Genomic DNA, 57,671 nt, shown 5'->3' on the forward strand with positions numbered 1-57,671 from the left:
TTCCGGGTTAAACCCCGAACCCACAACCCGTAACCCTAAACCGGATTACTGTGCTTTCTATATTTTTCTACTTTTTGAATTTTATCTCAATATGTCAATGAACTTGTGGCGTGTCGACACAGACAATTACTTATCTGCGACCGACTTTTAGCCGTTGTGGAGAATATCGGAGTCGAACCGATGACCTCCTGCGTGCAAGGCAGGCGCTCTAGCCAGCTGAGCTAATCCCCCATTCTTTTTGAATTACGAATGACGAATTATGAATTATGATAATCCATTACCCATAACTTCCAGAATTTCCTTTTTTTTCAAGTCGAAGCGCTTTCAATCCGTAATTCGTAATTTACAAATTCGTAATTGTTTGTAGTCCCGGGCAGACTCGAACTGCCGACCCCTACATTATCAGTGTAGTACTCTAACCAGCTGAGCTACGAGACTATTTTATTTCAGATTGTTGATTTCAGATTTCAGATTTCCATGCTGCATGGCAACTTGAAACCTTAAACCTGAAACTTTAAACCTTTTCAGCTCTCTTCTTCTTGTATTTTTTGAACTAACAGCGAGAGTAAGTATCTCTTTACTTACTATTGAAGACCTGAGACCGTGTCTCTAGAAAGGAGGTGTTCCAGCCGCACCTTCCGGTACGGCTACCTTGTTACGACTTAGCCCCAGTTACCAGTTTTACCCTAGGCAGCTCCTTGCGGTCACCGACTTCAGGTACCCCCAGCTTCCATGGCTTGACGGGCGGTGTGTACAAGGCCCGGGAACGTATTCACCGGATCATGGCTGATATCCGATTACTAGCGATTCCAGCTTCACGGAGTCGGGTTGCAGACTCCGATCCGAACTGTGACCGGCTTTATAGATTCGCTCCCCCTCGCGGGGTGGCTGCTCTCTGTACCGGCCATTGTAGCACGTGTGTAGCCCAGGACGTAAGGGCCGTGATGATTTGACGTCATCCCCACCTTCCTCACGGTTTGCACCGGCAGTCTTGTTAGAGTTCCCGACATTACTCGCTGGCAACTAACAACAGGGGTTGCGCTCGTTATAGGACTTAACCTGACACCTCACGGCACGAGCTGACGACAACCATGCAGCACCTTGTAATGAGTCCGAAGAAGGGCCTGTTTCCAAGCCTGTCCCACTACATTTAAGCCCTGGTAAGGTTCCTCGCGTATCATCGAATTAAACCACATGCTCCACCGCTTGTGCGGGCCCCCGTCAATTCCTTTGAGTTTCAGGCTTGCGCCCGTACTCCCCAGGTGGGATACTTATCACTTTCGCTTAGCCACTCAGTCTTACAACCAAACAGCTAGTATCCATCGTTTACGGCGTGGACTACCAGGGTATCTAATCCTGTTCGCTCCCCACGCTTTCGTCCATCAGCGTCAATATAATGTTAGTAACCTGCCTTCGCAATTGGTATTCCATGTAATATCTAAGCATTTCACCGCTACACTACATATTCTAGTTACTTCACAGTAATTCAAGTTCTACAGTATCAATGGCAGTTCGACAGTTGAGCTGCCGGATTTCACCACTGACTTATAAAACCGCCTACGGACCCTTTAAACCCAATGATTCCGGATAACGCTTGGATCCTCCGTATTACCGCGGCTGCTGGCACGGAGTTAGCCGATCCTTATTCTTACGGTACCGTCAAGCCTCTTCACGAAGAGGTGTTTCTTCCCGTACAAAAGCAGTTTACACACCATAGATGCTTCATCCTGCACGCGGCATGGCTGGTTCAGGCTTGCGCCCATTGACCAATATTCCTCACTGCTGCCTCCCGTAGGAGTCTGGTCCGTGTCTCAGTACCAGTGTGGGGGATCTCCCTCTCAGGACCCCTACCCATCATTGCCTTGGTATGCCGTTACCATACCAACTAGCTAATGGGACGCATGCTCATCTTACACCAATAAATCTTTAATAATAATGTGATGCCACATCAATATACTATAAGGTATTAATCCAAATTTCTCTGGGCTATCCCTTAGTGTAAGGCAGATTGCATACGCGTTACGCACCCGTGCGCCGGTCTCAAAGCCCGAAAGCTTCTACCCCTCGACTTGCATGTGTTAGGCCTGCCGCTAGCGTTCATCCTGAGCCAGGATCAAACTCTTCATCGTATGTTTTTATATTTTTACGATCTTAATTCAGGTCTTTTTCAATAATTCGCTAAGAGCTTCTTACTCTCTCTTATGCTGTCAATCCAATATGTCTATGAACGTATCATTCTTCTTATTTCTCGCTAACTTCGTTCGCCGTAGCGGCTCTCTGTGTTAGCGGGTGCAAAAGTACAACTTCTTTTTAAACCCGCAAGCGTTTTGAAAACTTTTTTTAATTTATTTTCTAAAGCTTATTTTTCAGTATTTTTTTGAAGTGAACTTGCTTCCTTTTCCTTTCGGTTAGGGAGGGCAAAGATAATTTCTTTTCCCTTTACAATCCAAATCTTTTTTTACTTTTTTTTAAGCTTCCCTTTTTTGACTGCCACCCTACTTAGTATAGTAAAGCGCCCGTCTTTAAAGGGCCGTTTGCGTTTCAGTCTGTCTAAGAACATTGCCTTGAATGCGGGTGCAAAAGTAGGCACTTATTCCGCTTTTCCAAACTTTTCAACGCCTTTTTTTTATCTTTTTTCTTCGCTTTTCCTTAACTCTTTGTTAACGTGGTTTTTGACACAGAAAGTTTTTTGAAGTTTTTTTGAGAGAAGGGTTATTTCGCGAAGGACACAAAGAAGACGCAAAGTTTCGCGAAGCTTTCTCAATAAAGCGAAAGATGAGGCAAGCTCGCAGAGGCTTCCTGCACCTGCGGTGCAAGAAAAGAATCCTCACCCCCGGCTTCACGATCAATCAGGACGTACTATCTCAAGGAGAGGGAAGCCAGGACGGTATTCATCATATATATAGGGACGCTAACCTGAATAGTCCTCCCCCCCGGGCTCCCGATCAATCGGGACAAGCTATCTCCCAAGGAGAGGGGAGCCGGAACGTGCTTACTCGTATTTGAGTGAAGCTGACACCATAACATAACAAATATACGGATAGATGGCTCTTAGCCCTGATAGCAGCGGCATCCCCCCGCCTTTTTCGGCGGGGATAAAGCGGATAGCAGGAAAATGGATGGCTGGAAATGAAACGACGTTTCGCTCCTTATATACTATATAGTGTTTAAGGCAAAAATTTGGTGGCGGAATACAGCCTGTAATTAAAATCCTTACTTTAGTAACCTAAAACAACTATTATGAATGATGCTCATTTTCACCTTACGGTAAACCATTTGCCTATTATTATTCCCGGGATCGCATTGTTAGTCATACTTGGCGGCTTCATATTTAAGTCGGAGATCGTGAAGCGTACCGCTTATTTCCTGTTTATCATTGGTGCCCTGAGCACGTTTGTGGCTTTTTCGAGTGGCGAGGGCGCCGAAGAAGTTGTGGAACATATGGGCGCTGACCATCACCTGATCCACGAACATGAAGAAATGGCGGAAACCTTCGCACTTTTTTCGCATGCGCTGGGACTTCTTTCCCTAGTTGGGCTATGGGCCAACTGGAAACGCAAAAAATTCTCGAACATTATTGCTATCATTGTTATATTCGTATCAGCCGCGGCGCTTTACTGCGGAAGGGCAACCGGGACTACAGGCGGCGAGATAATGCATACTGAGATCAGGAATGATAATGGTGGTGCCCCATCTTCTGCTACAGAAGAAAAACATGAGGAGCACGATGACCATTAATTATATCTGTTATTAATTCGAATTAGTCCAATTATTTTGGTATCTCGACTGCGCTCGATATGACAAAATAATTGGACTAATTTGTATTTACAAGTTGCATTACCTTAAAAATTTCCCGCTAAGCCATTTCCGTACCGGCTCATCATACAGCTTAAGACAGACATAGGCCAGCACAATAGCTGACACAAAAAGCAGCAGACTTACCGGCCAGGCTTCGCTGATGGGCTTCCTGGTATCGGATATCCATCCTGTATATATGTAGATAAGCGGATAGTGGGTTATATATATGGGATAAGAAATATCGCCAAGAAATTTATTTACGCGCGATTCGTTTTTACCCTTTAGGCCTCCACTTGCTCCTATATATACTATAAGTGGAAAAATGAAGATGATACTCAGCGAGTCATACAGGCCATTTGCCCATAAATGTTCGCTCCCCCCTACCCTTGGCATGGCCAGCACGGCAATTACCAACAAGCTGCTCCACAAAAAAGCATTATTGATGCGTCCGGGCTTTACTACACGCTGCAACAGCAATCCTGCAAAGAAGGGGTACATTAGCCGCGCAAAGCCAACATGAAGCTGGGCCGCATTTAAAGACCATCCGCCCACTACATCGCCGTTAGTACCGGTAACCGCCATGTGCACCAACCCGAAGGCCGACAGGAACACCAATACAGAAAGTGCCATTTTGGAAAAATTCTTTACAATAAGTGCGTACAATATATTGGCAATATATTCATAGAACAGTGACCATGCAGGGCCATTAAGCGGATGCATCTCGCCCCAGCCGCGCAAATCCATTGACGGTGGAACCGGAAGCATAGTGCAACCTATGAGCATAATGAGTAACATTTGCCATAGGGGGATTTCGCTTATCCCGGGAAAAATGGCTGAGTCCTGAAAGTAAAAGCCGATTGCTCCTATGACCATACCCATTATCACCATGGGTTGCAGCCGTATAAGCCGCCGTTTGAAAAAGCCGCCAAGCGTCATCTTCCCCCAGCGGTCGTCATAGGCATATCCTACGACAAAACCCGAAAGCAGGAAGAAGAAATCGACCGCCAGATAACCGTGGTTGATCACCTGATCGAGATGGCTTGTAGCATGCGTTTCAAATATATGAAAGGCCACTACGATGAGCGCCGCGACGCCACGGAGGCCATCGAGTATCGCATAATGGGGTTTTGATTGCAAAGGAGCTGCCTGCATTACGAATTTGGTTTGGTATAGAAATTGTTGGGAACCAAATTAAAAAAATATTCAAGACGACTACCCTTATAAGTTTACTTTTACAATCATAAATAAGAAATATCAGCACCTATATATAAAAATGAAAAAACTATTACCCCTACTATTGCTATTAACCTTCGGGTCAACACAGGCTCAGACCCTTATACAGGGCTTTAGCCAGTGCACTTACCTGGAAAGCCCACTGTATATCATTAATGATAACAGCATTATTTACCAGGATTGCAAGGTACGGAAGATCGTGTATGCCGACAGGGCAACGTTCCGACAGCCGAAATACAATGAGATTGGCGTAGCGATGGACAAAAACGGCATTTACTTTCAGGGAACATTCATGGCTATCGACACGACCGGGTTTCAGGTTGTGGGCCGCAATAATAACTACGGCGGCTATACCTGGCTTTGGAAAACTAGGAACAAGGCGTATTGCAACCTGGACGAAATAACCGGTGTGGATGTGGCTACTTTTTCGGCTATAGAATGCCAGAACGGGCAGTATTTTAAAGACAAGAACTCGATCTACTATTTTGAAACTAAATTTGTAAAAATCGAGGGGTCGGATGGTGCTAGTGTGAACAAGACCTGTTCCGGATGGGTATACGATAAAAACTATGTATATGCCGAAGGCAAGCCACTGCTATATAACGGCAAAAAGCTGAAACCTGTAAATGAGTCGCTGGCAAAAACTGCATCGGCAGTAGTTAACAGGCAACTGCAACCCATTGCCGGTATGGATGCTGCCACAATAAAGGGTTTGTCCCGCTCCTATTCGATGGACAAAAATTTTGTATACTGGCATAATGAAAAAACACCTATTAAACCGGCCAGCTTTAAAAACGTAAAAGTGTGGGACCAGGTGAACCGTGCTTATGTGTCTGATGGCATCCATGTATATGCAGGTGCCAAAATGCTCGAAAAAGATTTTGATGCGAAAACATTCGGGATGCTTCCCCATTCCGATTTTTGCTATGATAAAAATGGTGTGTATGAACGCCAGTGGATCGAAGCCAAAGAAATAGTGATCAATGCAAAATTCCCATTCAATTATACCACCCCTGTAAGCAAGGCCAATATGTTCATTACCGACAACAGCCGCTATATTGTTTACAACGACCAGGCTTATGACCCGTGGGATAAGAAACTGTATAAAAACCTTACTCTGGAACAGGTTTCTTTACTAAATCAGGGGAAGCTGGAACTGAACGATGTGCACAGCAATACCTCGCCTGTAACATGGATCAACCAGGTATTTTATATACAGGATAATATCATCACGTGGCGCAATGCGGGGAAGGTGCAGCAATTTAAGGAGATCGATGCAGCATCTTTTTCTATATTGAATTATAATATAGTAAAGGATAAAAGCCATGTGTATAACCTTTACCCGAAACTCACGGTGCTCCCTATAGATGCTGCTACTGCAACAGTACTACAGGGAGGCTTCATAAAAGACAGGGACAGCGTTTATTTCAATGATAAAAAACTCCTCAGCAGCAAAGACGTTGAATTACTGGCCATATTCCCGGGCTACCGTATGGGATGCAGCCAGGATACAAGATATCCAAGCGACTATTATTTTTTCAGGAATACCGAAGGATATTATTTGATCGAGACTACACACCCTGAATTTACTGTGAAATTTTTGGGGAAGGAATTTAAAGAGTCTTGGGATCCAAAACTGGTGGGGTTTGTTTTGGAGTAGATTGGTTGATAGTTGATAGTTGTCGGTTGTCGGTTGTCGGATTATATGGGGAACAGGAAAACTAGGCACTCATATGGCGATGCAATTTTGCTGGTTTTGGTTTTAATCAAATTGATTACTTTAGTGGTTGAAATTGAACCTATTCAACCATGAAAAAAATCACCCTAATCCTGCTATCGCTTGTTTTTTTTGCATTTACTGATTTTGATTCTGTAACGGAAAGATCTCCGGAAACCTATACCGCAAAGTTTGAAACGACCAAAGGGGATTTTATTATAGAAGTCAATAGGAAATGGTCGCCCAATGCTGCCGACCGGTTGTATGAACTGATAAAGGACGGGTATTATGACAACACCCTTTTCTACAGGGTGGTGCCGGATTTTGTGGTGCAGTTTGGCAGTACGGATACACTGAAAATGAAAAAATGGAGCACCGGGGTTCCTGATGAAGAAGTGCTGCTCGGTAATAAAAAAGGAACGATAAGTTTTGCTCGCCTGGGTAAAGATTCCCGCAGCGCCGACCTGTTCATCAACCTGAAGGACAATACCCGCCTTGACACCATAACTTTTGAAGGCGTAAAAGGCTTTCCGGCTTTTGGCAATGTTACAAAAGGCATGGATGTCGTGGAGCAATTGTACTCAGGATATGGCGATAACACGCTTGAAGACGAAAACCTTTATGGCGACCGCGAGCTTTTTAAAAAAGCTTTCCCGAAACTGGATGGGATTAAAAGAGCTTATTTGGTGAAGTAGATTTTGGATTGTTAGCAGTAGGCACCATAACATCTTACCTTTTTTTAAATGTCGGATTACCATCATGTTCAAAGTGTATACCGTCTATAGTGTAATCACCCATTACACAGCCGTAACCTTCTGAAAACATAGTGAATTGCGACCACATAACCATCTTCATATTAGCAAGGATAAAAGGCTTTTGCCCGGGTATTAAAAAGTGGTACTGATAATTTACATTGAAGAACCTATCAGTTGACCCGGATCTCATTTTATTTTCAACATCTAATGGATTTTCCGCCGGACGTACATGCATTTTAAAAGAATCAAGCAGAACAGCATTATTATATTCCTGTACAACTATTGAATCAAATTCAGAATTATCAAAACCTTTAAACAAAAATAACTCATCATTAAAAGTTTTGGTTTCACTACACTTCCGCCTGTAGGTTTCCCGCTCCTTATCAGACCATCGTGTAGAACAACCGGATAATACACCTAATAAAACTAAAAGGTGGAGAGGAAATCTTTTAAAGCTCAAATTATATAGATTTTAGTAAATGGTAAACTTACTAAAAAATACCGATAAGTTAAATTAAGATACGAAGTCCTTGTTGAAGACAAGCTGCGATCAATATGACATTTTGTTATTTTTCAAGCAATTTATTTATACCACAAATTACTGCTATTATAAAATTTTATAAATTAACTTTCATTTAATATAATGAAAACTCTAATTTAAGCATATTTGCATGAATTGCTAATTAAAGAAATGACTATGCCGAAGAATATCACCAAATACAGGAAAAAAACGTTAGTATACGCACAAATTCACAATGACCCTGAGTACCGCTATGGTATTAATGGCTATGGCCGCATTGTTTTGGGAACAATTATTGCCTTATCGATCGTTGTAATCTGCATCTCTGCCGCTTCTGCAGGCGGTACGCAGCCCTGGTAAGAGCGCATATCAACACTCAAAGCTCCCTAACTCCTAAAGAGGTACATCTTTACTCCTACCGGCTACTGTAGCGCCAGATATAAAACTAACTTTCCTCTTAGCCCTGACCGCCGCGGTATCCTGCCGCACCTGGAGGCAGATAAAGCGAAGGGCGGGAATAAGGTTACAAGAACGCCGGGACCATTCGCTCCGACGTTCAATGGTTATCATTCAAGCGGCAATGGTGCGTTGCTGTAGGGTCCTTCATCCCTTCAGGCCTGGTTCGATGACATAAATATACCTTATAACAATCGTTTAAAATCAAAAGGATCAGCCCTTGCTTGTATAGTGTTAATCTGCTATCTTTGCACACTATAATTTTTAAACGATGATAAATATTACATTGCCGGATGGTTCGGTGAAAAATTTCGACGCAGGTGTTACACCTATGGACGTTGCCATGAGCATTAGTGAAGGATTAGCAAGGAACGTGATATCTGCATCCTTTAATGGTACAACCGTTGAAACGAAAACCCCACTGACAACGGACGGCTCTCTAATATTATACACCTGGAACGATGCCGAAGGTAAAAAGGCTTTCTGGCACTCGTCGTCGCACGTACTGGCCCAGGCGCTCCAGGAAATGTACCCGGGCATCAAGCTTACCATTGGCCCTGCCATTGATAACGGGTTTTATTACGATGTTGACTTCGGTGACCATGTAGTGACCGATAAAGATTTTAAAGCCATTGAGGACCGCTTCCTGGCCATTGCCCGCGAAAAGCACGAGTTCAGTATGCGCGAATCCTCAAAGGCTGATGCATTGGAATTTTATAAGAAAGAAAACAACCAATATAAGCTCGAACTTATCGAGAACCTCGAGGACGGCACGATCACTTTCTGCGACCATGCTACCTTTACCGACCTTTGCCGCGGCGGGCACATCCCGAACACCGGCATTATCAAGGCGATGAAGATCATGAGCGTGGCGGGTGCCTACTGGCGTGGCGACGAAAAGAACAAACAGCTGACAAGGGTGTACGGCATATCGTTCCCGAAACAGAAAGACCTTACCGAATACCTTGAGCTACTGGAAGAGGCAAAGCGCCGCGACCACAGGAAACTGGGGAAAGAGCTTGACCTGTTTGCATTTAGCAGCAAGGTTGGACAGGGCTTGCCATTGTGGCTGCCAAAAGGTGCCGCATTACGCGACCGCCTGGAGCAGTTCCTGAAAAAAGCACAGAAAAAAGCAGGCTATGAGCAGGTGGTGACACCACACATCGGGCAGAAAGAATTGTATGTAACGTCGGGCCATTATGCCAAATATGGCGCTGACAGCTTCCAGCCGATACACACGCCGAACGAAGGCGAGGAATTCCTGCTGAAGCCAATGAACTGCCCGCACCACTGCGAAATATACAACACCAAGCCATGGTCTTACAAAGACCTGCCGAAGCGTTATGCTGAATTTGGTACCGTATACCGTTATGAGCAGAGTGGCGAGCTTCATGGCCTGACACGCGTTCGCGGGTTTACCCAGGACGATGCGCACATCTTCTGTACTCCGGACCAGCTGGACGTTGAGTTTAAGAACGTAATCGACCTGGTACTTTATGTATTCAGCTCGCTTGGTTTTGAGAACTTCAGCGCGCAGATATCGCTTCGCGACAAAGAAAACCGTGAGAAATATATTGGCTCTGAAGAAAATTGGGAGAAAGCAGAAAACGCAATTATCAACGCGGCCCGCGATAAAGGCCTTAATACAGTTGTGGAGTATGGAGAAGCTGCCTTTTATGGCCCTAAGCTCGACTTCATGGTGAAGGATGCTCTTGGCCGCCAGTGGCAGCTGGGAACCATCCAGGTAGACTACAACCTTCCTGAGCGTTTCGACCTGACCTACAAAGGCTCTGATAATGAGCTACACAGGCCGGTAATGATACACCGTGCGCCGTTTGGTTCGATGGAGCGCTTTATTGCGATTTTGCTTGAAAATACAGCCGGAAACTTCCCGCTTTGGCTGATGCCGGAGCAGGCTATCATATTGTCCCTTAGTGAGAAATATGAAAATTATGCCAAAAAAGTTTTGCAATTGCTGGAAAATCACGAAATTCGCGCCCTAATCGACAACCGCAACGAGACTATCGGGCGTAAAATCCGTGAGGCAGAAGTACAAAAAGTACCGTTCATGCTGATCGTGGGCGAGGAAGAAGAGAAAAACGGAACGATATCTGTACGCCGCCACGGCGATGCAGGCAAGTCGAACCAAAGCATGACCATTGAAGAATTTGCCGCAGCAGTGCAGGCAGAAATAGATAAAACACTAAAAGCATTCTAAGTTTAACTTAAATATTTAAAGCCATAGCAATCAGAAATAACAGGGGCCCGGCCCGCGTAGAAAAAAAAGATGCACACAGGATAAATAACCTTATCCGTGTCCCCGAAGTACGGCTTGTAGGGGAAAATGTGGAGCCAGGAGTTTACAAGACTTCGCAGGCGCTGCAGATGGCAGACCAGCAGGAACTGGACTTGGTGGAGATATCCCCCAATGCAGAACCGCCGGTATGCAAGATAATGGATTACAAGAAATTCGTTTACGAACAGAAGAAGCGCGACAAAATGCTTAAGGCAAAGTCGACGCAGATTGTTGTGAAGGAAATACGCTTCGGCCCGCAGACGGACGAGCACGATTATGAGTTCAAGAAGAAGAATGCCGAAAAGTTCCTGAAAGAAGGATCCAAGCTTAAAGCGTTTGTATTCTTCAAAGGACGTTCGATCATTTATAAAGAACAGGGACAGATCCTTTTGCTAAGGCTGGCAACCGATCTTGAAGAATGGGGAAAAGTAGAGGCCATGCCTGTGCTTGAAGGAAAAAGGATGATCATGTTCATTGCGCCGAAGAAGAAGAAAGTGTAAAGAAGTTTTCAGTCGCAGTCACAGTTGACAGTCTGGCTGAAACAATAAAACAGTAAGTAAGATAAATTAAAATACAGGAAGAAAATGCCTAAAATGAAAACCAAATCCAGTGCCAAGAAACGCTTTAAAGTGACAGGCTCTGGTAAGATCAAAAGAAAGCACGCATTCAAGAGTCACATCCTGACAAAAAAATCTAAGAAGCGTAAGCTTGCCCTTACTCACTCTACATTGGTTCACCCAACAGATGAGAAGAGCGTTAAACAGCAATTAAGGCTTATCTAATACGCCGCTGTTTCGGTTAAAACAATTAATAACCCTGGAGTATGGCTTTTAAGTTTTCGCTAAGCGGAACGCCTGCTACAAAACACATTTAAAATTATGCCAAGATCAGTAAATTCAGTAGCTTCAAGAGCTCGCAGAAAAAGAGTATTGAAGCAGGCCAAAGGTTTCTTTGGCCGTCGTAAAAACGTTTGGACAGTAGCCAAAAACGCGGTAGAAAAAGCAATGGTTTATGCTTACCGTGACAGAAAACAAAAGAAGAGAAATTTTCGCGCTTTGTGGATCATGCGTATCAACGCTGGTGCAAGGCTTCACGGAATGAGCTATTCTCAATTCATGGGCCAGGTGAAAAAAGCAAATATCGAATTGAACCGTAAAGTTCTTGCCGACCTTGCAATGAACCACCCTGAAGCGTTTGCTGCTATAGTAAACCAGGTTAAATAAAGAACGTTTTATAAACAATATATTTATCTTACTTATAAATATCCCGCTTCGGCGGGATTTTTTGTTGCTTACTTTTTGGACGGTTTGGGTGACGGAGGCGGGGTTTTACCTTCTTTGGTTGGATTGTTTCCTCTTCCTTTGCCTGAAGGTTTTCCTGTTTTACTTGGAGCGTTTACTGGTGTTTTAGAAGCCATACTATTAAAGATTTAATAGTACTAAGATAAAAAAATCATCCAAACACTTCCACATTTTCTCCATCATAACTGGCGAAAACCATACTTGGGTGCGAATCCTGATGGAACATATTGCCGTTATGGTCAATGGCGATGGCGCCTGCAAAACCGTCATAAGGCTTTAGCTCTTCGAATGTTTTGGCGAATGCTTCGCTAATCGGCATGCCATCTGTAACGCGTGTTACGATCTTTGCGGATGTTGCATTGCTCACGATGTCCTCGCCTACACCCGTACAGCTTACGCCGCAGAAAGCGTTGGCATAATTTCCGGCCACTGTAGCCGAATCGGATATACGCCCCGGGATCTCGAAGCCTTTGCCCCCTGTAGAGGTTGCAACGGCTATTTTTCCATCCTTATCCAAAGCTACGCAGCCAACAGTACCAAGCCCTTTAGTCCCGAGTTTGGCTTCATATTCTTTCCTGCGTTGCGGTATCTCGGTTGAGAATGCTTCAAAACCATTATCACGGGCAAAACGGGTCGCCCCTTCGCCCCCAAGTACCCTGTCATCATAGGGCATCAGCTTTGTGGCAACCTGTACAGGATTTTTGACCTCTTCGATATTGATGACACCGCTCATCTTCTGGGTCGCGCCATCCATAATGGCTGCGCTCATGCGTATTTTTCCATCGCTTTGTATCTGCGAGCCGGTACCTGCATTGAACAACACATCATCTTCGAGCAGCGTTACAGCATAGGCAACGGTTTCCAGCGCTGAGTGTTCCTTCAGGTAATCATAAGAGGCTTTTACAATAGCTTTCATGGCTTCCTGCTTGGCCAGCTTAGTCGCAGCATCGGTATGCGATTCGCTGAAGAATCCTCCGTGAATTATAACTTTCATAGATTTTTATTTTAAAGATACAACCCTGCTAAACGTCGCGCCTTACACAAATAATCAAAAAATTTGCAGCTTAGCAAGCGATATGATGCAATTAAGCCTATTTGTCATCCTCACCAAGTACAGGCGTAATAAGTGGAGAAAAATACTGCGAATTGTGTATCTCAAGCGTATGTGTATTCAGGTCATAGATGTCATACATGCTCATCACGTGTACCGTCAGGCTGTTGATAGATATTGGCCTGCCCAGCTCTACCTGGGTAAGATTGGTATCTTTTATGTTGCGACCGTCAACCAGGATCACAAGCCCCGAACCTATAGCTTCCATCTTGCCATCACCGGTTATCAGCAAGCCGGTATCTTCGCCAAGGCCAATGCCCAGCACACGCGGATTGCCCACTACGGCCTGGAAAAGCCTTCCGATACGGCCCCGATGCACAAAATGCGTATCGATAATTACATTTTGTATCAGGCTGAGCCCGCTGGTAATCTTTACCTCGCCTTTCAGCAATGCCTCATGGCTGCTTCCCTGGTAAATCATGTTATTGGATGCTGCAGCAGCGCCGGCAGAGGTCCCTGCATAGATGAATTCCTCATTCTGGAATTTGTCCAGTATGATATCGTGCAGCTTTGTTCCGCCAAGTATAGAGGTAAGCCTAAGCTGGTCGCCCCCGGTGAACATCACCACATCGGCAGCCTTTATTCGGGCCAGCACTTCGGGGTCGGAACACTGCTCCCTCTTTTCAATGTGCATAAGGCCAACATTTTTTGCCTTAAGGTATTCAAAAGCCTTAACATATTCCGGCCCCACCTCACGCGGTATCACCGAGGCTGTTGTTATCACCTCTATCCTTGACTCTTCGTTATGTTTTGATTCGCGTATGATACGTCGCAGGATGCCGGTCTCAAAAAAATTGAGGTTGTTGGCAACATTAGCATCAAAAGTAGCCTCTGTAAAGCTTCCTTTATCGACAGCTCCTCCTATAATTATAAGTTTTCCAAGTACATTCATGTGCCAAAAGTAATTAAAAATAGCAGAACGCCAATGGTATATTAAAATTGGCAAAAAAGAAATTTCTAAAAAATTTACGCCAAACGGACTTTTTGATTATTTTTTTAATTAATTTTCTGACGATGAACCGACATCTGCACCAAAACGGGATAAATAACATAAAAAACACCTATAAACACCTCTAACTTACCCTATACCATTTATGAAGATATTGAAAATACAGGCACTTCGCGGGCCTAACATCTGGAGCGTTTACAGAAAAAAGCTCATCCAGATGCGGCTTGACCTTGAAGAAACCGAACAAACACCTACCAATCTTATACCGGGCTTTCGTGAACGTATAGAAGCCCTAATACCCAGCCTTGTGACACACCGCTGCTCTGAAGGCGTGAGGGGCGGCTTCTTTATGCGTATTGAACGCGGCACCTGGATGGGCCACGTTATTGAACATATTGCGTTGGAAATCCAGACGCTGGCAGGAATGGACACCGGTTTTGGCCGCACACGCGAAACCAAGACGCCGGGAATATATAACGTGGTCTTTAGCTACCTTGAGGAAAATGTTGGTATTTATGCCGCTGAAGCATCGGTGCGCATTGCCGAAGCGCTGATCGCAGGTACAGAGTATGATATTGATGCTGACATACAGGAAATGCGGAAGATACGCGAACGCGACCGCCTCGGCCCAAGTACCGGAAGCATCGTGGAAGAGGCTGTGGCACGCGATATCCCGTGGATACGCCTGGGCAGCAACTCGCTCGTGCAATTGGGATATGGCATCAACCAGATGCGTTTCCAGGCTACGATAACCAATAAAACAAGCCATATTGCCGTGGATATTGCCTGCAATAAAGAAGCTACCAAGCGCATGCTTGAAGCCGCCTCCATACCTGTTGCCGGCGGTGGCATCTGTACTGATGAGGCGGAACTGGAAGACATCATAAAAAAAATAGGTTACCCGATAGTGCTCAAGCCGCTTGACGGCAATCACGGCAAGGGCGCCTCTATAAATGTAACCAACCTTGAAGACGCAAAAGCAGGGCTTGTATTTGCCCAAAAATATGGCCGAAGGGTTATTGTTGAAAAATTCATTACCGGATTCGATTTCCGCGTACTGGTTATCGACAACAAAGTAGTTGCCGCTGCACAGCGTGTGCCTGCCCACGTAAAAGGCAACGGGAAGAACACGATACAGGAACTCATAGATATTGAAAATACCGACCCGCGCCGGGGCTACGGCCACGAGAACGTGCTGACGGAAATATCAGTAGACAGGGATACGACCGACCTGCTGGAAAAAATGGGCTACACGCTGGAAACAGTCCCGTCGAAAGATGAGATTGTGTACCTAAAGTCGACAGCCAACCTTAGCACCGGCGGCACCTCTGTAGATGTGACCGACCTGATGCACCCTGAGAATATTTTCCTTTCCGAACGTATTGCAAGGGTTATAGGGCTGGACGTTTGCGGTATCGACATCATGGCCGAGAACCTTACGCAGCCGCTTAAAGAAAATGGCGGTGTTATACTCGAGGTGAATGCCGCACCGGGATTCCGTATGCACCTGGCACCATCTGAAGGTTTGCCGCGCAACGTAGCCTCGCCTGTGATTGATATGCTTTACCCTCCGGGCAAGCCGAGCCGCATTCCCATTTTTGCGGTGACAGGTACCAACGGCAAAACCACCACTACCCGACTGCTGGCACACATTGTAAAAAACAATGGCTTTAAAGTAGGCTTTACCACCTCGGACGGTATTTATGTACAGAATCACATGCTTGAAAAGGGCGATACCACCGGGCCCTTCAGCGCTGAATATATATTGAAAGACCCTACCGTAGAATTTGCAGTGCTCGAAACTGCACGCGGCGGCATATTGCGCTCAGGCCTTGGCTACAGCAGATGTGATATAGGGATCATAACCAACATACAGGAAGACCATCTCGGCCTTAATGATATCCATACGCTGGACGACCTTTCGCGCGTAAAACGGGTGGTTGTGCGCAGTGTAAAAAAAGACGGATGGGCCATCCTGAACGGCGATGACGCGGAATGCATCAAAATAGGCAAAGACCTGGATTGCAACGTGGCCTACTTCAGCATGGATGAAGACAGCCCATTCATAAAAGAGCTGGCCAAAGAAGGAAGGACCACTGCCGTATATGAAAACGGCTTTATCACCATAAAGAAAGGCGAATGGAAGATCCGTATCGAAAAAGCATCACACGTTCCGCTGACATTGGGTGGCAAGGCGAAGTTTATGATCGCCAATGTACTGGCAGCATCGCTGGCTTCCTACCTATGGGGCTTTAAGACCGATGACATCAGCCTTTCGCTGCAAACGTTCATTCCGGGAGCGGCACAAACGCCGGGCCGTATGAACATCTTCAATTTCAGGAAGTTTAACGTGCTTATCGACTTTGCGCACAACCCTGCCGGCTACCGCGCTGTGGAAGATTTCCTCCAGAATGTGGAAGCTACCCACAAAATAGGCATCATCGCCGGTGTAGGCGACCGACGCGATGAAGACATCAGGGAATGTGCCGAGATTGCGGCACGGATGTTCGACCACATCATCATTCGCCAGGAAAAGCACCTGCGCGGGCGTACCGATGAGAATATCAACGGGCTTATTATGGAAGGAATCCAGCGTTCCGGACGGAATACAACCCACGAAATCATTGCTAAAGAGACAGATGCCATTAAGCACGCAATCGACAATGCTAAAGACGGCAGCTATATCACTGCCCTGAGCGATGTGGTTGCAAATGCTATTGAAATCGTACAGGGGTATCTTGACCGGGAAAATGAGGAGATTTTGAGTGAGTAAGGTTAGGAGCTGAGATTTTAAGGTACTTAGCAATTCAAATATAAAAGCGGTTTAAACCATGAAAGTTTAAACCGCTTTATCATTAAAATACAATATTACTTCTCTACTTCCACCGCTTCAAAAAGCAGCTTTATATTCTCATAGGAATTTGTCAGAGCATCTTTTATCTCTTCCGGCTTTAACCAGGCAACTTTTTCGATACCTTCATTTTTCTGGCCGATAAGCCCCCCTTTATAATTGGTCTTCATTTCAAACCAATGGGTGATCTTAAGTTTGTAAACACCATTCCTTTTGAAAACATGGTAGGTCTTTTGCAGCTTCTGTATGATCTTTAGTCCGCTTACACCTGTCTCCTCCTCTACTTCCCGGATAGCGGTATCTTCTATCTCCTCACCTTTTTCTATGCCGCCCTTAGGGAGGTCCCATTTGCCGTTACGGAAGATGAAGAGCACTTCGCCATTAGTATTGTAAACGAGTCCTCCGCCCGCCTTGGCAACCGGAATTTTTTCTTTAAGCTTCTTTAGTATCTCCTTTTCATCAGGATAATACAAAAACGCCTTATGTACTTTATTATTGAACATCTTCTTTATGAGCTGCTCAATATCAACGCTCTCCAGTAAAAACATCTGGAAATCGGTTTCTTTCTCGACCTGATTTGTCAAAAAAAGTGGCTTATCGTTTACAAAAACTTTATACATTTGCAGTATGATTTTTAATACAGACACCGCTAAAAAAACAGCCGAATTGCTTTTACAAATAAACGCAATTAAATTAAATCCGCAAACTCCATTTACATGGGCTTCGGGTTGGAAATCGCCTATATACTGCGATAATAGGATAACTCTTTCATTTCCACCGATACGCAACTACATACGCGAAGAGTTTTCGAAGCATATAGAGAAGGAGTTCGGAAAGCCCGACGTTATCGCCGGCGTAGCTACCGGAGCGATAGGCATCGGGATGCTCGTAGCTGAATATATGGGACTTCCTTTTGTTTATGTGCGCCCGGAACCTAAAAAGCATGGCCGCCAGAACCAGGTGGAGGGCTTTTTGCAGAAAGGCCAGAACGTGGTAGTGGTGGAAGACCTTATCTCTACCGGCAACAGCAGCCTCCTGGCCGTTGATGCACTGAAAGCAGCCGGAGCCAACGTAAAAGGCATGGTGGCGATATTTACATATGGCTTTGATGTTTCTGTAGAGAATTTCAAAAAGGCGAACGTAACGCTGCATACGCTTGGCAATTATGACACGCTGCTTGAAGAAGCTGCAGCGAAACAATATATTACAGAAAAAGAACAGGAAACCCTGAAGGAATGGCGCAAAAGCCCTTCGACGTGGGGACAATAATTTCAGATTTCAGATCGTAGATTTCAGATTCCACTCAATCCTGAAATGCTACATTGAAGAAATTCTGAATCATCATTATTACTAAAGCAAAGTGAACATAATCAAATTCCATTTTGAGTGAAGCTCAATCTGAAATCTAAAATCTACAATCTGAAATAATGAATTTAGAAAGCCAAAAAGTAACGGTTAACAAACCGGCCAAATATATTTTTGATGCCCTTAGCGATGTAAAGAACTTCGAAAAGCTGATGCCCGAGAACACGGCGAAGTTTGAAGTGACGGGCGAAGAATCGTTCATATTTGCATTGAAAGGCATGCCTGAGATTAAGCTCAAGATGAAGGAAAAACAGGCTCCTAACAAACTTGTACTGGGTGCTGCAAGCGACAAGCTGCCGTTTACCCTTAAAGCAAACATTGATGAGAAAGCTGCTGACAGCTGTGACATACAATTATTCTTTGAAGGCGAATTCAATGCGATGATGGCCATGATGGTTAAAGGGCCTATTTCTAAATTCATTGAGACACTGGCCAATAATATGCATAAGCTATAAGCTGAATACACTTTCATTTAATAAAAAACCAGCCTTTTAGTAAAACTAAGAGGCTTTTTTATATTTTTATGCAAATGTTACCTGAATATTATGAAAACAATATTGCTGTTATTGTGTTTGATAACCGGCCTTGGGGCACGTTCGCAGGGTGTGAACGGAGCGCTGGACAATGTGATACTCACACAGGCTGATGCTATGGGCAAGGCATTCATTGCCAAAGATTATGCTGCTTTCGTAAAGTACAGCCACCCTACCGTAGTGCAGATGATGGGCGGGAAAGCTAAAATGGCTGAAGACACTAAAAAAAGCTTTGAGGAATTTGAAGCCGAAGGTGTTGTTTTCGTGAACGTGACGTTTGGGCCGCCTTCTAAGATACTGGTTGTGGGAGGCGAAATGCAATGCACCTTCAATGAGATGATTGAAATGCGCATACCGGGCGGCAAGCTTACGGCTTTTACCAATGTAATTGCCATCTCTAACGATAATGGCGCTAACTGGTATTTTATAGATTGCTCCGAAAACAATGCGCAGGCCATGCGTAAGCTCATACCTTCGCTAAGCCCCGAACTCATTTTACCCGAACCGATAGGCCCGGCATTTGAAGAAGACCCCAAACCTTAATACTGATAGCCATCATACTGATACCCATTGGGGTAACCCTACTCCTTTATCTGAAGGAGTTGTCCCAAATAAAACCTCGAACTTGTACTCAGCGATATTGCCAAAGAATTTGGCATGCTGAATAATTCCGCGTTTGGAATTTCTTTTTTTTTGGTACGTCAAAGTTTTAGACTTTGTTTTTTAAAATTTGAAATTCCCGACTGGTTAAAGATTTTATAAAGTGTCTGAAGGCATTATTGTTTTGATTAATTTTAGTATCAATAAAAAAACCACATCATGAAAGATATTAATGACTTTGAGCTACCCTATGATCTTGCCGCTGAAATCAACGGACAGGAACTGGTAGAAATCCATATAGGCGATGTAAACCTGCCAACAGGAAGGATCATTGCTGCTGACCCGTTCTTCACCGAAGAGCAGCAGCCTTTTTCGCGCACCGTAGAGCCTGACAAATATCCTGTTTATATTTATGTAGCAAAGATGGATGAGCTTCACCACAGGATCGCTTATGCTAAGATCAAGTTTCGTCCTGAAGAGGCATCGAAATGGATACTGGCGCTTACTGATGACCTCACTGAAGACGAGCTTAACGAACTGGGCGAGGATGAATTCTACGGCTTTCCTGTAGAATCGGGACTGGCATGCTTTCTTGACGAGCAGACTAATTCCGAACTGATAGCGAAGATCGACCAAGTACAGGACAGCAAGCCGGAATCTAATTATTATGACGAGGTACTTGCAGAAGAGTTCCGGGAATATTCAGGAAAAAATAATTTCTCAAGGCAGCTTGGCGACTGGAACGACCACCATCCGAACCCGGATTCCGACAACAACGCCATTATGTTCGCTTCCGGTTGGGGCGACGGCTATTACCCCGCGTATTGGGGGCTAAACGAGAACGGTGATACTATTGAGCTTGTTATTGATTTCCTTATTAATGATTTTGGGGATGGCGAAGAAGAAGAGGAATTAGAAGATTAGGAAATTTCAGATTTCAGATTGTAGATTTCAGATTGAGCTTCACTCATACCGATAAACAAAGTGTTTTACAGGCTTGAGTGGAATCTGAAATCTATATTCTGAAACTTCATAGTAATTTCTCCGTAACGGGCTATTTGATGAATAACCGGACATTAATCTTTTCATTCCGGAGAAGCCGCAGAAAGTGTTTTGCCATTTTTAGTAGCACCAACATATCCATAGCCTTTCTGATAGTAAAAAACATAAGTCACCTTGGGGTATACTGCTTTAATTGCAAGAAGCCCATTATATTGACAATAGGGTGTTTCAAGTTTTTCATCATACCCGATAAGTGTAAAGACACAATCCTGCAATTCGTTTTTCCAGGTATCGCCGGGCTTGAAAGACGGATCTATACGCACGATCTCTTTATTATTCTCCGGAAAATACTGAAAAACGACACCTGTTTTCTCTCGAAAAAAAAGTACATCATTATTGCCTTTTTCCCACACCTGTTTAAACTTAAGGTATTTATTTCCTCCTATGACCGTATCTTTTTCGAACGTTTCAAAATAAAAGGTATCGCTCCATAACAGTTTCTTGTTTTTGATGTCTAATGGAAAATATGCACCGTTAGATAAGCCTTTGCAAAAGTCCTGTCCTTCCTTCTGGGCGTATGTAATGCCAAAGCATAAGATTGTAAGTGTAAGTATAAACCCTTTCATAATTTGTAATATGTTTATTTGATTTGGCCCATTTCCATTATATTTATTCAGAGGATAGCAAAATTTGCTGCATATTGTATATACTTTACTTTGTAACTAATAAAGAAGTACAACTTCTTTTAAACCAAAACTTGCAATACTGTCATCTTCCAATTGTACCTGGAGATTTCCGTCACGCGATACGCCTTTTATGATGCCCATAAAACGTTGGCCATCTTTTTCAAACGGCATCGGGACATCTTTTTTATAAAGCTTTTGGTGGTAGCTGTGCCATATAGCGGCAGAATCTTTATTGAGGATGCGTGACACATTGCGGCGAAGCTTCGCAACAATGGCTATCATTATGGCTTCTTTATCAAATTCCTTTCCTTCGGCAACAGCCAAAGATGATGCTTTTGGCAACCCGGTAAAATCGGTTTGGTTGACATTGAGACCGATGCCGATGATCGAGTAGATCTCACCATCATTCTTAATGCTGTTCTCAATAAGTATCCCGCCAATCTTAAAATTCCCTGCCAAAATGTCGTTAGGCCATTTAATGCAAATTTCCTTTTTTACAAACTCCTGAAGCGCTTCTATAATACTGACAGCCACCGCTGCATTCAGGCTGAATATCTCATTTATTTCGAGGAGCAGGTCTTTCACCAATACACTAAATGTTAGGTTCTTGCCCGGTTCGGCATCCCATTTGGCTCCCATCTGCCCCCTGCCCTGCGTCTGGCTTTCGGCAGACACTACCGTGAAGTTTTCAACATACCTTTCGCCCAGCAGGCCCTTCAGGTAATCGTTGGTAGAGTTAATGGCACTGAGTTTGATTATATTCATCACAAATAATGACGTATTATGTCTTTTAATCTTGTGTTAAGGTTCAAAAGTAAATACAAAAAATGGTAACTTTGCTAAATATATAAATTTTTAAATGGCGAAAAAGAACGTAAGCAATGATGATTTATTAGCCAATATCATCAAAGGCATTGAAGAAGTAAAAGGTAACGATATAGATATCCTCGATCTAAGGGCAATAGATAACACCGTGTGCGATTATTTCGTAATCTGCAACGGTACTTCAAATACACAGGTGAACGCGATCGTTCACTCCATCCAGAAAGTTGTTTCGAAAGAGTTGAAAGATAAGCCGTGGCATGTGGAAGGCACAGAGAACGGTGAGTGGGTCCTTATGGATTATGTGAACATTGTGGTACACGTATTCCAGAAACATATCCGTGAGTACTACAACATAGAAAGCCTGTGGGGTGATGCAAGGATAACATCAATAGGGAACAACTATTAATTAAAACAAATTCATGTCAAAAGATAATAAATCCAATAAGCTCAAAATAAGCCCATGGCTCATATATGGCGGTATTTTGCTCATGTTTTTCGCCATACAATATGTTGTAGGCGACTCCAACTGGAGCGAACCGAGGCCGACATCGCTCTCGACATTCTACAAATACCTTGATGCCGGGCAGGTAAACAAAGTAGTGTACAGTAAAACCACTGCCGACATTTACATTAAAGACCAGTTCCTTAAAAATAAGGAGCACCAGAAAGTACCGCAAAAGGACATGTTTGGCAATCCGAACAGGGGGCCTCATTACACGGTGGTTATTGGCGATAAGAACGAGCTTTTTACCAAAAAGCTGGACGAGGCCTATAATGCTAAAAAGCTGAACGATTATTCTGCAGAGCCGGAAAGCATGTGGGGCGATGTACTGCTAACCCTCCTTCCTATACTGATACTTGTCGCGTTGTGGATCTTTATGATGCGCAGGATGTCGGGTGGCGGTGCCGGCGGCGGAGGCGGACAGATCTTCAATATCGGCAAGTCGAAAGCCAAACTTTTCGACGAAAAGAACGACATCAAGGTAACATTCAAAGATGTTGCAGGCCTTGAAGGCGCGAAAGAAGAGATACAGGAAATCGTGGAATTCCTTAAAAACCCCGAAAAATATACGAGCATAGGCGGTAAAATTCCGAAAGGTGCGCTTCTTGTGGGCCCTCCGGGAACCGGTAAGACCCTATTGGCGAAAGCTGTTGCCGGTGAGGCGAAAGTTCCTTTCTTCTCACTGTCAGGTTCCGATTTCGTGGAAATGTTTGTGGGTGTGGGCGCCTCAAGGGTACGCGATCTTTTCAAGCAGGCTAAGGAAAAATCTCCAGCCATCATATTCATAGATGAGATTGATGCTGTGGGACGTGCCCGTGGAAAAAACAACTTCTCAGGCTCCAATGATGAGCGTGAAAACACACTGAACCAGCTACTTACAGAAATGGACGGCTTTGGTACCAATACAAATGTAATTGTGCTTGCCGCGACTAACCGTGCCGATGTACTGGACAAGGCACTGATGCGTGCCGGACGTTTTGACAGGCAGATCTATGTAGACCTTCCGGACATCCGTGAGCGCCGCGAAATCTTCGAGGTTCACCTGAAGCCGCTTAAGAAATCAGAAGACCTTGATACCGAATTCCTTGCCAAGCAGACACCGGGATTCTCTGGTGCCGACATTGCAAATGTATGTAACGAAGCAGCCCTTATTGCTGCCCGTAACGATAAAAAGGCTGTAGACAAGCAGGATTTCCTTGACGCGGTAGACCGTATCGTGGGCGGCCTTGAAAAGAAAAACAAGATCATTTCGCCGGAAGAAAAACGCGCGATCGCAATACACGAAGCCGGGCATGCCACCGTTAGCTGGATGCTGGAACACGCAGCACCTTTGGTGAAAGTAACCATCGTTCCGCGCGGGCAAAGCCTTGGCGCTGCATGGTACCTGCCGGAAGAAAGGCTGATCGTAAGGCCGGAGCAGATGCTCGACGAGATGTGTGCCACCATGGGAGGACGCGCTGCCGAGAAGGTAACATTCGATAAGATATCTACAGGCGCACTAAGCGACCTTGAAAAAGTGACAAAACAGGCACGCGCCATGGTTACGATATACGGGCTTAACGAAAAATTGGGCAACATTACCTACTATGATTCATCGGGGCAGAGCGAATACAACTTCTCCAAACCATATTCCGAAGATACTGCGCAGGTAATCGACAAAGAAATATCGATGCTTATAGAAGCGCAATACCAGCGCGCCATCAGCATACTGGAAGAGAACAAGGATAAACTGACGAAACTAGCAGATATCCTTATCGAAAGGGAAGTGATATTTAAAGATGACCTTGAAGATATTTTCGGCAAGAGGCCATATGATAAACCGGGGCATGAGATGGTTACAGAAGCATAATCCTTATTTTGCCAAATAATACCAAAAATCTTAATTCAATCGCAAAATTGAATTAAGATTTTTTTATCTTTGAGATTCAAGGAAAAACCGGATAAAACTGTATGAGTCTTTTTAAAAAAATTTTTGGCGCCGCAAACGATATTTCGGGCGAAGATAAAAATCCGGACGGGAGCCCTTTTCTCCCGGAGCAGCAACTTCCTGTCGATGAGTTATTCATGACAAATTTCAGGAAGAACGGCGGTAAGTTCATATATTGCGAGAACCTGTCTGAAGTGCATGAGCAATTCCTTAATGTGCTTGAGGAAAATGACTGGTTTGAATGTGAAGTAATGTGCCTGGAGCCGCGACTTTACCCACTTCTCGATGAAAACAAGCTGACTTACACAAAACCGCAGGATCCAAAATTCCTTTTGGCTACCTGCGAAAACCTTATTGCAGACGAAGGCTCGATACTTTTTTCATCGAACCAGATAAAGCAGAACAAGCCCAATGAGCTTCCTGCCAACATCGTGGTATATGCTACTACCAGCCAGATACTGGGCAGCAAGAGTGACGGCCTGAGGGTAATTAAGAAAAAATACGACAGGGACTACCCTACCAATATCACTACAATAAAATATTTTGAAAAAGCGAAAGAGGAAGATTTCCTGCAGTACGGAAGTTCGGCAAAAAATATGTACCTGTTGCTTTTAGAAGACCTGTAAGATGAACGAAAGCACAGTCAGGGCGCTCTCAGGTATTGTTTATATAGCACTGTTATTAGGCGCAACGCTTTACTCCCCTATAAGTTTTGTAATTTTATTCGGCATTTTTATGCTGATAGCCATTACAGAATTCTGCAGGCTGGTTAACCTCAATTACCCATTACCGCTTATTTTGGGTGCTGCAAGTCTCGGCCTGTTTACCTTTGTAATCCCAAACAATGATCTGTCAGCCAATCTCTCGCTTTGTATTGGTTCTATTTTCATAGCATCATTACTTTTGGAAGAGCTTTTCAGCCAAAGGCCATCGGCACAAAAGAACAGTACGGTAAAATATGCCCAACTGTTCGGCTATGTCATTTTTCCCTTTATCCTGATAGTCAAATTGCCAATTACTACAACATACGGAACAGAATCAGGTTCAGGTATCATTCCATATTTGCCACAAATCGTTATCGGGGCTTTTACTATCATCTGGACCAACGATACTTTCGCCTATATTATTGGTAAATCTATTGGCAAACATAAGTTATTTGAGCGCATTTCACCTAAAAAGACCATTGAAGGATTTCTTGGCGGGATGGCTTTTGCAATTGCTGCTGCATATATCCTAAGTTTGTACTATAAAAACTTTTCACCCCTTCAATGGATGGTTTCGGCCGTTATCCTTGTAATATTCGGCACATTAGGCGACCTAGTAGAATCAAAATTTAAGCGGGTGGCAGGTGTTAAAGACAGCGGGAGCATCATGCCGGGCCACGGCGGAATTTTAGACAGGCTTGATAGTATTATATTTGCAATACCTTTCCTATTTTTGTATTACCAAATCATAAGTTATGTTTCATAAAGAAGGAGCAAAGATCATTTTCATCGCACTGGCGATAACCGTAGGAGTTGTAATACTCTCTGACCAATTCATACACAGCTTCTGGCTGCTCAAGGCCATACAGGTCATTGCGCTTATTTTCCTGATACTCATACTGCAGTTCTTCAGGAACCCAAAACGTTATGTGGATGCCGCCGACCATGTTATCATTGCACCGGTTGACGGGAAAGTTGTAGTGATAGAAGAAGTGTTTGAGCCGGAGTATTTCAAGGACAAGCGCCTGCAGGTATCCATCTTTATGTCGCCTATCAATGTGCACGTAACGCGGTATCCGGTAAACGGACTTGTGAAATTCAGCAAATACCATCCGGGTAAATACCTTGTGGCATGGCATCCTAAAGCGAGCGAAGAAAACGAGCGCACAACGGTAGTGACCGAGAACAGTTACTTTGGCGAGATATTATACAGGCAGATAGCCGGTGCACTGGCAAGGCGTATTGTAAATTATGCACGCGAAGGCATGCAGGTGGTACAGGGTACCGATGCCGGCTTTATAAAATTCGGTTCCAGGGTCGACCTGTTCCTCCCATTGGGTACCGAAGTGAATGTTACGCTGGGCCAAAAAGCCATTGGCGGAAAAACTGTAATAGCAACTAAAGCATAATTCCATGCCCGAAAAGGACCTCGATACCCTTTTTCAGGAAGCTTACGAAAAAGCATCCAACATGCAGCAGGCCCTCCCGCAGGATGTCATGCTGCGGATTTATGCCTACTATAAGCAGGCTACGTCCGGGGAGGCGAACCAGGGTTATTACCAGAACTTCGACCTTAGGAACGCCTTCAAGATGAATGCTTGGATGCAGGTGCAGCACCTTACACCGGATGAAGCCAAACAGCTCTACATTGAGACTATTAATTCTATAATTAAATAATGACCGATATGAAAAAAGTAAAAATTTTCTTCTCTGCATTGGTAGTGATAGCCGCATTGCAGTCGTGTAAAGATAAAAATGAACTGGAAGAAGTAGTAGACGTGCCTGCTCCTGAGAAAGAAACAGCTGCACCAGCTGCGCCAATGGGGAATCCGGACGACGTAAAAGCCGAAGAAGGCCCTTTCCAGATGGCAAAACTGGGTTATGCGTATGACGCACTTGCCCCAAATATCGATGCCAAAACAATGGAGATCCATTACTCTAAGCATTACAAGAAATATACCGATGAGCTGAACAAGGCCATCAAGGGTACCGACCTTGAAAAGAAAACCATCGAGGAGATATTTGCTACACTAAACATGGAGAACAAACCTGTAAGGAATAATGCGGGCGGTTTTTACAACCACTCCCTGTTTTGGGAAATAATGGGCCCTAAAGCAGGTGGTGAGCCAAAAGGCGCACTTGCTGAGGCTATCACTAAAGACTTTGGCTCTTATGAGAACTTCAAAACACAATTTACAGAGGCTGCTACCAAGCAATTCGGTTCCGGATGGGCATGGCTTGTAGTGACAAAAGACGGCAAACTGGCCATTACCAGCACACCAAACCAGGACAACCCGTTGATGCCTGGCGCAGCAGTAGCCGGAAAGCCGGTACTAGCGCTTGACGTTTGGGAACACGCATACTACCTGAACTACCAAAATAAAAGGCCGGAATATATCACCGCTTTTTATAATGTAATCAACTGGGATGCCGTTGCTAAAAAATATGATGCGGCTTTGAAGAAGTAAAAAGGAATGCGGATGACGCGGATCGGGCGGATTTACGCAGATCAAAAATTCTTAATACATAATGATTTATCCGCCTTCGGGCGGATTTTTCTTTTATAACACCAGGAAATTTGTGAAAGCCTGTCAGATTCACATTATCAGTTTTACAATCCCTTGTAGATTTCGAAAAAAAGAATGATTTTTGGGATATTCAAAATAATACAAACACATGAAATACCTATATCCGTTAGCCTTATTACTTGTTTTGGTTTCCTGCCGGGACGAAGAAACAAAAGAATCTGTTGACAGGTCAAAAGCCGACTGGCCCTTTTATAAACTGGAAGGCAATGTAAAGGAAGTTTCTGAGAAATCTTATGAAATTGATGCTGCCGGGCAAAAAGGCGGCACAAAAAATGAAATTGCCAGCAGCCACGACAACGACCTTACCTTTAACGAAAAAGGGATGCTGGTCTCTGAAAAGCTATGGCTAAACGCTACAACCCCATTTGAGGAGATAAAATACAACGGGCGGGAAAACATGCTAAGCAAAGTGCAGTATATCAATGGGCAGATAGGAATAAAAACGGAGAACAGCCGTGATAAGTCGGGGAACATCACGGGCATCATACGCCGCAACGCAGACAATTCGCAAATTGACCGTATAGCTATGACTTACGAAGGAAAAAAGCTGATGGAGAAGAAAACCTTTAACAACCAGGACAACCCAAATGACAGGATTACTTACGTTTATGACAGTAATGGGAACCTGAAGGGCGAAAACCTTTATTTGGGAAGCGAATATGTACAGGTGAAAAACCTTTACGAATATGATGGGCAAAACAGGAAAATTTCGGAATCGCGCTACAGCAAAGACAAGCCGCTATACACAATGACCTATGGCTACGATGGCAAAAATGTTACAAAAAAGGAAACCACTGATGGCAAAGGCGTAGTGCTGAACAGTGAAAAAAGCAGCTATGATAAAAAAGGCAACCTGGTGAAACGCTATACTATCGATAATTCAGACAAATCGGAAGTAATGGATAGCTATACCTATGACAGCAAAGGAAATGTGACCAGCTGGACGATGACCCGAAATAACGCACCCGAAATGAGGGTGGTTTATAAATATGACGGGCACAATAATGCTACCGCCGTAAAAACTGTCAACGGAAAAGGAGAAATTATTGACGATCGCACCTACACCTATGAGTATGATGATAAAGGCAACTGGACTAAAAAGACCGTAACGCTTAACAATAAGCCTTTTACAGTTGTTGAAAGGAAAATAACTTACTTCCCTACCGAAGAGTAATTTTAGCAACGAATTACACGAATTTCCACAAATTTTAAATTAATATAATTTGTAGCTGGAATTTCTTTTTAAAGCTTGTAAGCAATTATCCTAAAAGTTTATACAATTCCGACTGTTCTACTGTTGGACAAGTTCCATGGCTGAAAAACAAAAAATCCCGCCGAAGCGGGATTTAAATATTTTCACTAATTCAAAAATTTGTGGAAATTCGTGTAATTCGTGGCTAAATCATTTCAGGCTTGCAAGGCTTTGCTCAATAGTAGCGATCTTAGCCAGTGCATCGGCTTCTTTCTGCCTTTCCATGGCAACAACTTTTTCAGGAGCACTGCCTACGAATTTCTCATTCGATAATTTTGCCTGTACCGATTTGAGGAAACCTTTATTATAGTTAAGCTCTTCCGTTAGCTTGGTAATCTCTTCCTCAACATTTACAGCACCTGTTACCGGGATAAAGTATTCGTTGGAACCTGCCCTGAAGGTAAGCGCCCCGTTTACTTTTTCGGCAGTATATTCCAGATTTGCTACATTTCCAAGCTTCATGATAATGCTGTCGAACTCCGCGGAAAGGTTTTCATTATTGAGTACTTTCAGGTCGATACTGTCCCTGAACGGGATGTTCTTATCCTTCCTGATCGTGCGTATTCCCGATATTACCTCAGTAGCTGTTTCAAAGCCTGCAATAAGCCTTTCATCAGCCTGTTTCATTATTGGCCATTTCGAAATGATAAGTGCCTCTTCCGGCTTCCTGTCTGCAATGTACTGCCATATCTCTTCGGTAAGAAAAGGCATGAACGGATGGAGCAGCTTCAGATTGGCTTCAAGCATTTCAATAGCTTTGTCATACGTGGTCCTGTCGATCGGCTGCTGGTAACCCGGTTTGATCATCTCGAGGAACCATGAGCAGAAATCATCCCAAACCAGCTTATAGATTGCCATCAACGCATCGCTGATGCGGTATTTTTCAAAATGGTCCTCGATCTCGGCAAGGGTTTTATTCAGCTTTGCTTCATACCAGCTGATTGCCATACGGGCAGAATCCGGCTGTTCGATATCACTTACCTCCCACCCTTTTATCAGGCGGAATGCATTCCATATCTTATTAGCGAAAGCTTTACCCTGGTTGCATAACTCCTCATCAAACATGATGTCGTTACCGGCAGAGGCGCTCAGTAACAATCCTGTACGTACACCATCGGCACCGAACTTTTCAATAAGGTCTAATGGGTCGGGTGAATTGCCCAAGGATTTGGACATCTTCCTCCGTTGGTTATCGCGAACGAGACCTGTCAGGTAAACATTCGAGAATGGCTTTTCGCCGGTATATTCATAACCTGCAACGATCATCCTCGCCACCCAGAAGAAAAGAATATCCGGTCCGGTAACAAGGTCGTTGGTAGGGTAATAGTATTTAAAATCTTTATTCTCAGGCTCCAGTATGCCACCGAAAACAGCCATTGGCCACAGCCAGGAAGAGAACCAGGTATCCAGCGCATCCGGATCCTGTTTCAGGTCGGCGGCAGTAAGGTTCTGGTTTCCTGTGCGTTCTTTGGCCAAAGCAAGGGCATCAGCTGCATTTTCAGCAACTACAAAGTCCTCTTTGCCATCGCCAAAATAATAGGCCGGTATCTGCTGGCCCCACCACAGCTGGCGCGAAATGTTCCAGTCGCGGATGTTCTCCATCCAGTGGCGGTAAGTGTTGTCAAAACGTTTCGGGTACAGTTTTACTTCTTCCGTTTCAAGTACAGCTTTTATAGCAGGTTTTGCCAACTCTTCCATTTTCAGGAACCACTGGTCGCTCAGCCGCGGCTCGATAACCGCTTTGGTCCTTTCGGAAGTCCCCACTTTATTTACGTGAACTTCGGTCTTTGCAAGGCTGCCGATGGTTTCGAGCTCGTTGGCAATCTCATCTCGAACCACAAAACGGTCTTTTCCTGCATAATGCAGGCCAAAGCTGTTTAATGTAGCATCATCGTTAAAAATATCGATGATCTCAAGGTTATGGCGCTCGCCAAGCTCTTTATCATTAACATCGTGTGCCGGAGTTACCTTCAGGCATCCCGTACCGAATTCCATATCAACATACTCATCAAAAATGATCGGGATAACGCGGTTTGCAATAGGCACGATCGCATTCTTGCCTTTCAGGTGGGTGTAGCGCTCATCGTTAGGATTGATACAGATGGCAGTATCCCCCAATATGGTTTCCGGGCGCGTGGTGGCTACGGTCACATAGTCCTCGCTGCCTTCTATCTTATATTTCAGATGGTACAATGTGCCCTGGCGTTCTTCATAATTTACCTCTTCGTCAGAAAGCGTCGTCTTCGCTTCCGGGTCCCAGTTCACCATACGGTAGCCGCGGTATATCAGGCCTTTATTATAAAGGTCTACAAACGATTTTATAACCGAAGCCGACATATCCGGGTCCATCGTGAATTTGGTACGGTCCCAGTCGCATGAAGCACCCAGCTTCTTAAGCTGCTCGAGTATTACGCCGCCATACTTATCGGTCCATTCCCATGCGTGCTTTAAGAACTCTTCGCGGGTAAGGTCGTTTTTATTGATACCCTCGGCTTTTAGCTTCGCCACGACTTTAGCTTCGGTAGCGATAGAAGCGTGGTCGGTACCCGGTACCCAGCAGGCGTTAAAGCCTTTCAGGCGCGCACGGCGAATCAGTACATCCTGTATCGTGTTGTTCAGCATGTGGCCCATGTGCAGTACCCCGGTGACGTTTGGCGGGGGGATTACGATAGTATACGGTGTCCTGTGGTCGGGTTCCGAATGAAAATAATTGTGCTTCATCCAGTACTCATACCATTTGCCCTCAGCGGCCTTAGCGTCAAATTGCGATGGGATTGTCATGATTTTTAAGTGCTTTTATTCCAAAAAAATGTTTGGTCTGGTTTTTGTAAATTACCTGCAAAAGTAACTATATAAGTACAATAAAAAAAGTGGCCTACTATTTGTACTTTAATTTAAACTGAGTATTTTTACTAAAAACAAAAAATTACCAAAATGAAACGAATTTTAGGTTTGATCGCAGTGTTAGTTATCACCGCTTCAGGTTATGCACAGTCAGGGGCTAAATTAGAGCTTAAGAATGGCGACACCATTGATTATGGCACTACCAGCAAAGAAGACGATAACGGGGTACGATTTTTTGAGTTTACCAACACAGGCGATGCGCCCCTTATTATTAAAGAGGCAAAATCTACCTGCGGCTGTACTGTGCCTAACTGGCCTAAAGAGCCCATTGCACCGGGAAAAACCGGAAAGATTGAGGTGAAATATAACATGAATCCGGGCCCTATAAGGAAAACCATCACTGTACAGTCTAACGCGGTAAACTATCCCGGCGGTACTGTGGCACTGAAAATAAAAGGCGATGTGGTTGCACAGGACCAGGTGAATGTACTGCAAAAGAAAAAAACTATAGTGAACCAGTAAGTTTACCTTGGAAATAGTATAATCAGCCCTGCTAATGCGGGGCTGTTTTATTTTGGCCGATTACCTGAATTAAACTACTGTCCAAAATTTTAACTTGGGAATCAAATTTGTGAAATTCGTGTAATTAGTGGCTCTAACATATTTATTTCTCTAAAAAAAGTTGCAAATTTGCGGCAACAACATAAAAAATACAAAGATGCCGCAAGTATCAGAAAAAGGCAGGCAAATGCCCGAATCCCCTATCAGGAAACTGGTTCCTTATTCAGAAATGGCGAAAAAGAAAGGCCACAAAGTATACCACCTGAACATTGGCCAGCCGGATATCAAAACCCCTGAAGTGGCGCTTGAAGCCATTAAGAACAACAACATACAAATCCTTGAATACAGCCATTCTGCCGGTTTCGAAAGCTACAGGAATAAGCTCGCCGCTTCTTACCAGGCACATGGCGTAAATGTAAACCCTGAAAATATTATCATAACCACCGGCGGATCTGAAGCATTGCTTTTTGCCCTTGGAAGTACCATGGATGCAGGCGATGAAGTTATCATACCTGAGCCTTTTTATGCCAATTACAATGGCTTCTCCGTTGCATCGGGCGTAAAGGTAGTACCGGTTATCTCTACTATAGATGAAGGCTTTGCCCTTCCCCCTATTGCTGATTTTGAAAAGCTGATCACACCAAAAACCAAGGCGATACTTATCTGCAACCCGGGCAACCCTACCGGCTACCTGTATACCCAGGAAGAGATACAGCAGCTTGCCGAACTGGTAAAAAAACACGACCTTTTCCTTATTGCTGACGAAGTATACCGTGAATTTACGTATGACGGTGACAAGCATTATTCGGTAATGAACGTTCCGGGTATTGAGGAGAATGCTATCATGATCGATTCGGTTTCCAAGCGTTACAGCATGTGCGGCGCAAGGATAGGCTGCATCGTTTCTAAAAATAAAGAAGTTATGGCTACCGCCATGAAATATGCCCAGGCACGCCTTAGCCCGCCAACTTTCGAGCAGATAGCCAGCGAGGCAGCATTGGATACGCCGCAAAGCTATTTTGACGAAGTTATAGGCGAATACCGCGAGCGCAGGGATACCCTGATTGCCGAGCTGAACAAGATTGAAGGTGTAAAAGTCGCTACCCCAAAAGGCGCATTTTACTGCATCGCTAAACTACCTGTAGACAACGCCGACAAGTTTGCCCAATGGCTGCTGGAAAGCTTCGACCTGGATGGTGAGACGGTTATGGTTGCACCTGCTGCCGGGTTTTACTCAACACCAAATGTAGGCCTTGACGAGATACGTATTGCATATGTACTTAAGAAAGAAGATCTTATTCGTTCGGTTGAAATACTGAAAGTTGCAATAGCACAGTATAATAGCAAATAATTTTTTTGCTGCCTTATATGAAAGCCTTTCGCATTGCGAAGGGCTTTTTTTTGCAGTTGCTAAAAATAATTTCACGCAAAGCCGCGAAGCCGCCAAGACTCAGGCCGGAGTCAGGATGGCTGAAAGGCGCAATGACATTGCTATGCAATGTTGCCAACTCCCTACTTGCGTCTTTGCGATTTACGCGAAATGTTTCTGATGAAGCAATAAGAAGCCTTATGAAAAAGCCATTAATCAAAGGTTGCTATATTTGTGAAAATAAAAACAATGGACGTAATGCAAGAGCTTCTCACCGCCATGCAAAATGCCGGATTGCAATGGACGGAGCCTGTGGAACTAAAGCGTGGCGAACTGCTGTTTTCGGCAGGCCGGGCCGATGTGCCCGTGTATCTCCTGGAGCAGGGTACTGTGCGCATCGTCTCCCAAAACGATGAGGAAACCAACACTATCCGCTTTGCATACAAGGGTTCGCTTTTTGCCGCAATGGACAATTTGATCACAGGCCAGCCTACCCTTTACACTGCGGAAGCGATCAAACAGGTCAGTATCAGATCGATCCCAAGAGCAGCGTTCCTGGACTTTATCAACAGCGACAGGAAGCATCTGGAATTATGGAATATCATTTTGGGTTACATCATTATCGGCCAGCTCGAAAGGGAAACCGACCTGCTTACCACATCGCCCCGCGAACGTTATGAAAGAGTGCTCCGGCGCTCACCGCAGCTATTCCAGGAAGTGCCGCACAAGTATATTGCCTCCTACCTCCGCATGACACCCGAAACTCTTTCCCGCCTCCAAAAATCTTGAGGCTGGTCAATATTTTATATCCTGCCAATATTGAATTTTGCACTAAAATCATCAATCATGAAAACAAGCAGTAAAAGCCTGTTACAGGAACTCGAAAAGATTACGCAGGACAACAGCAACACCGCAGCACATTTTCTTACCCTTAGCGAAGAGCAGCTAAACTTTAAGGCATCACCCGGATCGTGGAGCATACTGGAATGCCTGGAGCACCTGAACCGGTATTCTGCTTTTTACCTACCTGAATTGAGAAGGCATCTTACTACCTCAAGAACAGAAACCAACCCCATATTCAAAAGCGGGCTTTGGGGCAATTACCTGGTAAAAATGGTCATCCCGAAAGAAGGCGGCAAAAAAATGAAAACATTCACCGCGATGAATCCTTCAGGCAGCAAACTGGACAAAGCAGTAATTTCCCAATTCATCGAAACACAAACACAGCTGCTGGGAATAATTGAATCGGCAGGGTCGGCAGACCTGAATGTGGCAGGCATACCGGTTACATTCACAAAACTCATAAAGCTAAGGCTCGGCGATGCATTGCGGTTTATGGCCTATCATAACCAAAGGCATGTACAGCAGGCACAACGTATTCATTCCTAAAAAACTTTATTAGGAGCGAATGGCTTAGGCATTTTTGCAGTCCATTTTCCTGCCCTCGCCTTTATCCCGCCGAAAAAGGCGGGGATACCGGCTTGGTCGGGGCTATGAAGGAAACTATCTGAACTTTTGGAAGTCAGCTTTAACCCTGATTGTTTCGCCCTTTCAGGGCTTGGATGTGTACGCCTTTATTTTTCCCCGGGCGTTGCCCGGGGCTAGTGTATTTAACCCCGTTGGGGTTGCCATAAGCTGAATTACAAATGCCTTGCTGTAAAAGTCTCTAACTCGTAATTAATCCTCTTATACATTACAGGATTTTAAAAAATTACATCGTCAATAAACCCCAACGGGGTTACACAAATTAGCCATGGGCATCGCCCATGGTTTTAGACGGTTCTTATGAAATAGCCCTGAAGGGGCGTAACAATTCAGCAGGAGTGTAGTTCGCGTGACGGATAGAGGCGGTATCCCCGTAGCGCAGCGGAGGGGTATAGCCGATAGCCGGACGGCGTAGGCACGGAGCCGGCACGCCCAAATAAACACCCTCAAACAAAGAATGTGTGTAATTTGTGTAATCCCGCCAATCGCGGGACAAGTTTGGTGGCAAAAACCTTTATAATTTATACATTTGCACCAATCGCATTTTCATGAAAAAATTATTCTGCATAGTGTTCCTTACCGCCCTGGCCTTAGCGGGATGCAAAAAAGAAAACCAGGTTATTAAACACGCTTCGACCATTGTTGATAATTCGGTGAAGCATGCCAAAGGCCTCGAAATTTACAGATACCAAGGGTATACTGTCGTGAAGGTCACCAACCCGTGGCCGGATGCAACAGACACCTTTACCTATGTAATGCAGAAGAAAAACACGGTGCTGCCCGACAGCCTGAAGAACTATACCGTTATACAAGTGCCGCTGAAAACCGTAGTTGTAACCTCTACTACCCACATCCCTTCTCTGGAAATGCTGGGGGTTGAAAACACGCTTATAGGGTTTCCGGGGATTGATTTTATCTCATCGGAAAAAACACGGGCAAGAATTGATTCCGGCAAGGTGAAGGAGGCCGGCCAGAATGAAAGCCTGAACACTGAAGTGATGCTCGACCTTAACCCCGATGCCTTGGTTGGCTTCAGCATCAGCAGCCACAACAAGACGATGGACAACCTGCAGCAAAGCGGGATGAAAATACTGTATAACGGCGACTGGACCGAACAATCGCCCCTCGGCAAAGCCGAATGGATAAAATTCTTTGGGGCGCTGTATGGCCTGGAAGACAAAGCCGACGAACTTTTTGCCAACATCGAAAAAGAATATAATGCCGCACAAGAGCTGGCTAAAAAGGTAACTGTAAAACCCACGGTGCTTTGCGGCGCCATATACAATAATCAATGGCTGATGCCACAGGGCGGAAGCTGGGCATCGCTGTTCCTGAAAGATGCGGGGGCAAGTTACCTTTGGGCAGATTCGGATGGGACGGGCAGCCTCAGCCTTTCGTTTGAGACAGTGCTTGATAAAGCAGAAAATGCCGACTTCTGGATCGGCCCGAGCCAATATACTTCTTTAAAGGAGATGACGGATGCCAATCCGCATTATGCACAATTCAAAGCGTTTAAAAACAAGCAGGTCTATTCGTTCGGCAATAAAAAAGGCGCGACCGGCGGGCTTATTTATTATGAGCTGGCACCCAACCGCCCTGATTTAGTGCTGAAAGACCTGGTACATATACTGCACCCTGAATTGCTGCCAAACCATAAACTTCAATTTTTTGAAAGGCTGAAATAATGCAAAACAGAAAGCGGAACATAGCTATTTTTACCACACTGGGCATTGCGCTGGTGTTCCTCTTTTTGGTTAATATCAGCATGGGCGCTGTAAATATCCCTGTGGGTGAAGTATTCGATACGCTGACCGGCGGCAATGCCTCCAAACCTGCATGGGACTATATAATACTTAGTTACCGCCTCCCTAAAGCCGTCACCGCGCTGCTTGTAGGTATGGGATTATCGGTGAGTGGGCTTTTGATGCAGACGCTTTTCCGTAACCCGCTTGCCGGCCCGGATGTATTAGGACTGACATCGGGAGCCAGCCTGGGAGTTGCTTTTGTAATACTGGGCGCGGGATTTTTGCCAGGCGCACTGGCAGGCTTTTTCCTTTCGCCCTATGGCATTGTTTTAGCCGCAATAGCCGGGTGTTTTTTGGCACTGCTTGCCATCCTTGTTGTGGCGCAGCGCCTTCGTGACACCATGGCGATACTGATCATCGGGCTGATGTTTTCCAGCTTTACAGGCGCAATTGTGGGGGTACTCACCTACTTCAGCACGGCAGAGCAATTGCAGAAATATACTTTTTGGGCTTTGGGCAGCCTCGGGAATTTGCCGTGGAGCACTATTATTGTATTAGGGGTGGTTGTACTATCAGGATTAATACTGTCTGCATTTTGCATTAAGCCGCTCGATGCGCTGTTATTGGGCGAGCGTTATGCGAAAAGCCTGGGCATAAACTTTAAAAAGACACGATTCATCATCATACTTTCTACAAGCCTGCTTACGGGCTGCATTACCGCCTTTGCGGGCCCCATTGCTTTTATAGGACTGGTCGTGCCCCATATTGCCAAGCTGGCTTTCCGGACGAGCAGCCACTTTACGTTGTTTTGGGCAACGCTGCTGTCAGGGGCTATCATACTGCTTATCTGCGACACGTTTACGCAATTGCCGGGAAGTGAATTTGTACTCCCCATCAACGCCATAACATCAATTGTAGGTGCACCCATAGTGATATGGCTGCTAATGCGCAAACAGAAAGGAGTATTCAGCTGATGGAAAAACAGGGAACCATATTATCTGCAAAGGATTTAAGCATCGGTTATACTTATGGTAAAAACACGAATGTTATTGCCAGCGATATTACCCTAAACTTGGCACAGGGCAGCCTTACAGCACTTATCGGTGCCAATGGAATAGGGAAATCGACATTGCTGCGGACACTGACAGGGATACAGCCGCCACTGCAGGGAAGCATTTTTCTCAACAATAAAGACCTGGCCGCCTATTCGCAAAAAGAGCTGGCACATAACCTCAGTATTGTTTTAACCGAAAGCCTCCCTCCAAGCAACCTTACGGTATTCGAATTGGTAGCGCTTGGCAGGCAGCCGTATACCAACTGGCTGGGGTCGCTGTCGGAGGAAGACCACGAACTGGTGGAAAAGGCGCTGGAACTTACGCAGACAGCACCGTTAGCACAAAAAAAGCACCATGAGATAAGCGACGGCCAATTGCAAAAGGTGCTGATAGCCCGTGCGCTGGCACAGGATACACCGCTTATTATCCTTGACGAACCTACCACACACCTTGACCTGCTGCATAAGGTAAACCTCCTGCGTCTCCTTAAAAAACTGGCTTTGGAAACCGGTAAATGTATCCTCTACTCTACCCACGACCTTGACCTGGCATTGCAGATGAGCGATGAAATCATTGTAATGGCAAACGGAAACACCATTCAGGACTCACCTAAAAACCTCATTGAGCAAAAGGTATTTGACACCTTGTTTAACGACCCCGGCATTATCTTCGATGCGGAAAAAGGCGGGTTTGTCATCCAGCCGTAAATACCTTTAACATAAGCTAAACACTTATCGGTTCCGGATTGGCTATATTTACGTATCAAACTTAAATATAACAGATCATGGGGCAATTTACAGTCAACTATCCGGGTGATAAATCTCAGCTTTTAAATAAGATAAAAAGCACCGTTGGTGATAAAGGCAAAGTAAGCGGAGACGAGCGGCAGGGAAATTTTTCAGGCGAAACGCCTGTTGGTGATTTTGAAGGTACTTATACCATCGAGGGCGATAATATCAATATTGATATCACTAAAAAGCCTTTCCTTGTTTCGACAGGGATGATAAAAGATGAATTTGAAAAAGCCCTTAAAAAAGCCTGATAATGTATAAGCTGCTCTTTTTACTGATCTCGGTTACTGCCCTGGCACAGCCTCCGAAAATGGAACTGCAGCCTTATGGATTCGATCCTATTGAGGTGACTATTCCGGCAACTCCAAACGATAAGCTTATTGAGGTGACAAAAGCATGGGTGCAGGATTACAACAGGCGCGAAAAGGGCGCTGACATTACCAATGTCACCGGCAATTCGATAACAGTGAGCGCCTTCAAAAAAAACGGATTCTTTTACAGGAACCGTGGCGAGGCTTTTGAGCATAAGATACGGTATACATTAAAGATTACCTTCCAAGAGAACAGGTACACACTTGCTTTTAACGTAGAAGATATATATGCCGATGGCGAGTCACTGGCTAAATATAAGATCCCTGACTATTTTAATTCTTCAGGAAACCTGAAAGACGGCTACACCGACCTGAAGCCTTCGCTTGAGCGCACCGTGAATGATATCGTGAACTCGCATTATAACTTTATACTGAATTTCAGATAACCTAAAAACATTATTATGGCACCAGGAGGAACAGACGACCCTAAAGACTTAGGTTCAAAAAAGATAGGGAACCAGGAAAAGCAAAGCGATAAAAATGAAGGCTTTAGCGGGGATAACCTGCCGAAGAACTATGATCCTTCTAAAGATAAGCTAAAAATGGAGCTTGAAAAGAATGAGGATGGCGATATGGAAACCGTACAGCGTGCCCGTGATGTGGATGAAAAACAGGCGCCGCCGGTAAGCCTGGACGACAAGACCACCCGCGGTGACGGCGCCGTGGTAGATAAAAGCCGCGGCACAGCCAATGAAGCGCAAGATGTAGAAACAGCAGAGAACCGCGACTTCAATTCTGATGTGGATGAGGACCGCTATCCGGCATCGCATCCGGACAACCACAAACACAGGGGAAATACGCATGTTGGTGACTCATAAAAACAACAAAAGCCGCTATGTATAAGCGGCTTTTATATTTTATATACTTTAAGGGATTATGCCAGAACCGATTTCAGGTCACCGTTCATTGCCCTTACTGCATCGGCGCTTTTCGCGAACAATGCTTTTTCTTTTTCATCCAGCTTGATATCAACAATCTCTTCAAGGCCGTTCTTACCGATAATGCACGGAACACCCATGCAGATATCTTCCTGCCCGTATTCGCCTTCAAGCAACACTGAGCATGCGATCATTTTCTTTTGGTCGTTCAGGATGCTGTCTACAAGGTAAGCCACCGATGCTCCCGGTGCATACCATGCTGACGTACCTAAAAGGCCTGTAAGCGTAGCACCGCCCACCATAGTGTCGGCAGCTACTTTGTCAAGCACATCCTGTGAAAGGAAATTCGAAACAGGGCTTCCGTTGTATGAAGCAAGCCTTGTAAGCGGTATCATAGTCGTATCACCATGACCACCAATTACCATCCCCTGAACATCGTTAGACGGCTTGTCAAGCGCTTTTGATAAATAATATTTAAAACGTGAGCTGTCAAGCGCCCCACCCATACCGATGATCCTGTTTTTCGGAAGGCCTGTAGCTTTCAGCGTAAGATAGGTCATGGTATCCATAGGGTTAGAAACTACAACTATAATTGTGTTTGGCGAATGCTGAAGTACATTCTCAGCCACCGACTTAACGATGCCCGCATTGATGCCGATAAGCTCCTCGCGCGTCATACCCGGTTTTCTCGGTATTCCCGAAGTGATTACAACCACATCGCTGTTGGCCGTTTTAGCATAATCGTTGGTTACACCGCTCACCCTTGTATTGAACCCTGTAGTAGTAGCACACTGCATGATATCCATTGCCTTGCCCTCTGCAAAGCCTTCTTTAATATCAAGCAAAACCACTTCACTCGCAATTCCCCTGTAGGAAATAACATCTGCACATGTAGCGCCTACGTTACCGGCGCCTACTATTGTTACTTTCATAATCTAATTTTGTATTTCTGGTTTGTTGTTGTTTTTAATAGTATATTGTAATGATATGTTTGCATTGACAAATTTACCAAAAGCAAGTATAGTTTGTACATCAAATCTGCCAATATTATACCTCAGCGATGCTTCGCCTATGTAATTCACCTTTGTTTTATAGATCTCATGAAGGCGGGTGTTTAGTATCTGCTGTAAAGGAAGTGTATTTTCTATAGTGCCTTTAGGGCCGCCTACTTTGTATTTAAAATCACTGGTATTCACCATAAAGCTTGCCATAACCTCCCAACGGCCAAATTCCTTTGAGCCACTCACCTGCGCCTGCCAGGTATCCACAAGCCCGTTGATGGTATTTATGCCCAGCGTACCGTAATCCGTCTTCACATCAAGGAAGCTGAATTCAACATCCTCTTTACTATACGACACCGATGCCGCAAGGTTTATTTTTTTGCTTCAAGGCTTTTGAAATACTGGCTGAAACTGTGCTTCAGGCCAACACCATATACCTGGTAATCGCTTTTTTTGAGCTTTACCTTAGGAGAATATTTTACCAAAAGATCTGTGCCATACCATAAGCCTAAAGCCCCCTGCAAATAAGGATAGGCAACCGTTTCCATATCGATGCCCTGTGGTGTTTCCAGGCGTACCGGGCTATTGCCCAAAGTGCCCGTCAAATATACCTGGTGGTCATTGCCCAACGCGGTAGGTACGGTGGCCGATGTTCCCTGCTCTAACTGGAAGAAGGTGAAATCGCTGTTATTAATGGTAAAATTCCTGTCGCGTTGCGGCGTAAAAAACACATTAGTATGCAGGCCGAACGACACCTCCCACAAATCCCTTTTCTTTGGGGTAGTTATCCATCCTGAAACCGACTGGTAAACAGCGGCATCGGTAGCGGGAGTAATGTACTTATCTGAAAAAAACAGGGCATCGTTAAGAAGATGCCCTATTTGCATTATAGCTTCCTGGTCTGCCTGCGCAGCTGCCCTGCCCGAAACCAGGAGCAAAACCGCGAACAAACCTTTCAGAAACGGCTTATGCATCAATTTTGGCATAAGCAGCGTTCTTCTCAATAAATTCCCTTCTTGGCGGAACTTCATCGCCCATAAGCATTGAGAATATCCTGTCGGCCTCTGCAAGGCTGTCGATGCTTACCTGGCGAAGTGTACGGAACTCAGGGTCCATTGTGGTATCCCAAAGCTGCTCGGCGTTCATCTCACCAAGACCTTTATAACGCTGTATGGCCGTACCGCCACCCATCCTTTCAGAGATCAGGTCGCGCTGGTTATCCGTCCATGCATATTCTTTTTTGGTTCCTTTTTTCACCAGATACAAAGGAGGTGTCGCGATGTAAACGTGACCGCCTTCAATAAGCTCTTTCATGAAACGGAAGAAGAACGTAAGGATCAACGTGGCAATGTGGCTGCCGTCAACGTCGGCATCACACATGATCACTACTTTGTGGTAACGCAGCTTTTCAAGGTTAAGCGCCTTGCTGTCCTCGGCAGTACCTACGGTCACACCAAGAGCAGTGAATATATTGCGTATCTCTTCGTTCTCGAACACTTTGTGGTGCATCGCTTTTTCTACGTTAAGGATTTTACCCCTCAACGGCAATATCGCCTGGAATGCCCTGTCTCGGCCCTGTTTTGCAGTACCCCCCGCAGAGTCACCCTCTACAAGGAATATTTCGCATTTTTCCGGATCCTGCTCAGAGCAGTCGCTCAGCTTGCCGGGAAGCCCGCCGCCGCCCATAACGGTTTTGCGCTGCACCATTTCACGCGCTTTTTTGGCAGCGTGGCGTGCCTGTGCCGCAAGGATAACCTTTTGCACAATCACACGGGCATCGTTAGGGTTTTCCTCAAGGTAATTTTCAAGCATTTCGCTCACCGCCTGGCTTACCGGGGCCACTACCTCACGGTTACCCAATTTGGTCTTGGTCTGGCCTTCGAACTGCGGCTCCGCAACTTTTACCGAAATAATGGCCGTAAGCCCCTCACGGAAGTCATCACCAGAAATTTCGAATTTCAGCTTATCCAACAAGCCTGAGCTGTCGGCATATTTTTTAAGCGTATTGGTCAATCCACGACGGAAGCCTGATAAGTGGGTACCTCCTTCATGGGTATTGATATTATTTACATACGAAAAGATATTCTCGGTGTAGCTCGTGTTATAGATAAGCGCCACCTCTACCGGCACCTCGCCTTTGTCGCTCTCCATGCTGATAACGTGCGAAACAATAGGCTCACGGTTGGCATCCAGGAAACGGATGTATTCTTTCAGTCCTTCGTCCGAATGGAAAACTTCCGATACATACTCGCCTTTATCATTCTTTTCCCTCTTATCAGTAAGCGTTATGGTAATCCCTTTATTAAGGAACGACAGTTCGCGCATACGGGCCGCAAGGGTATCGTATGAGAATTCAATGGTCTGGGTAAAGATAGTCGGGTCCGGGTAAAACGTTTGGGTAGTACCCCTTCTTTCGGTCTCACCTATCTGCTTAACCGGGTAAAGCGCTTTACCCCTTTCGTATTCCTGTTCGTATATTTTGCCCTCGCGGAAAACGGTAGAGCGCATGTGGTTGGAAAGTGCATTCACTACAGATACACCCACACCATGGAGACCACCGGAAACTTTATAGGAATCTTTGTCAAATTTACCGCCGGCGCCAATCTTGGTCATTACTACCTCAAGAGCCGAAACGCCTTCTTTTTTATGCAGGTCGACCGGGATACCACGGCCATTATCTTCAACGGTTATAGAGCCGTCCTCATTGATCGCCACACCGATAGTGTCGCAATGCCCGCCCATGGCCTCATCAATAGAGTTATCTACAACTTCGTAAACAAGGTGGTGCAAACCGCGCACCCCCACATCTCCTATGTACATCGAAGGGCGCATCCTTACGTGCTCCATCCCCTCAAGCGCCTGAATACTGTCTGCTGAATAACTGTTTTTCTTTATCTCCTCACTCATAAAAATTTGGTTCTTAAACGGATTTTAAGTTTAACGAACAAATATAAGGAAGTGAAGGCGATTATGCCACAAAACGGGCTGTTTTGGGAAGTAAGTTATTAACAATTTATTAAAACTTCCGGCCTGTTGAGGATATTTTAAAAGTAGTGATAATCCCTTAGAAAAATGGCCTTAAAATAGCGTTAGACTGCCCTGGGTGCCGTCAGTCAAATTGTGTATCAACAGATTCCCTTTTTCGTCAATATGCAGCACATCGATCCCTTCAGAAGCCAGTACATTAGCGATGAGATGTGTGCGATGGCATTCTGACGGCTTGCTTTCGCTGCACATTATGGCAAGACTGATGTTACCGGCGCAGGCTTGCTTTAACCGTTCTATACGGTCCCTAAAAAAAGGTTTGGTACTGATAACCGAATAGTCGACCCTGCCCTTTTCGTTATAACAGGTTTTGTCTTTCGGCCTGCCCCCAAGCGCATCACCCATAAAGACATAGGTAATGCCGTTTACCTCCAAAAAGCTTTTCAATGCAGCCTGCCTGTACTGGGGATTAAACCGCGAATAAGGCACCGACCGCACATCAACGAGGTATTTGATACTATAGCGGTTCAGCAATACAAGGAAATCCTCAGCTTTACGCGTGCCATGGCCAATTGTATAAAGCGGTGTCTTTTCCATATCCAATTTTACATAAAAACCCGGTCAGTTGCAAGGCTGTTAACAAACAAAAAACGCCCCGGCTCGTCGGGGCGTTTTTCTACAAACAAACAAACTAAATTCCAAAAAACCTGAAATTATACTTCTGCCTTCGCACAGGCAATTGCGGTGTCGGCATGTACGTGCGCCGCATTGGCCCTTCCGCTCGGGTCTGTATTTTCCTGCCACTTCGGTATCCATTTCCTAACCGTTTGCGCCGCGCTCACCTGCGGGAAATGCTTATGGAAAACCGACCTGTAAAAATAGGCCTCCTTGGTAACAGGTGTATTGTAAGGGAAACGCTGCTCGGCGTTTTCAAGCTCTGCGTCGGTAACCTGTGCAGAGCAATATTCTATCAGCGTATCGATCCAGCTGTAGCCTACGCCATCGCTAAACTGCTCTTTCTGCCTCCAAAGCACCTCATCCGGCAGATAGGGCTGCTCCGGGGTATCAAAGGCTTTGCGTAATATGTATTTTTCAACGCCATCGTAGGTCTTTGGCTGCTTATCTTCAGGATTGATCTTTATGGCAAGCTCCAGAAATTGCTTATCCAGGAACGGAACGCGTGCCTCAAGCCCGTGCGCCATGGTGCTTTTGTCGGCCCTCAGCAGATCGGCTGTAAAGAGCTTTTGCACCCTTTCAATGGTCTCTTTCTGGAAGTCCGATGGCGATGGCGCATTGCGGAAGTACAGGTAGCCACCAAAAATCTCATCGGCACCTTCGCCCGACAATACCACTTTTATGCCCATATCGGTAATTGCTTTCGAAAGGAAGTACATCGGCGTGCTTGCACGTATCGATGTTACATCATAGGTTTCAAGGTGCCATATCAGTTTATCCAGAATCGCTATCCCCTGCTCTATCGTAAAATGCACTTCGTGATGTTCTGTGCCCAAAAACTCTGCCACCTTGCGTGCTGCAACGGCATCCGGCGCCATTGCATCCAACCCTATAGAAAAGGAATGCAGCACCTGCCCGCTATCCTTCATCAGCCTTGCGGCGATGGAAGAAGTAAGCGACGAATCGAGCCCGCCCGAAAGCAGCACCCCGATGGGAACATCGCTCATCAGCCTTTTTTCTACGGCCTGGGTAAGGGTTTTCCGAATAGCTTCAAGATCGACAGCTTCCACTGCTTTTGATGCATCCTCCCACTGAGGCCTGTAGTATTTTACAAAACCGGTCTGCGGCGTATAGTAATGCCCCGGGGGGAAGGTAGAGAACGTTTGGCACTGGTCGGCTATCGACTTCATTTCTGAAGCGAAATAAATCCTGCCCCTCTCGTCAAGGCCGTAATACAAAGGCTTTACGCCAAGCGGGTCGCGCCCCGCAATAAAATCGTCGCCATCTATCACTACAAAAGCAAACATGCCATCCAGCAGGTTGCAGAAATCGTATCCGTATTCCTCATAGAGGTGCACGATCACTTCTGAATCCGATGTAGTGCGGAATGTATGGCCTTTCAGCACGGTATCGCGCAGCTTGCGGTGGTTGTAAATTTCGCCATTGTGCACCATCCAGGCGCTTTTAGTTCCCTGTATAGGCTGTTTGCCGGTATGGAGATCAATTACCGAAAGTCGCTCGTGGCTCAGTATGTGCCCTTTTTCTGTTACATGAAGGTCGCTTTCGTCCGGGCCGCGGTGCGACATCCTTTTTGAAAGCTGCTTAACCAATGCCTCGTCTTTTCCCTTACCGATAATTGCTAAAATTCCACACATATTGTCTCTGTTTTAAATTGGCGGCTGAACGTGCTCATCAGTTATGTTCAGCAAGACAAAATTGTATTTTTAGTTTCAATTATAAAATCATAAAAGTGTTTTCAATTACAATTTGTAATTATAAATAAACAAATTAAGCAATTAAGTAAGTTGAATAGCGGATTTCATCAGAAGGCGATTACAAATCATAAAAAAACCATCTTTAAGATGGTTAGAATTATGGAACACGGATGATGATGCTAAAAGCGGGACAGGCTGCGGATTTAGCGGATGACCAGAGATTTTTATGCAGGGCTGATATATGAAACTATTGTACCTGTTCAATTCTATATTTTGTCGTACCAACCTCAAATTCATCCCCTTCCTTCATCCCCATCATCCTCATTCCTAAAGGAGATTGCGGAGAAAGCGCTATTATGTTAATGCCTTCGATGATTATCTTTGGGAGTGCGGCGCTTACAAAGAGATAGAGGTTATTGGCTTTCACCAGGCTGCCTAATGCTATCTTAGAGTGTACGATCTCGGGGTTTATTTTGTCAAGGATGGCTTTCTGATCCAGGAACTCCTTCATCTTGTGATTGAGCTTTTCCTGTTCCAGGTGCATCATGGAAAGCGCCGTTTCGTGCTTATCGCCCGCCGAGCCTTTAGCATCATTGGAAGCATCTTCGGTAAGGGCAACGATCATATCACGGAAGGCATCGATGCGGTCTTCTGCCTGCTGTTTGTAGTAGGCGAGTGTTTTTTGTTTGAGTGTGTCCATATCTTTTGATCCTGCAAGGTTTTGGAACCTTGTAGGTATAAATTAAACGAAAAACCTGTAACAAAACATGCTACAGGCTATTATCAAACTACAAGGTTTTGAAAACCTTGCAGGTTGTTAGAAATTAAACTTATACGATGCCCCTATCAAAAACTGGAAGCCCTGCACCTGGTAGTTTACCCAACGCTCGTAGTTTTGGCCGGTAATGTTGTTCAGTTTCAGGAAGCCGGTAAGGCGCTCGTTGTATTTGTACCCGGCATGGGCGTTAAGGTCGAAGTAGCTTTTAAGGGTGACAATTTCCAGTTGGGTATTTTCGTTAAAAACCATATCCTTCCTGTCACCTACAAAGAAGATGTTCGTACCCGCATACCATTTGTCGGTGATATCCACATCAAGGCTTGCACCGCCTTTTATCTGCGGAAGGTTGAATGCTTCCTGAAGGTTTTCAGTGGAATAGCTAAAATAAGTTCCGTTAATTCCAAAATGTACTTTCTGTGAGAAATCTGCTTTCAGTTCTCCAAAGAAGCTGATTGTCTTCAGGTTGTCATATACCACACCAAAAGAGTTGCCGTTGGAATATCCCATAGCATCAGCCACAGTACCAAGTGCTGCATTATTAAGGAAAAATGCGTGATTGTCCTCATTCATATACGACCCGCGCACATTATAGGCTACTGTACTTGCCAACTTGCCTTTAAGCCCAACATAAATGTCATATTTCTGGTCGGTTGGGGCAACTATAAGCGTTGGCGAAACAAACGGGTTCTGGCTTACGAAATCGGCATACGAGTTCTGGCGCAATGTTCCTTCGGCACCGGCATAGGCTACCATAAGGTCGCCAACTACTTTATACGATGCTTTTACCTGCGGGTAAACAAATATCTTGTTGTCTGAATCATTGTTCATTTTGCCCATACTATAGAAGATCCCGGCACCCAATTGTACCGACAGGTCTTCTTTCTGGTAAAGCAGGCTTGGCTGTACGCCCAAATTAAAATGGCTGTAGCTAAGGTCGGCAAGATTAGTAATGTCTTTATCAAAAGACCCTCCCACATAATCGGCCACGAAATCGACTTTTATTTTTTCATCCATAATAGGAATATCGAGTGATGGCGTTATGAAAAAACGGTTCTCTGCCGATCCGTATGCGTCCCAAAAGCGTTTGTACTGCGCCGATGCATTATGGAAGAAACTATCCTTCGTTGCTATTTTCCCACCAATATAAAACGTCTGGTAGGTTTGCTGCGGGTCGATAGCTGCAATGGCTTCGGGCGTAAAAGTTACATAATCCAACGGAAGCCCGTACCAGTTATAGGTCTGGCGCTGGTAACCCAAATCAGTACTCCAATTGTAGCCCTGCTGGCGGCTGCCATAAGTAAGATCCAGTGCGGTGTTGTAATACTGGTCATCTAACTTTACATCTTTAATTCCGCCCTGCGATGACAGGTGGCGCAGCATCCCGCCCATGTAATCGGTATCGCTTACATTTTCGGTCACGAACAATTCGGCGTTGATGGTACCGTAATTGCCCACACCCAATGTAGCGTAGTTATTAAAGTATTTCTCTTTGGCTTCCTTGTCAACGGCGGCTGCCCTGCCCTTTGCCGGGGCAAAAGTGGATGCTACCGGGAATGAGAAGATGTTATATTTTATCTCTTCCTTTTTTGTATCCTCGTCGTCTTCGATAACAGGTGTTTCCTTTACCTTAAACGCATCCGATATGGTCGGGGTGTAGGGCTTTACCACGTTTACCACCTCGGTACCTATGTTTTCGTCCTTCTTTTGCGCGAAGGCTTCCTGCGCTCCTGCAAATGCTATCGCTATGGCTATGTATCTGAATTTGGTCTTCATGGCTTCAATTAGTTTTGGATGGATGAGTTACGTTTTGCTTCTTCGCCTTTGATGGTATCAAGCTCGGTTTGCGCTTCCTGCACTACATCAGGATAGGCCGTAAAGTTCTTGATAACGCTTTCGAGGATGTAGGTTGCCTGATAGCTGTCTTTCAGCCCGTAATAGTTCTTCGCCATAACCACAAGGCCTTTGGCACCGAAATATTTGTAACCCGAATAATCTTTTGACAGCTTTTGCACCACAGTGTTCGAAGCGTCAAATTTTCCTTCCTTATTTTTAAAATAGGCATCATAGTACATTGCCTCGGCAGCAAGCTCGCCTTTGGCGATGGTAAGCAATTTGGCGTATGCCGCTTTGGCCTTTACCTCATCATTGGTTTTTATGGCCGAACGTGCCACGATGATCTGTGCATCGCTTTTCACCCTGTCTTCCGTTTTGCTGTTAGCCAATACTTTCTCGGCGTAAACCACCGCATTAGCATAATCTTTCCCTTCATAGTAGCCTTTCATCAGGTTGGACTGGGCAAAGGTCACGTTCTGCGGGAAGTCGGCCTCCGTTTCCAGCCTTTTCAGTACCGGGATAGCTTTTACATAATCGTTTTTCTTCAGGTGGATATCCGCCAGCCTTACCAAAGCCTGCTCTGTAAACTCACTCCTTGGCTTGGAGATCACGAACTCATAATGCGGAATGGCATTGGCTTCAAGCCCATCAGCATAATACGACTGCGCGAGGTAGAAATTCGCTTTAAGCGACGAAATACCATTCGGAAACTTGGACACGTAGCTGCTAAGGGACGATATAGCCTGCTTGGTATTGTTTTGCAGGTACTGCTTTTCGGCAGCCTCAAAAGCGGTGTTATCAAGGTCGGCATCGCTGATATCAACGAATGTCAGGGTCTTTACCCATGCGGCATATTCGTCGGTACGGCCGTTATCTACATAAATAAGGCGTGCGGTTTCTACGGCTTCCATAGCTTCGGGAGTGTTCGGGAACTCGGCTACTACTTTTTTGAACTTGGCAAGCGCCTGGTCATCCTTTTCAGCATTGTAATAAATAAGCGCCTGGCGCATGATCGACTTACTTACATACGAGCTCGTTTTGTATTCGGCAATAAGCCTGTCGTAGGACTGTATGGCTTTGTCGGTCTGCTTTTCGGTTACATATGTGTTGCCGAGTTCGTATAAGGCATCATCGGCATATTTCGATTTTGGATAGGTCTGAACGAATTTCGTCAGGTCTTCTATCTTCTTCTCGTTCCTTCCCACAAACCCGTAGCTGATACCTTTTTGGAACAGTGCATAATCTGCATCAATGCCTTTCATGTCGATAGCCTTGTTGTAGGCTTCCATTGCCGGCCAGTACTTATTGGTTACAAAATTACTGTCGCCCAAACGGAGCAATGCATCGTTAAGGCGCACTTTATCATCTTTGTTTACAGCCACATAATCGCCAAAATGCTTAGCAGCCTGCTCATATTCTTTCAGCTTGAAATACGCATAAGCGATATTGTAGTGGATATTTTTATACTCAGGTGTGGTCTTCGCCTCGTTCATACCCAGGAACTGCTTGTAGCTAATCAACGCCTCATTGAACTGGTCGAGGTTGTATTCGGTTTCCGCTTTCCAGAATGTTGCACGTGCCGTGATCCTTGGTGTCCTTTGCTCTGCAAGCGATTTTTTGAACAATGCCAGCGCTTCCTGGTGCCTGCCATCCGTAGCAAGCTCCATACCGCGGTAGAATGTTACCTTTTGGTAGGCTGCCCTGTTCTCCGGCGACTTGTTCTTTTCAAGAAGTACCAAAGCTTCGGTATAGTTTTTAGACGTGATGTACGAATCTATAAGCAGGTTTTGAATTTCCTGCTTAAATGGCGTTGCAGGGTATTTTTCGATGAAGTTGCCTAATACCTCAGGAACACTTTGGTACGGGTTTCCTATCTCGTAGCTCAACTTGGCGTAATTCAGGTAAGCATCTTCCTGTATCTTCGGCTCGAACTCCATTTCCGAAGCATTTTTGAATGCATTGAGCGCCTGCTGCTTGCGGTTAGTCTTTAGGTAGCTTTCGCCCAAATGGTAATAGGCATTCTGCGCCACGGCATCGTTTCCGCCGATTATCTTGTTGAACTCGGTTATAGCGTTCTCATAGTCGCCCTGCTTGTAATAAGCATAACCCAATTGGTAGAAGTCGGTATTGCTCCATTTTCCCTTTTTGCCTTTGTAATTTTTCAGGTACGGGATCGCCTTGTCGTACTGCCCAAGGTTGAAGTAGCTCTCCCCTATTATCTTGGAAAGCTCCGACTTTTCATTAGCATCACTTTTCGGCAATTGTGGCACGCCAAGGTCGATTGCTTTTTGGAACTGGCCTTCCTTGAACGCCATATCCGCCTGGAAGTAGGACATCTTCTCGCTGTATTTTTCCTTGTCTTCCACCTGCTCAAAATACTGGCTGGCTTTCTTGTAGTCATCGCCTTCATAAGCCATGAAGCCAAGGTAGTATTTGGCCTGCGAGCCGTATTCCTTAGAGTCTTTTACTTTCAATAGGTATTTATCGGCATTCTTTTTGTCGCCTGCGCTAAAGTAGCTGTAGCCTTTCTGGAAATTGTATCGGTCGCGGTCGGTATTGCCAAGGCTTCCTTCATCCACCTTGTCATACCATTCAAGCGCCTCTTTATACCTCCCCTGGCTGAAATTATGCTGAGCCACCTCTACATACGCCTGGTTTTGCTTGGTGCTGGTAGGGTAATCTTCTATAAAATCCTCCATGAGCTCACCGGCATTCTTCTGGTTGAGCTTTACCGCACTGGTAGCTATGTAATAGGCACAGTCGGCCTGCACTTCCATGTCCTGGTTTTCGCTTTTTGTTTTCTCAAAAAGTATCTGTGCAGCCTGGTACTGCTTATCGTTATAAAGCGCAACGGCTTTGTCGAAATCCTTCAGCTGGTGGGTATAAATAGCCGACTGCTGGGCCGAGAGGGTGAGCGCGTAAAGCGGTACCAAAAACGGGAGAGACTTTTTAAGTATGCGCATAGTTCGTGTTTTTGTGTTGTCCAAATATATCAGTTCCTTAGTATTTAACGGATGCCTGCAGGGTTTAGTATAAGCCGCCTCCCCCAAAAAAGAGGCATCCGCAACGCCAAACTTACGAATATACAAAGCCTGTCTCAAAGGCTTTAATTTATTATTAACGAGTATTTATTAACAATTGGTTGTGGATAACGAAGAAAGCTTAGCCACGAATTACACGAATTTTCACTAATTTTTAAACACTGTTTTAGAGCATCAGACATGACATATCTTTAAAAAATTGTCAGTTCTTGTTGCTAATTAACATCCTATATTTGTATACTTTAATTTGTGAAAATTCGTGTAATTCGTGGCAAAAAACTCTTACCCTTACTAAAAATAAAATTTTGAATACCGCCGTTATCTTAGTACTTTTACCAAAACAAACACCCATACGATTATGTCCCAGCCCGTACTTTCGCTTCAAAATGTTACTATATATCAGGATAGCAATGCTGTATTATCTGATATCAGCCTTGAGGTAAACCACGGCGAGTTCCTTTATTTAATTGGGAAAACCGGTTCGGGGAAAAGCAGCTTCATGAAACTGCTGTATGCCGACCTTAAGCTCAAGGAAGGCGAAGGCTCGTTTGTGGACTATGACCTGAAAACCCTGAAGGAGCGTGACATACCGTACCTCCGCAGAAAGATAGGAATCGTATTCCAGGATTTTAAACTGCTGCCGGACAGAAGCGTGTTTGATAACCTGCACTTTGTACTGAAGGCCACCGGCTGGAGCGACAAAGAAGAAATGAAGGTAAAAATAGACGAAGTGCTAGACAAAGTAGGCATGAGGAATGTTTCCAATAAAATGCCGCACCAGCTCTCCGGTGGTGAGCAGCAGCGTATTGCCGTGGCCCGCGCCCTGCTGAACGACCCTGAGGTTATCCTTGCCGATGAGCCTACCGGAAACCTGGACCCGCAAACCAGTGTGGAAGTGATGCAACTTCTCCGCGAGATCAACCAGAATGGTAAGACCATCATCATCGCTACGCACGATTATGCCCTGCTGATGAAATTTCCATCGAAAACGCTTAAATGCGAGGACGGGACAATATTTGAGGTGGTACAGCGGACGGTTTAAGGAGATTGTTGGACTGTTGGATTACTAGAGTTTTAGATAGCAATAGCATAAATAGCAAAGGCTGCCAATTGGCAGCCTTTCTCAGTTTAAAATGAAAAGAAATTAATCTTTTATCAGTTTTTGGGTTTCAACTTTACCATTAATCGTGGTTACAGTTACAGCGTAGAACCCATCAATATAATCCCTGACAGGAAGCTCAAAACTATTAACTTTTTCATGAAGGTCTCTGTTGAATATTACCTTACCATCTATCGAGGTTATCATTATACTTTGAATAGTATCCGTAGCAGATATTGTAATCATCTCAGAAGCAGGGTTTGGAGAAAGAATGAAGAGTTTACCATCTTTCAACGAGAGGACTTCCTGTGTTTCATCTGTACCAATATTAGTCCTATGGATTGCAGTACCGCTTGAGCATCCTTCAATATATGCCCTAAATGAAGAACCATTCACACTACGGAAACCTGATGTTAAAACAACCGCCTGCCCAGCGTGGTATGTGGCCATTACTCCACTACTTATTACATTTGAGGCTGTGATGGTGTATTCTGCTTTACGTAAATCAGTTTCTGATGTTACATTATTAGCCGCTGTCAGCGTAATATAATCGGGGCAATTATTCAAAAATGGAATTAACTGAGGCAGCTTTCCGATAGCATAATTATTTAGATAAGCATAATTTGTCTTTACAGACGATGATGAAAATGAATCGGGATTATCAATTTTATGTATATATTTATTTTTATTTAAAGTGCTTGAGGTAGAACTTATAAGTAAATTATTGTACCTATCCTTCTGTAAATATGAAAATTGAGCTGAGGCTGTTGTGGGATTATCGAACTCATATAACAATCTAGCTGGATTAGATATACTTGTTAAATCCTTAACCCATATTTTACCATCGCCGCTTGAGGTATTAGGATATATATAGTAAGTTACAAAATACGCTTTTTGCATATCCGGGGAGAGCTCAAAATTATAAGCAATATTACCTTCTACGGTAATAGATTGATAATTTGAAAATTGACCAGTTGCATTATTAAAATCAAGCTTATAAAATTTGTGACTATGATATACTGGATCATTAAGCGTCAAACCTATTCCTGACGATTCTAAAGCATATAATTTTGCAGTACTTTCGAAAGTTGCTACCCTAAACATACTTCTCGCCCTTCCTTCTACTAATCCTGAAGCCGGCTCAATGTACGGTCCGAAACTGTAAACTGTATTTGCAGCAAATGAAGTTATCACTGGCTCAGAATTTAATCCTGTAGCATCGATTTTATAACTTAGCAAACTATTTTTATCTTGAACTATAACCCAATATCCGTCATTAGTCGAATTTTTTGCAAATGTTAAAGGACTATAAGTAAATGGATGTTGTAATAATAGACCTCCACCATGTAAGCCTTTTGTATAATTGTTAAATCCTCCATCAGCCGAGTAAGGAGACGAATTAATATAAACTACTTCTCCAAGGCTATTGCTTGCAAAATCTACTTCTGAATATACATAAAATCCTTGACTGGGATTGCCACACATGCAGTTAAATTCTTCCTGCCTGAAAATATAAAATTTATTATTATTCCCCGGATGAGGAACAATTATTGCCTGTTGATCCGCTGAGGCATTCGTGCCAATCAAACCATTTGTCATAACTTGATGATTTTTATTCCAAACAGTAGCCCCATCAGTATAAAATAATAAATCTCCATTTGAATCACTAATTGTTGCTAATCCATATCCTGTAGCTGTAGAAATTGAATTAACGATGTTGGGATTCGTCGAAAAATCCAGGTCTGCATGTCCTAATTGCCAGTGATTATTCTCATTTTGTGCAAAAGCCGATAGACAGGTTAATAGCACAATTAAATATACGTTTTTCATAATTCTAAATTTAGATTAAACGTATATTATTGTTTTGCTGCTAAAGCTTTTACTACGGCTTTTAGTTCGTCTATTTCTTTTTGCTGCTTTTCTAATTGGCTTTTTTGAGTTTCAATCTGTTTGTTTTGCTCAATAGCATAAAGTGTAAGCTCCTCAATTTTCTCCTGGTGTATCTTAGCCATTTCGCCTACTTCAATACCATCAGCTTCTACAGTTTTAGCAGAAGGTACATTTGGTAAGTGTCCATTTTTAGCAATATATTGCTCTACTTCAGATAATGCGGGTAATTTGTAATCGTTTGCAAAAACGTAATCGGCCCATGTTGTAGCGACACGTACCTCGTCTGTCAATATACCACCTTTTACAAATAGCCTGTATGCACTTACACTGACACCACCCACAGTAGTAGGAAAACCATCTCCTGTTGTCAATGGCGTATATCCCCCAATAGCTATTTTGTTTGAAGAAAAATCACCGTAAATCGTTGGGCTTAAAGTAGTAGAATTAGCAATATAGAGTTTATTATTTACTGCTGATAAGCTTGTATTATTTCCCGAATTAGCTCCTATAAATACATTCCCACTACCTGTATTGTACTGACCTGATACAAACCCTAAATAAACGTTCGCAGTTCCACTTACATTTGTGGTTCCTGCTCCATGGCCTATGTAAAGGTTAGCATTACCATTAGTTGTAGACCCACCCGATCCTGTTCCAATACAAATATTATAACTTCCTGTTGAATTGTTGTATCCTGATTGGACACCAACGAAAACGTTAGACTCTCCTGTTGATATTTTATAACCGGATCCGTATCCAAAAAAACAATTATTACCGTTTCCTGTGCTTGCTCCAAATGAACCTGCCCCACTTCCTACAAAAGTGTTGTTCTGCGCGGTAGTATATTTACCCGCCTGGTAACCGATATATACTGTTGCTGTCGTTGTGTTTTGGAAAGCTCCATTTTCGTTTCCAAGTCCGGTTTCAGTATTAGTTTGCACTATTTGACCATTTGCTGTAATTCCTGCCAGTAATAATCCGGCAAATAAAAATCTTGTTTTCATAAAATATATTTATTGTTTTTTGTAAATATATTATATAAAATTAACCAATATATGTTAATTATGTTAAATAATTATGAATTTAAATTCATTAAATAGATAATTTTAATTATTTTGTAATTATTTTTCATCTTTCTTATAAACATGCGGATTTTCTTTGACTCCCTTCTTAAAAATTTTGCGTAATCCCATCCGTAATGCAGCATCGAGGCGAAGCAGGGCATCGGTAACTTTGTTCTCCGGCCTGCCACGGAAAGAGGTGACATGGAAAGTATCGGTTTGCTGTAATGGTTCTTTTGAAAAATAATAATTAGAAACACAGCAGCGTAACCCTTCATATATTACCGGGGAAACTGAGTGCAGCGACTTGTTGTGCGTAGCCATAACTGCCAGCCTGTTGAACTTACTGTAAATGGTGACCTGTTTTTGGCGCATGCCATCGGGCCATAATTCCAGGTTGCCGCCATATTCTTCATTCCAGTCGGTTGTTACATAATACAATAGGTTGAGCACGCGCCAGCGTTCGCGGTCCTTATCATGCGAGTTATCGAGATGCGGGTTAAGGAACTGCTTATACCCCATTGCCGAAATGCCGCCTGCATACAAATGCTCATCGGGCATAATACCTGACAGGCCGCATATTTCCGATACTACATCCACTATCCTTTTGTCCTGGAACGCATAAATGATCTCTTCGAGCAGGGGGTTGTATTTATTCATCTGGGCGGCAACATATTTGTCTTCCCTGATACTTTTTTTGTGCACCATCTCTCCGGCGGGCGGAAAAGCGCGGTATATTTCGGTAGCCATTTCTTTCGGCAGCAGATCGTCAAGAAAAAAATAGCCTATTGCAGTGCTGCTTTTTGCGTATTGTACTTTTAATGCTTCCTTGTTCTCTTCGAGCCTTTTAAGTATTACATCAGCGTAGGATTTCCTATCCATGGTAGCGTAGTTTAATTTCCCAAAGATAAGCCTAACATCTGTAAAATATGTTTTTGCCCCGTGCGATTTTACTACATTTGCACAAATGCTTTCTATACTCATCCCTACATATAATTACGATATTACCACGTTGGTAAACCTCTTGCACGATCAATGCACAGCTGCAAAAATCACGTTTGAGATCATTGTGGCAGATGACCTTTCCACTGTTGCATACAGGGAAATCAACAAGGTTATCGTCAAATTTCCGTATTGTACCTATATTGAAAATCTGGAAAACCTGGGGCGCACGCTTACACGCAAAAAGCTTGCCGATGCCGCAACCTATGGGGCACTGCTTTTCCTTGATGCAGATGTAATGCCTGTTTCGGATGATTTTATAAAAGGTTATTTGCCATTTATCGGTTATCAAGGTGTTTTCCTGGGAGGGATCGCTTATAAAAATGATACAGTTGACAGCAATACCATCCTTCGCAGAAAGTATGGCCGTTACAGGGAAGAGAAAAGCGCGGTTCAAAGGAATAATTTCCCATACGGTAATATCCTGTCGGGAAACATGCTCATCTCCAAGCATATTTTTTTAGAGAACAATTATCCTGACCGTGCCAACCTGTATGGTATGGACAATTTTTTCGCTTACA

The 57,671-nt window shown here is 44.4% G+C and carries 53 protein-coding genes, 2 tRNA genes and 1 rRNA gene (1 of these 56 running past the window's edge); 33 read left to right on the forward strand and 23 right to left on the reverse strand.

The genetic code is table 11. From position 1 onward, the window contains the following. Positions 1-157 precede the first annotated feature (157 nt). From HYN59_RS16870 to HYN59_RS16880, 3 genes are all read right to left on the reverse strand, one after another. Positions 158-231, reverse strand: a tRNA-Ala gene (locus tag HYN59_RS16870). Between the two features lie 133 nt (positions 232-364). Continuing rightward, positions 365-438, reverse strand: a tRNA-Ile gene (locus tag HYN59_RS16875). A 175-nt stretch (positions 439-613) separates the two neighbouring features. Further along, positions 614-2,129, reverse strand: a 16S ribosomal RNA gene (locus HYN59_RS16880). 1,111 nt (positions 2,130-3,240) lie between these two features. Between HYN59_RS16880 and HYN59_RS16890 the strand changes: the two genes are divergently transcribed. Then, positions 3,241-3,738 carry a hypothetical protein gene (locus HYN59_RS16890; protein WP_108779400.1) on the forward strand — a complete coding sequence of 166 codons (498 nt, stop codon included), beginning with the start codon at positions 3,241-3,243 and terminating at the stop codon, positions 3,736-3,738. A gap of 99 nt (positions 3,739-3,837) precedes the next feature. Here HYN59_RS16890 and HYN59_RS16895 read toward each other — a convergent pair whose 3' ends face one another. Further along, positions 3,838-4,950, reverse strand: coding sequence for an acyltransferase family protein (locus HYN59_RS16895; protein WP_108779401.1), 1,113 nt, complete (start codon positions 4,948-4,950; stop codon positions 3,838-3,840). 121 nt (positions 4,951-5,071) lie between these two features. Here HYN59_RS16895 and HYN59_RS16900 point away from each other — a divergent pair, with 121 nt between their 5' ends. Both HYN59_RS16900 and HYN59_RS16905 read left to right on the forward strand, forming a co-directional pair. Next, positions 5,072-6,691 (forward strand): DKNYY domain-containing protein, encoded by a 1,620-nt coding sequence (locus HYN59_RS16900; protein WP_108779402.1) that lies wholly within the window; start codon positions 5,072-5,074, stop codon positions 6,689-6,691. 149 nt (positions 6,692-6,840) lie between these two features. Beyond that, the gene (locus tag HYN59_RS16905) at positions 6,841-7,443 is read left to right on the forward strand and encodes a peptidylprolyl isomerase (protein WP_108779403.1); all 603 of its coding nucleotides are present in this window, start codon (positions 6,841-6,843) and stop codon (positions 7,441-7,443) included. A 34-nt stretch (positions 7,444-7,477) separates the two neighbouring features. Here the strand turns inward: HYN59_RS16905 and HYN59_RS16910 are convergent, their stop codons facing one another. Continuing rightward, on the reverse strand, positions 7,478-7,963 hold the full coding sequence (locus HYN59_RS16910) for a hypothetical protein (RefSeq protein ID WP_146185974.1): 486 nt from the start codon (positions 7,961-7,963) through the stop codon (positions 7,478-7,480). Between the two features lie 237 nt (positions 7,964-8,200). Here HYN59_RS16910 and HYN59_RS16915 point away from each other — a divergent pair, with 237 nt between their 5' ends. The 5 genes from HYN59_RS16915 to rplT all read left to right on the forward strand — a co-directional run bounded on the left by HYN59_RS16915 (position 8,201) and on the right by rplT (position 11,998). Further along, complete coding sequence (locus tag HYN59_RS16915) at positions 8,201-8,383, forward strand: hypothetical protein (RefSeq protein ID WP_146185975.1); 183 nt, start codon at positions 8,201-8,203, stop codon at positions 8,381-8,383. A 367-nt stretch (positions 8,384-8,750) separates the two neighbouring features. After that, positions 8,751-10,697: a threonine--tRNA ligase gene (gene thrS / locus HYN59_RS16920; protein ID WP_108779406.1), complete on the forward strand. Its 1,947-nt coding sequence runs from the start codon at positions 8,751-8,753 to the stop codon at positions 10,695-10,697. A gap of 80 nt (positions 10,698-10,777) precedes the next feature. Continuing rightward, complete coding sequence (gene infC / locus HYN59_RS16925; protein WP_219928814.1) at positions 10,778-11,275, forward strand: translation initiation factor IF-3; 498 nt, start codon at positions 10,778-10,780, stop codon at positions 11,273-11,275. A gap of 84 nt (positions 11,276-11,359) precedes the next feature. Next, entirely contained in the window at positions 11,360-11,557 is a 198-nt protein-coding gene (rpmI, locus tag HYN59_RS16930) for a 50S ribosomal protein L35 (protein WP_035738430.1), read from the forward strand. A gap of 96 nt (positions 11,558-11,653) precedes the next feature. Then, positions 11,654-11,998, forward strand: a complete 345-nt coding sequence (gene rplT, locus HYN59_RS16935; protein ID WP_108779408.1) for a 50S ribosomal protein L20 — start codon at positions 11,654-11,656, stop codon at positions 11,996-11,998. 229 nt (positions 11,999-12,227) lie between these two features. Here rplT and HYN59_RS16940 read toward each other — a convergent pair whose 3' ends face one another. Together HYN59_RS16940 and HYN59_RS16945 are read right to left on the reverse strand one after the other, a co-directional pair. Continuing rightward, the gene (locus HYN59_RS16940; RefSeq protein ID WP_108779409.1) at positions 12,228-13,070 is read right to left on the reverse strand and encodes an isoaspartyl peptidase/L-asparaginase; all 843 of its coding nucleotides are present in this window, start codon (positions 13,068-13,070) and stop codon (positions 12,228-12,230) included. 97 nt (positions 13,071-13,167) lie between these two features. Then, positions 13,168-14,079, reverse strand: coding sequence for a cyanophycinase (locus HYN59_RS16945; protein ID WP_108779410.1), 912 nt, complete (start codon positions 14,077-14,079; stop codon positions 13,168-13,170). A 202-nt stretch (positions 14,080-14,281) separates the two neighbouring features. Between HYN59_RS16945 and cphA the strand changes: the two genes are divergently transcribed. Beyond that, the gene (gene cphA, locus HYN59_RS16950) at positions 14,282-16,909 is read left to right on the forward strand and encodes a cyanophycin synthetase (RefSeq protein WP_108779411.1); all 2,628 of its coding nucleotides are present in this window, start codon (positions 14,282-14,284) and stop codon (positions 16,907-16,909) included. A 95-nt stretch (positions 16,910-17,004) separates the two neighbouring features. On the opposite strand, the gene HYN59_RS16955 is transcribed toward cphA, so the two are convergent. Continuing rightward, the gene (locus HYN59_RS16955) at positions 17,005-17,607 is read right to left on the reverse strand and encodes an NUDIX hydrolase (RefSeq protein ID WP_108779412.1); all 603 of its coding nucleotides are present in this window, start codon (positions 17,605-17,607) and stop codon (positions 17,005-17,007) included. 7 nt (positions 17,608-17,614) lie between these two features. Here HYN59_RS16955 and pyrE point away from each other — a divergent pair, with 7 nt between their 5' ends. From pyrE to HYN59_RS16975, 4 genes are all read left to right on the forward strand, one after another. Next, the gene (gene pyrE / locus HYN59_RS16960; protein WP_108779413.1) at positions 17,615-18,256 is read left to right on the forward strand and encodes an orotate phosphoribosyltransferase; all 642 of its coding nucleotides are present in this window, start codon (positions 17,615-17,617) and stop codon (positions 18,254-18,256) included. Between the two features lie 158 nt (positions 18,257-18,414). Next, positions 18,415-18,807, forward strand: coding sequence for an orotate phosphoribosyltransferase (locus HYN59_RS16965; RefSeq protein WP_108779414.1), 393 nt, complete (start codon positions 18,415-18,417; stop codon positions 18,805-18,807). A 90-nt stretch (positions 18,808-18,897) separates the two neighbouring features. After that, complete coding sequence (locus HYN59_RS16970) at positions 18,898-19,428, forward strand: hypothetical protein (RefSeq protein ID WP_108779415.1); 531 nt, start codon at positions 18,898-18,900, stop codon at positions 19,426-19,428. Between the two features lie 276 nt (positions 19,429-19,704). Further along, on the forward strand, positions 19,705-20,409 hold the full coding sequence (locus HYN59_RS16975) for a DUF4241 domain-containing protein (RefSeq protein WP_108779416.1): 705 nt from the start codon (positions 19,705-19,707) through the stop codon (positions 20,407-20,409). 161 nt (positions 20,410-20,570) lie between these two features. On the opposite strand, the gene HYN59_RS16980 is transcribed toward HYN59_RS16975, so the two are convergent. Together HYN59_RS16980 and HYN59_RS16985 are read right to left on the reverse strand one after the other, a co-directional pair. Next, a complete protein-coding gene (locus HYN59_RS16980; RefSeq protein WP_108779417.1) occupies positions 20,571-21,113 on the reverse strand; it encodes a hypothetical protein in 543 nt (180 codons plus the stop codon). A 96-nt stretch (positions 21,114-21,209) separates the two neighbouring features. Continuing rightward, positions 21,210-21,938: a biotin--[acetyl-CoA-carboxylase] ligase gene (locus HYN59_RS16985; RefSeq protein WP_108779418.1), complete on the reverse strand. Its 729-nt coding sequence runs from the start codon at positions 21,936-21,938 to the stop codon at positions 21,210-21,212. A gap of 94 nt (positions 21,939-22,032) precedes the next feature. Here HYN59_RS16985 and rsfS point away from each other — a divergent pair, with 94 nt between their 5' ends. From rsfS to HYN59_RS17025, 8 genes are all read left to right on the forward strand, one after another. After that, on the forward strand, positions 22,033-22,404 hold the full coding sequence (gene rsfS / locus HYN59_RS16990) for a ribosome silencing factor (protein ID WP_108779419.1): 372 nt from the start codon (positions 22,033-22,035) through the stop codon (positions 22,402-22,404). Positions 22,405-22,417: 13 nt separating this feature from the next. After that, the gene (gene ftsH / locus HYN59_RS16995) at positions 22,418-24,349 is read left to right on the forward strand and encodes an ATP-dependent zinc metalloprotease FtsH (protein WP_108779420.1); all 1,932 of its coding nucleotides are present in this window, start codon (positions 22,418-22,420) and stop codon (positions 24,347-24,349) included. A 101-nt stretch (positions 24,350-24,450) separates the two neighbouring features. Next, a complete protein-coding gene (locus HYN59_RS17000) occupies positions 24,451-25,053 on the forward strand; it encodes a lactate utilization protein B/C (RefSeq protein WP_108779421.1) in 603 nt (200 codons plus the stop codon). Position 25,054: 1 nt separating this feature from the next. After that, positions 25,055-25,897, forward strand: a complete 843-nt coding sequence (locus HYN59_RS17005; RefSeq protein WP_108779422.1) for a phosphatidate cytidylyltransferase — start codon at positions 25,055-25,057, stop codon at positions 25,895-25,897. Then, positions 25,887-26,540, forward strand: a complete 654-nt coding sequence (locus HYN59_RS17010) for a phosphatidylserine decarboxylase family protein (RefSeq protein WP_108779423.1) — start codon at positions 25,887-25,889, stop codon at positions 26,538-26,540. The genes HYN59_RS17005 and HYN59_RS17010 overlap by 11 nt, the downstream gene beginning before the upstream one ends. 4 nt (positions 26,541-26,544) lie before the next feature. Further along, complete coding sequence (locus HYN59_RS17015; RefSeq protein ID WP_108779424.1) at positions 26,545-26,808, forward strand: acyl-CoA-binding protein; 264 nt, start codon at positions 26,545-26,547, stop codon at positions 26,806-26,808. 8 nt (positions 26,809-26,816) lie between these two features. Next, positions 26,817-27,599 (forward strand): superoxide dismutase, encoded by a 783-nt coding sequence (locus tag HYN59_RS17020; protein ID WP_108779786.1) that lies wholly within the window; start codon positions 26,817-26,819, stop codon positions 27,597-27,599. A 208-nt stretch (positions 27,600-27,807) separates the two neighbouring features. Then, positions 27,808-28,893: an RHS repeat domain-containing protein gene (locus HYN59_RS17025; RefSeq protein WP_108779425.1), complete on the forward strand. Its 1,086-nt coding sequence runs from the start codon at positions 27,808-27,810 to the stop codon at positions 28,891-28,893. A 228-nt stretch (positions 28,894-29,121) separates the two neighbouring features. Here the strand turns inward: HYN59_RS17025 and HYN59_RS17030 are convergent, their stop codons facing one another. Next, a complete protein-coding gene (locus tag HYN59_RS17030) occupies positions 29,122-31,752 on the reverse strand; it encodes a valine--tRNA ligase (protein ID WP_108779426.1) in 2,631 nt (876 codons plus the stop codon). Between the two features lie 153 nt (positions 31,753-31,905). On the opposite strand from HYN59_RS17030, the gene HYN59_RS17035 reads away from it, so the two are divergent. The 10 genes from HYN59_RS17035 (at position 31,906) to HYN59_RS17080 (ending at position 40,010) form a co-directional block, all read left to right on the forward strand. Beyond that, positions 31,906-32,337 carry a DUF1573 domain-containing protein gene (locus tag HYN59_RS17035; protein ID WP_108779427.1) on the forward strand — a complete coding sequence of 144 codons (432 nt, stop codon included), beginning with the start codon at positions 31,906-31,908 and terminating at the stop codon, positions 32,335-32,337. Positions 32,338-32,533: 196 nt separating this feature from the next. Continuing rightward, on the forward strand, positions 32,534-33,727 hold the full coding sequence (locus tag HYN59_RS17040) for a pyridoxal phosphate-dependent aminotransferase (RefSeq protein ID WP_108779428.1): 1,194 nt from the start codon (positions 32,534-32,536) through the stop codon (positions 33,725-33,727). Between the two features lie 267 nt (positions 33,728-33,994). Further along, positions 33,995-34,534: a Crp/Fnr family transcriptional regulator gene (locus tag HYN59_RS17045; RefSeq protein ID WP_108779429.1), complete on the forward strand. Its 540-nt coding sequence runs from the start codon at positions 33,995-33,997 to the stop codon at positions 34,532-34,534. 57 nt (positions 34,535-34,591) lie between these two features. Then, complete coding sequence (locus tag HYN59_RS17050; protein WP_108779430.1) at positions 34,592-35,134, forward strand: DinB family protein; 543 nt, start codon at positions 34,592-34,594, stop codon at positions 35,132-35,134. 644 nt (positions 35,135-35,778) lie between these two features. Beyond that, on the forward strand, positions 35,779-36,915 hold the full coding sequence (locus HYN59_RS17055; protein WP_108779431.1) for an ABC transporter substrate-binding protein: 1,137 nt from the start codon (positions 35,779-35,781) through the stop codon (positions 36,913-36,915). After that, positions 36,915-37,949, forward strand: a complete 1,035-nt coding sequence (locus HYN59_RS17060) for an iron ABC transporter permease (RefSeq protein WP_108779432.1) — start codon at positions 36,915-36,917, stop codon at positions 37,947-37,949. The genes HYN59_RS17055 and HYN59_RS17060 overlap by 1 nt, the downstream gene beginning before the upstream one ends. Further along, a complete protein-coding gene (locus HYN59_RS17065) occupies positions 37,949-38,737 on the forward strand; it encodes an ABC transporter ATP-binding protein (protein ID WP_108779787.1) in 789 nt (262 codons plus the stop codon). Before HYN59_RS17060 ends, HYN59_RS17065 begins: the two co-directional genes overlap by 1 nt. A 77-nt stretch (positions 38,738-38,814) precedes the next feature. Beyond that, entirely contained in the window at positions 38,815-39,072 is a 258-nt protein-coding gene (locus HYN59_RS17070; protein WP_108779433.1) for a hypothetical protein, read from the forward strand. Positions 39,073-39,074: 2 nt separating this feature from the next. Continuing rightward, positions 39,075-39,578, forward strand: a complete 504-nt coding sequence (locus tag HYN59_RS17075) for a hypothetical protein (protein WP_108779434.1) — start codon at positions 39,075-39,077, stop codon at positions 39,576-39,578. Positions 39,579-39,593: 15 nt separating this feature from the next. After that, positions 39,594-40,010 (forward strand): hypothetical protein, encoded by a 417-nt coding sequence (locus tag HYN59_RS17080; RefSeq protein ID WP_108779435.1) that lies wholly within the window; start codon positions 39,594-39,596, stop codon positions 40,008-40,010. 56 nt (positions 40,011-40,066) lie between these two features. On the opposite strand, the gene mdh is transcribed toward HYN59_RS17080, so the two are convergent. The 9 genes from mdh to HYN59_RS17125 all read right to left on the reverse strand — a co-directional run bounded on the left by mdh (position 40,067) and on the right by HYN59_RS17125 (position 52,020). Further along, positions 40,067-41,002, reverse strand: coding sequence for a malate dehydrogenase (mdh, locus tag HYN59_RS17085; RefSeq protein ID WP_108779436.1), 936 nt, complete (start codon positions 41,000-41,002; stop codon positions 40,067-40,069). A gap of 3 nt (positions 41,003-41,005) precedes the next feature. After that, positions 41,006-41,428: a DUF6588 family protein gene (locus tag HYN59_RS17090; RefSeq protein WP_108779437.1), complete on the reverse strand. Its 423-nt coding sequence runs from the start codon at positions 41,426-41,428 to the stop codon at positions 41,006-41,008. Positions 41,429-41,442: 14 nt separating this feature from the next. Continuing rightward, complete coding sequence (locus HYN59_RS17095; RefSeq protein WP_146185976.1) at positions 41,443-42,045, reverse strand: DUF6588 family protein; 603 nt, start codon at positions 42,043-42,045, stop codon at positions 41,443-41,445. Next, positions 42,038-43,978 (reverse strand): DNA topoisomerase (ATP-hydrolyzing) subunit B, encoded by a 1,941-nt coding sequence (gyrB, locus tag HYN59_RS17100; protein ID WP_108779439.1) that lies wholly within the window; start codon positions 43,976-43,978, stop codon positions 42,038-42,040. The genes HYN59_RS17095 and gyrB overlap by 8 nt, the downstream gene beginning before the upstream one ends. A gap of 171 nt (positions 43,979-44,149) precedes the next feature. After that, positions 44,150-44,653 carry a DUF488 domain-containing protein gene (locus HYN59_RS17105; protein WP_108779440.1) on the reverse strand — a complete coding sequence of 168 codons (504 nt, stop codon included), beginning with the start codon at positions 44,651-44,653 and terminating at the stop codon, positions 44,150-44,152. 116 nt (positions 44,654-44,769) lie between these two features. Beyond that, positions 44,770-46,386 (reverse strand): asparagine synthase B, encoded by a 1,617-nt coding sequence (gene asnB, locus HYN59_RS17110; RefSeq protein ID WP_108779441.1) that lies wholly within the window; start codon positions 46,384-46,386, stop codon positions 44,770-44,772. 307 nt (positions 46,387-46,693) lie between these two features. Beyond that, entirely contained in the window at positions 46,694-47,146 is a 453-nt protein-coding gene (locus HYN59_RS17115) for a hypothetical protein (RefSeq protein ID WP_108779442.1), read from the reverse strand. Between the two features lie 117 nt (positions 47,147-47,263). Next, positions 47,264-48,997, reverse strand: coding sequence for a TonB-dependent receptor (locus HYN59_RS17120; RefSeq protein WP_108779443.1), 1,734 nt, complete (start codon positions 48,995-48,997; stop codon positions 47,264-47,266). Positions 48,998-49,005: 8 nt separating this feature from the next. Beyond that, a complete protein-coding gene (locus HYN59_RS17125) occupies positions 49,006-52,020 on the reverse strand; it encodes a tetratricopeptide repeat protein (protein WP_108779444.1) in 3,015 nt (1,004 codons plus the stop codon). Between the two features lie 436 nt (positions 52,021-52,456). Here HYN59_RS17125 and HYN59_RS17130 point away from each other — a divergent pair, with 436 nt between their 5' ends. After that, positions 52,457-53,140 carry a cell division ATP-binding protein FtsE gene (locus HYN59_RS17130; RefSeq protein WP_108779445.1) on the forward strand — a complete coding sequence of 228 codons (684 nt, stop codon included), beginning with the start codon at positions 52,457-52,459 and terminating at the stop codon, positions 53,138-53,140. 102 nt (positions 53,141-53,242) lie between these two features. On the opposite strand, the gene HYN59_RS17135 is transcribed toward HYN59_RS17130, so the two are convergent. The 3 genes from HYN59_RS17135 to HYN59_RS17145 form a co-directional block, all read right to left on the reverse strand. Next, positions 53,243-55,027: a 3-coathanger stack domain-containing protein gene (locus tag HYN59_RS17135; protein ID WP_108779446.1), complete on the reverse strand. Its 1,785-nt coding sequence runs from the start codon at positions 55,025-55,027 to the stop codon at positions 53,243-53,245. A gap of 26 nt (positions 55,028-55,053) precedes the next feature. Next, a complete protein-coding gene (locus HYN59_RS17140; protein WP_108779447.1) occupies positions 55,054-56,091 on the reverse strand; it encodes a hypothetical protein in 1,038 nt (345 codons plus the stop codon). 117 nt (positions 56,092-56,208) lie between these two features. Next, positions 56,209-57,030 (reverse strand): 2OG-Fe(II) oxygenase, encoded by an 822-nt coding sequence (locus HYN59_RS17145; RefSeq protein WP_108779448.1) that lies wholly within the window; start codon positions 57,028-57,030, stop codon positions 56,209-56,211. A gap of 85 nt (positions 57,031-57,115) precedes the next feature. Here HYN59_RS17145 and HYN59_RS17150 point away from each other — a divergent pair, with 85 nt between their 5' ends. Further along, positions 57,116-57,671, forward strand: partial view of a glycosyltransferase family 2 protein gene (locus HYN59_RS17150; protein WP_108779449.1) — the 5' portion only. It continues 323 nt past the right edge of the window; the window shows 556 of its 879 coding nt (coding positions 1-556); its start codon is at positions 57,116-57,118; its stop codon lies beyond the right edge, outside the window.

This window comes from Flavobacterium album (assembly GCF_003096035.1).
GTDB lineage: Bacteria > Bacteroidota > Bacteroidia > Flavobacteriales > Flavobacteriaceae > Flavobacterium > Flavobacterium album.

What these genes read in the sequence shown, in the direction of transcription:
- HYN59_RS16890 (WP_108779400.1), top strand. Translation starts at nt 3,241, where the DNA reads ATGAATGATGCTCATTTTCACCTTACGGTAAACCATTTGCCTATTATT.
- HYN59_RS16895 (WP_108779401.1), bottom strand. Translation starts at nt 4,950, where the DNA reads ATGCAGGCAGCTCCTTTGCAATCAAAACCCCATTATGCGATACTCGAT.
- HYN59_RS16900 (WP_108779402.1), top strand. Translation starts at nt 5,072, where the DNA reads ATGAAAAAACTATTACCCCTACTATTGCTATTAACCTTCGGGTCAACA.
- HYN59_RS16905 (WP_108779403.1), top strand. Translation starts at nt 6,841, where the DNA reads ATGAAAAAAATCACCCTAATCCTGCTATCGCTTGTTTTTTTTGCATTT.
- HYN59_RS16915 (WP_146185975.1), top strand. Translation starts at nt 8,201, where the DNA reads ATGCCGAAGAATATCACCAAATACAGGAAAAAAACGTTAGTATACGCA.
- thrS (WP_108779406.1), top strand. Translation starts at nt 8,751, where the DNA reads ATGATAAATATTACATTGCCGGATGGTTCGGTGAAAAATTTCGACGCA.
- rpmI (WP_035738430.1), top strand. Translation starts at nt 11,360, where the DNA reads ATGCCTAAAATGAAAACCAAATCCAGTGCCAAGAAACGCTTTAAAGTG.
- rplT (WP_108779408.1), top strand. Translation starts at nt 11,654, where the DNA reads ATGCCAAGATCAGTAAATTCAGTAGCTTCAAGAGCTCGCAGAAAAAGA.
- HYN59_RS16940 (WP_108779409.1), bottom strand. Translation starts at nt 13,070, where the DNA reads ATGAAAGTTATAATTCACGGAGGATTCTTCAGCGAATCGCATACCGAT.
- HYN59_RS16945 (WP_108779410.1), bottom strand. Translation starts at nt 14,079, where the DNA reads ATGAATGTACTTGGAAAACTTATAATTATAGGAGGAGCTGTCGATAAA.
- cphA (WP_108779411.1), top strand. Translation starts at nt 14,282, where the DNA reads ATGAAGATATTGAAAATACAGGCACTTCGCGGGCCTAACATCTGGAGC.
- HYN59_RS16955 (WP_108779412.1), bottom strand. Translation starts at nt 17,607, where the DNA reads ATGTATAAAGTTTTTGTAAACGATAAGCCACTTTTTTTGACAAATCAG.
- pyrE (WP_108779413.1), top strand. Translation starts at nt 17,615, where the DNA reads ATGATTTTTAATACAGACACCGCTAAAAAAACAGCCGAATTGCTTTTA.
- HYN59_RS16965 (WP_108779414.1), top strand. Translation starts at nt 18,415, where the DNA reads ATGAATTTAGAAAGCCAAAAAGTAACGGTTAACAAACCGGCCAAATAT.
- HYN59_RS16970 (WP_108779415.1), top strand. Translation starts at nt 18,898, where the DNA reads ATGAAAACAATATTGCTGTTATTGTGTTTGATAACCGGCCTTGGGGCA.
- HYN59_RS16975 (WP_108779416.1), top strand. Translation starts at nt 19,705, where the DNA reads ATGAAAGATATTAATGACTTTGAGCTACCCTATGATCTTGCCGCTGAA.
- HYN59_RS16980 (WP_108779417.1), bottom strand. Translation starts at nt 21,113, where the DNA reads ATGAAAGGGTTTATACTTACACTTACAATCTTATGCTTTGGCATTACA.
- HYN59_RS16985 (WP_108779418.1), bottom strand. Translation starts at nt 21,938, where the DNA reads ATGAATATAATCAAACTCAGTGCCATTAACTCTACCAACGATTACCTG.
- rsfS (WP_108779419.1), top strand. Translation starts at nt 22,033, where the DNA reads ATGGCGAAAAAGAACGTAAGCAATGATGATTTATTAGCCAATATCATC.
- ftsH (WP_108779420.1), top strand. Translation starts at nt 22,418, where the DNA reads ATGTCAAAAGATAATAAATCCAATAAGCTCAAAATAAGCCCATGGCTC.
- HYN59_RS17000 (WP_108779421.1), top strand. Translation starts at nt 24,451, where the DNA reads ATGAGTCTTTTTAAAAAAATTTTTGGCGCCGCAAACGATATTTCGGGC.
- HYN59_RS17005 (WP_108779422.1), top strand. Translation starts at nt 25,055, where the DNA reads ATGAACGAAAGCACAGTCAGGGCGCTCTCAGGTATTGTTTATATAGCA.
- HYN59_RS17010 (WP_108779423.1), top strand. Translation starts at nt 25,887, where the DNA reads ATGTTTCATAAAGAAGGAGCAAAGATCATTTTCATCGCACTGGCGATA.
- HYN59_RS17015 (WP_108779424.1), top strand. Translation starts at nt 26,545, where the DNA reads ATGCCCGAAAAGGACCTCGATACCCTTTTTCAGGAAGCTTACGAAAAA.
- HYN59_RS17020 (WP_108779786.1), top strand. Translation starts at nt 26,817, where the DNA reads ATGAAAAAAGTAAAAATTTTCTTCTCTGCATTGGTAGTGATAGCCGCA.
- HYN59_RS17025 (WP_108779425.1), top strand. Translation starts at nt 27,808, where the DNA reads ATGAAATACCTATATCCGTTAGCCTTATTACTTGTTTTGGTTTCCTGC.
- HYN59_RS17030 (WP_108779426.1), bottom strand. Translation starts at nt 31,752, where the DNA reads ATGACAATCCCATCGCAATTTGACGCTAAGGCCGCTGAGGGCAAATGG.
- HYN59_RS17035 (WP_108779427.1), top strand. Translation starts at nt 31,906, where the DNA reads ATGAAACGAATTTTAGGTTTGATCGCAGTGTTAGTTATCACCGCTTCA.
- HYN59_RS17040 (WP_108779428.1), top strand. Translation starts at nt 32,534, where the DNA reads ATGCCGCAAGTATCAGAAAAAGGCAGGCAAATGCCCGAATCCCCTATC.
- HYN59_RS17045 (WP_108779429.1), top strand. Translation starts at nt 33,995, where the DNA reads ATGGACGTAATGCAAGAGCTTCTCACCGCCATGCAAAATGCCGGATTG.
- HYN59_RS17050 (WP_108779430.1), top strand. Translation starts at nt 34,592, where the DNA reads ATGAAAACAAGCAGTAAAAGCCTGTTACAGGAACTCGAAAAGATTACG.
- HYN59_RS17055 (WP_108779431.1), top strand. Translation starts at nt 35,779, where the DNA reads ATGAAAAAATTATTCTGCATAGTGTTCCTTACCGCCCTGGCCTTAGCG.
- HYN59_RS17060 (WP_108779432.1), top strand. Translation starts at nt 36,915, where the DNA reads ATGCAAAACAGAAAGCGGAACATAGCTATTTTTACCACACTGGGCATT.
- HYN59_RS17065 (WP_108779787.1), top strand. Translation starts at nt 37,949, where the DNA reads ATGGAAAAACAGGGAACCATATTATCTGCAAAGGATTTAAGCATCGGT.
- HYN59_RS17070 (WP_108779433.1), top strand. Translation starts at nt 38,815, where the DNA reads ATGGGGCAATTTACAGTCAACTATCCGGGTGATAAATCTCAGCTTTTA.
- HYN59_RS17075 (WP_108779434.1), top strand. Translation starts at nt 39,075, where the DNA reads ATGTATAAGCTGCTCTTTTTACTGATCTCGGTTACTGCCCTGGCACAG.
- HYN59_RS17080 (WP_108779435.1), top strand. Translation starts at nt 39,594, where the DNA reads ATGGCACCAGGAGGAACAGACGACCCTAAAGACTTAGGTTCAAAAAAG.
- mdh (WP_108779436.1), bottom strand. Translation starts at nt 41,002, where the DNA reads ATGAAAGTAACAATAGTAGGCGCCGGTAACGTAGGCGCTACATGTGCA.
- HYN59_RS17095 (WP_146185976.1), bottom strand. Translation starts at nt 42,045, where the DNA reads ATGCATAAGCCGTTTCTGAAAGGTTTGTTCGCGGTTTTGCTCCTGGTT.
- gyrB (WP_108779439.1), bottom strand. Translation starts at nt 43,978, where the DNA reads ATGAGTGAGGAGATAAAGAAAAACAGTTATTCAGCAGACAGTATTCAG.
- HYN59_RS17105 (WP_108779440.1), bottom strand. Translation starts at nt 44,653, where the DNA reads ATGGAAAAGACACCGCTTTATACAATTGGCCATGGCACGCGTAAAGCT.
- asnB (WP_108779441.1), bottom strand. Translation starts at nt 46,386, where the DNA reads ATGTGTGGAATTTTAGCAATTATCGGTAAGGGAAAAGACGAGGCATTG.
- HYN59_RS17115 (WP_108779442.1), bottom strand. Translation starts at nt 47,146, where the DNA reads ATGGACACACTCAAACAAAAAACACTCGCCTACTACAAACAGCAGGCA.
- HYN59_RS17120 (WP_108779443.1), bottom strand. Translation starts at nt 48,997, where the DNA reads ATGAAGACCAAATTCAGATACATAGCCATAGCGATAGCATTTGCAGGA.
- HYN59_RS17125 (WP_108779444.1), bottom strand. Translation starts at nt 52,020, where the DNA reads ATGCGCATACTTAAAAAGTCTCTCCCGTTTTTGGTACCGCTTTACGCG.
- HYN59_RS17130 (WP_108779445.1), top strand. Translation starts at nt 52,457, where the DNA reads ATGTCCCAGCCCGTACTTTCGCTTCAAAATGTTACTATATATCAGGAT.
- HYN59_RS17135 (WP_108779446.1), bottom strand. Translation starts at nt 55,027, where the DNA reads ATGAAAAACGTATATTTAATTGTGCTATTAACCTGTCTATCGGCTTTT.
- HYN59_RS17140 (WP_108779447.1), bottom strand. Translation starts at nt 56,091, where the DNA reads ATGAAAACAAGATTTTTATTTGCCGGATTATTACTGGCAGGAATTACA.
- HYN59_RS17145 (WP_108779448.1), bottom strand. Translation starts at nt 57,030, where the DNA reads ATGGATAGGAAATCCTACGCTGATGTAATACTTAAAAGGCTCGAAGAG.